This is a genomic window from Leucobacter chinensis (assembly GCF_019049105.1).
GTDB lineage: Bacteria > Actinomycetota > Actinomycetes > Actinomycetales > Microbacteriaceae > Leucobacter_A > Leucobacter_A chinensis.
In genome coordinates this window covers 57,672-115,342 of the sequence record NZ_JAHQZR010000008.1, presented here as the reverse complement: position 1 = coordinate 115,342, position 57,671 = coordinate 57,672, and the positions used below count along the sequence as shown (strand labels likewise).

Annotated in this window: 50 protein-coding genes and 1 other RNA gene (2 of these 51 cut by a window edge); 23 read left to right on the top strand and 28 right to left on the bottom strand. The window is 61.4% G+C overall.

Annotated features, from left to right (window positions below; genetic code table 11):
* A protein-coding gene (locus KTJ78_RS10095; RefSeq protein ID WP_217135327.1) for a TadA family conjugal transfer-associated ATPase crosses the window boundary here: on the bottom strand, positions 1–290 show its 5' end (the start). The gene continues 715 nt to the left of window position 1, outside the view; 290 of the gene's 1,005 nt are visible here — the first part of the coding sequence; its start codon is at positions 288–290; the stop codon falls past the left edge of the window.
* Between the two features lie 129 nt (positions 291–419).
* Here KTJ78_RS10095 and KTJ78_RS10090 point away from each other — a divergent pair, with 129 nt between their 5' ends.
* Positions 420–1,523, top strand: coding sequence for an N-formylglutamate amidohydrolase (locus KTJ78_RS10090; protein ID WP_217135326.1), 1,104 nt, complete (start codon positions 420–422; stop codon positions 1,521–1,523).
* Here the strand turns inward: KTJ78_RS10090 and KTJ78_RS10085 are convergent.
* From KTJ78_RS10085 to sp36, 3 genes are all read right to left on the bottom strand, one after another.
* Complete coding sequence (locus tag KTJ78_RS10085) at positions 1,520–2,860, bottom strand: anaerobic C4-dicarboxylate transporter (protein WP_217135325.1); 1,341 nt, start codon at positions 2,858–2,860, stop codon at positions 1,520–1,522. The genes KTJ78_RS10090 and KTJ78_RS10085 overlap by 4 nt on opposite strands.
* A gap of 156 nt (positions 2,861–3,016) precedes the next feature.
* Positions 3,017–3,481 (bottom strand): RidA family protein, encoded by a 465-nt coding sequence (locus tag KTJ78_RS10080; protein WP_217135324.1) that lies wholly within the window; start codon positions 3,479–3,481, stop codon positions 3,017–3,019.
* Entirely contained in the window at positions 3,481–3,657 is a 177-nt protein-coding gene (gene sp36 / locus KTJ78_RS10075; RefSeq protein ID WP_217135346.1) for a Sp36 family protein, read from the bottom strand. Before sp36 ends, KTJ78_RS10080 begins: the two co-directional genes overlap by 1 nt.
* 145 nt (positions 3,658–3,802) lie before the next feature.
* Between sp36 and KTJ78_RS10070 the strand changes: the two genes are divergently transcribed.
* Together KTJ78_RS10070 and KTJ78_RS10065 are read left to right on the top strand one after the other, a co-directional pair.
* A complete protein-coding gene (locus tag KTJ78_RS10070; protein WP_217135322.1) occupies positions 3,803–6,343 on the top strand; it encodes a transglycosylase domain-containing protein in 2,541 nt (846 codons plus the stop codon).
* Positions 6,344–6,353: 10 nt separating this feature from the next.
* Positions 6,354–7,286: a metallophosphoesterase gene (locus KTJ78_RS10065; protein ID WP_369808063.1), complete on the top strand. Its 933-nt coding sequence runs from the start codon at positions 6,354–6,356 to the stop codon at positions 7,284–7,286.
* Here KTJ78_RS10065 and KTJ78_RS10060 read toward each other — a convergent pair.
* From KTJ78_RS10060 to KTJ78_RS10025, 8 genes are all read right to left on the bottom strand, one after another.
* Positions 7,267–8,310, bottom strand: a complete 1,044-nt coding sequence (locus tag KTJ78_RS10060) for an aspartate-semialdehyde dehydrogenase (RefSeq protein ID WP_217135318.1) — start codon at positions 8,308–8,310, stop codon at positions 7,267–7,269. The genes KTJ78_RS10065 and KTJ78_RS10060 overlap by 20 nt on opposite strands.
* Positions 8,311–8,328: 18 nt before the next feature.
* On the bottom strand, positions 8,329–9,606 hold the full coding sequence (locus tag KTJ78_RS10055; RefSeq protein ID WP_217135344.1) for an aspartate kinase: 1,278 nt from the start codon (positions 9,604–9,606) through the stop codon (positions 8,329–8,331).
* Positions 9,607–9,734: 128 nt separating this feature from the next.
* Entirely contained in the window at positions 9,735–10,334 is a 600-nt protein-coding gene (gene recR, locus KTJ78_RS10050) for a recombination mediator RecR (RefSeq protein ID WP_217135311.1), read from the bottom strand.
* A 44-nt stretch (positions 10,335–10,378) separates the two neighbouring features.
* Positions 10,379–12,826 carry a DNA polymerase III subunit gamma and tau gene (locus tag KTJ78_RS10045; protein ID WP_217135306.1) on the bottom strand — a complete coding sequence of 816 codons (2,448 nt, stop codon included), beginning with the start codon at positions 12,824–12,826 and terminating at the stop codon, positions 10,379–10,381.
* Positions 12,827–12,905: 79 nt separating this feature from the next.
* The gene (locus tag KTJ78_RS10040) at positions 12,906–13,799 is read right to left on the bottom strand and encodes a hypothetical protein (RefSeq protein WP_217135304.1); all 894 of its coding nucleotides are present in this window, start codon (positions 13,797–13,799) and stop codon (positions 12,906–12,908) included.
* Between the two features lie 46 nt (positions 13,800–13,845).
* Positions 13,846–13,942, bottom strand: an RNA gene (ffs, locus tag KTJ78_RS10035) — signal recognition particle sRNA small type.
* Position 13,943: 1 nt separating this feature from the next.
* Entirely contained in the window at positions 13,944–15,836 is a 1,893-nt protein-coding gene (locus KTJ78_RS10030; RefSeq protein ID WP_369808065.1) for an ABC transporter ATP-binding protein, read from the bottom strand.
* Entirely contained in the window at positions 15,836–17,569 is a 1,734-nt protein-coding gene (locus KTJ78_RS10025) for an ABC transporter ATP-binding protein (RefSeq protein WP_217135299.1), read from the bottom strand. Before KTJ78_RS10025 ends, KTJ78_RS10030 begins: the two co-directional genes overlap by 1 nt.
* Positions 17,570–17,852: 283 nt before the next feature.
* Here KTJ78_RS10025 and KTJ78_RS10020 point away from each other — a divergent pair, with 283 nt between their 5' ends.
* Positions 17,853–18,995: a DUF4192 family protein gene (locus KTJ78_RS10020; protein ID WP_217135298.1), complete on the top strand. Its 1,143-nt coding sequence runs from the start codon at positions 17,853–17,855 to the stop codon at positions 18,993–18,995.
* Positions 18,996–19,048: 53 nt separating this feature from the next.
* Positions 19,049–19,642: a TetR/AcrR family transcriptional regulator gene (locus KTJ78_RS10015; protein ID WP_217135296.1), complete on the top strand. Its 594-nt coding sequence runs from the start codon at positions 19,049–19,051 to the stop codon at positions 19,640–19,642.
* Between the two features lie 9 nt (positions 19,643–19,651).
* On the opposite strand, the gene KTJ78_RS13980 is transcribed toward KTJ78_RS10015, so the two are convergent.
* Positions 19,652–20,113, bottom strand: coding sequence for a VanZ family protein (locus KTJ78_RS13980; RefSeq protein WP_217135294.1), 462 nt, complete (start codon positions 20,111–20,113; stop codon positions 19,652–19,654).
* A gap of 95 nt (positions 20,114–20,208) precedes the next feature.
* Between KTJ78_RS13980 and KTJ78_RS10005 the strand changes: the two genes are divergently transcribed.
* From KTJ78_RS10005 to KTJ78_RS09990, 4 genes are read left to right on the top strand one after another with little or no spacing between them, the layout of a single operon-like run.
* Positions 20,209–21,393 carry a serine hydrolase domain-containing protein gene (locus KTJ78_RS10005; protein ID WP_217135292.1) on the top strand — a complete coding sequence of 395 codons (1,185 nt, stop codon included), beginning with the start codon at positions 20,209–20,211 and terminating at the stop codon, positions 21,391–21,393.
* A gap of 10 nt (positions 21,394–21,403) precedes the next feature.
* Positions 21,404–23,149, top strand: coding sequence for a putative bifunctional diguanylate cyclase/phosphodiesterase (locus tag KTJ78_RS10000; protein WP_217135290.1), 1,746 nt, complete (start codon positions 21,404–21,406; stop codon positions 23,147–23,149).
* Positions 23,146–23,550, top strand: a complete 405-nt coding sequence (locus tag KTJ78_RS09995) for a fluoride efflux transporter FluC (protein WP_217135288.1) — start codon at positions 23,146–23,148, stop codon at positions 23,548–23,550. The genes KTJ78_RS10000 and KTJ78_RS09995 overlap by 4 nt, the downstream gene beginning before the upstream one ends.
* A complete protein-coding gene (locus KTJ78_RS09990) occupies positions 23,547–23,927 on the top strand; it encodes a fluoride efflux transporter FluC (RefSeq protein ID WP_217135278.1) in 381 nt (126 codons plus the stop codon). The genes KTJ78_RS09995 and KTJ78_RS09990 overlap by 4 nt, the downstream gene beginning before the upstream one ends.
* 89 nt (positions 23,928–24,016) lie before the next feature.
* On the opposite strand, the gene KTJ78_RS09985 is transcribed toward KTJ78_RS09990, so the two are convergent.
* The gene (locus tag KTJ78_RS09985; RefSeq protein WP_217135265.1) at positions 24,017–25,231 is read right to left on the bottom strand and encodes an NADP-dependent isocitrate dehydrogenase; all 1,215 of its coding nucleotides are present in this window, start codon (positions 25,229–25,231) and stop codon (positions 24,017–24,019) included.
* Positions 25,232–25,430: 199 nt separating this feature from the next.
* On the opposite strand from KTJ78_RS09985, the gene KTJ78_RS09980 reads away from it, so the two are divergent.
* Both KTJ78_RS09980 and rarD read left to right on the top strand, forming a co-directional pair.
* The gene (locus tag KTJ78_RS09980) at positions 25,431–25,883 is read left to right on the top strand and encodes a GNAT family N-acetyltransferase (protein WP_217135259.1); all 453 of its coding nucleotides are present in this window, start codon (positions 25,431–25,433) and stop codon (positions 25,881–25,883) included.
* Positions 25,884–25,966: 83 nt separating this feature from the next.
* Positions 25,967–26,863, top strand: a complete 897-nt coding sequence (gene rarD / locus KTJ78_RS09975) for an EamA family transporter RarD (protein ID WP_217135257.1) — start codon at positions 25,967–25,969, stop codon at positions 26,861–26,863.
* Here the strand turns inward: rarD and KTJ78_RS09970 are convergent.
* Positions 26,860–27,780 carry an arginase family protein gene (locus tag KTJ78_RS09970; RefSeq protein ID WP_217135255.1) on the bottom strand — a complete coding sequence of 307 codons (921 nt, stop codon included), beginning with the start codon at positions 27,778–27,780 and terminating at the stop codon, positions 26,860–26,862. The genes rarD and KTJ78_RS09970 overlap by 4 nt on opposite strands.
* A gap of 124 nt (positions 27,781–27,904) precedes the next feature.
* On the opposite strand from KTJ78_RS09970, the gene hutH reads away from it, so the two are divergent.
* Together hutH and KTJ78_RS09960 are read left to right on the top strand one after the other, a co-directional pair.
* A complete protein-coding gene (hutH, locus tag KTJ78_RS09965; protein ID WP_217135253.1) occupies positions 27,905–29,473 on the top strand; it encodes a histidine ammonia-lyase in 1,569 nt (522 codons plus the stop codon).
* Positions 29,474–29,524: 51 nt separating this feature from the next.
* Complete coding sequence (locus tag KTJ78_RS09960; protein ID WP_217135251.1) at positions 29,525–30,328, top strand: IclR family transcriptional regulator; 804 nt, start codon at positions 29,525–29,527, stop codon at positions 30,326–30,328.
* Here the strand turns inward: KTJ78_RS09960 and KTJ78_RS09955 are convergent.
* The 6 genes from KTJ78_RS09955 to KTJ78_RS09930 all read right to left on the bottom strand — a co-directional run bounded on the left by KTJ78_RS09955 (position 30,318) and on the right by KTJ78_RS09930 (position 37,694).
* Positions 30,318–31,151, bottom strand: a complete 834-nt coding sequence (locus KTJ78_RS09955) for a DUF4097 domain-containing protein (RefSeq protein ID WP_217135249.1) — start codon at positions 31,149–31,151, stop codon at positions 30,318–30,320. The genes KTJ78_RS09960 and KTJ78_RS09955 overlap by 11 nt on opposite strands.
* Complete coding sequence (locus tag KTJ78_RS09950; protein ID WP_217135247.1) at positions 31,148–31,840, bottom strand: response regulator transcription factor; 693 nt, start codon at positions 31,838–31,840, stop codon at positions 31,148–31,150. Before KTJ78_RS09950 ends, KTJ78_RS09955 begins: the two co-directional genes overlap by 4 nt.
* Positions 31,828–33,081 (bottom strand): sensor histidine kinase, encoded by a 1,254-nt coding sequence (locus KTJ78_RS09945; RefSeq protein WP_217135245.1) that lies wholly within the window; start codon positions 33,079–33,081, stop codon positions 31,828–31,830. Before KTJ78_RS09945 ends, KTJ78_RS09950 begins: the two co-directional genes overlap by 13 nt.
* Positions 33,082–33,205: 124 nt before the next feature.
* Positions 33,206–34,432, bottom strand: a complete 1,227-nt coding sequence (gene hutI / locus KTJ78_RS09940) for an imidazolonepropionase (protein WP_217135243.1) — start codon at positions 34,430–34,432, stop codon at positions 33,206–33,208.
* A gap of 4 nt (positions 34,433–34,436) precedes the next feature.
* The gene (hutU, locus tag KTJ78_RS09935; protein WP_217135241.1) at positions 34,437–36,158 is read right to left on the bottom strand and encodes a urocanate hydratase; all 1,722 of its coding nucleotides are present in this window, start codon (positions 36,156–36,158) and stop codon (positions 34,437–34,439) included.
* A 630-nt stretch (positions 36,159–36,788) separates the two neighbouring features.
* Positions 36,789–37,694 (bottom strand): LysR family transcriptional regulator, encoded by a 906-nt coding sequence (locus KTJ78_RS09930; protein ID WP_217135239.1) that lies wholly within the window; start codon positions 37,692–37,694, stop codon positions 36,789–36,791.
* Between the two features lie 123 nt (positions 37,695–37,817).
* On the opposite strand from KTJ78_RS09930, the gene KTJ78_RS09925 reads away from it, so the two are divergent.
* The 3 genes from KTJ78_RS09925 to ppk2 all read left to right on the top strand — a co-directional run bounded on the left by KTJ78_RS09925 (position 37,818) and on the right by ppk2 (position 44,003).
* Complete coding sequence (locus KTJ78_RS09925; RefSeq protein ID WP_217135237.1) at positions 37,818–41,366, top strand: proline dehydrogenase family protein; 3,549 nt, start codon at positions 37,818–37,820, stop codon at positions 41,364–41,366.
* A gap of 125 nt (positions 41,367–41,491) precedes the next feature.
* A complete protein-coding gene (putP, locus tag KTJ78_RS09920) occupies positions 41,492–43,003 on the top strand; it encodes a sodium/proline symporter PutP (RefSeq protein ID WP_217135235.1) in 1,512 nt (503 codons plus the stop codon).
* A 37-nt stretch (positions 43,004–43,040) separates the two neighbouring features.
* Complete coding sequence (gene ppk2 / locus KTJ78_RS09915) at positions 43,041–44,003, top strand: polyphosphate kinase 2 (protein WP_217135232.1); 963 nt, start codon at positions 43,041–43,043, stop codon at positions 44,001–44,003.
* 39 nt (positions 44,004–44,042) lie between these two features.
* Here the strand turns inward: ppk2 and KTJ78_RS09910 are convergent, their stop codons facing one another.
* From KTJ78_RS09910 to KTJ78_RS09895, 4 genes are all read right to left on the bottom strand, one after another.
* Positions 44,043–45,692, bottom strand: coding sequence for a polysaccharide deacetylase family protein (locus KTJ78_RS09910; protein WP_217135231.1), 1,650 nt, complete (start codon positions 45,690–45,692; stop codon positions 44,043–44,045).
* Positions 45,689–46,300 carry a hypothetical protein gene (locus KTJ78_RS09905; RefSeq protein WP_217135221.1) on the bottom strand — a complete coding sequence of 204 codons (612 nt, stop codon included), beginning with the start codon at positions 46,298–46,300 and terminating at the stop codon, positions 45,689–45,691. Before KTJ78_RS09905 ends, KTJ78_RS09910 begins: the two co-directional genes overlap by 4 nt.
* Positions 46,301–46,364: 64 nt before the next feature.
* Entirely contained in the window at positions 46,365–47,624 is a 1,260-nt protein-coding gene (locus KTJ78_RS13975) for a beta-ketoacyl-[acyl-carrier-protein] synthase family protein (protein WP_369808062.1), read from the bottom strand.
* 47 nt (positions 47,625–47,671) lie between these two features.
* Positions 47,672–49,216 (bottom strand): class I adenylate-forming enzyme family protein, encoded by a 1,545-nt coding sequence (locus KTJ78_RS09895; RefSeq protein WP_217135219.1) that lies wholly within the window; start codon positions 49,214–49,216, stop codon positions 47,672–47,674.
* Between the two features lie 364 nt (positions 49,217–49,580).
* Between KTJ78_RS09895 and KTJ78_RS09890 the strand changes: the two genes are divergently transcribed.
* Both KTJ78_RS09890 and KTJ78_RS09885 read left to right on the top strand, forming a co-directional pair.
* Positions 49,581–51,233 carry a sodium:solute symporter family protein gene (locus tag KTJ78_RS09890; RefSeq protein ID WP_217135340.1) on the top strand — a complete coding sequence of 551 codons (1,653 nt, stop codon included), beginning with the start codon at positions 49,581–49,583 and terminating at the stop codon, positions 51,231–51,233.
* A gap of 31 nt (positions 51,234–51,264) precedes the next feature.
* Positions 51,265–51,396: a putative transporter small subunit gene (locus KTJ78_RS09885; protein ID WP_217135217.1), complete on the top strand. Its 132-nt coding sequence runs from the start codon at positions 51,265–51,267 to the stop codon at positions 51,394–51,396.
* Positions 51,397–51,405: 9 nt separating this feature from the next.
* Here the strand turns inward: KTJ78_RS09885 and KTJ78_RS09880 are convergent, their stop codons facing one another.
* The 3 genes from KTJ78_RS09880 to KTJ78_RS09870 are packed head-to-tail and all read right to left on the bottom strand — an operon-like array spanning position 51,406 to position 53,621.
* Positions 51,406–52,158, bottom strand: coding sequence for an SDR family NAD(P)-dependent oxidoreductase (locus KTJ78_RS09880; RefSeq protein WP_217135215.1), 753 nt, complete (start codon positions 52,156–52,158; stop codon positions 51,406–51,408).
* A gap of 27 nt (positions 52,159–52,185) precedes the next feature.
* Positions 52,186–53,130, bottom strand: a complete 945-nt coding sequence (locus tag KTJ78_RS09875; RefSeq protein ID WP_217135213.1) for a putative RNA methyltransferase — start codon at positions 53,128–53,130, stop codon at positions 52,186–52,188.
* Positions 53,127–53,621, bottom strand: coding sequence for a winged helix-turn-helix transcriptional regulator (locus KTJ78_RS09870; RefSeq protein ID WP_217135211.1), 495 nt, complete (start codon positions 53,619–53,621; stop codon positions 53,127–53,129). The genes KTJ78_RS09875 and KTJ78_RS09870 overlap by 4 nt, the downstream gene beginning before the upstream one ends.
* A gap of 111 nt (positions 53,622–53,732) precedes the next feature.
* Here KTJ78_RS09870 and KTJ78_RS09865 point away from each other — a divergent pair, with 111 nt between their 5' ends.
* The 5 genes in view from KTJ78_RS09865 to KTJ78_RS09845 are tightly spaced (at most 47 nt apart) and all read left to right on the top strand, a layout consistent with a single transcriptional unit that may run on beyond the window.
* Positions 53,733–54,755: a zinc-binding alcohol dehydrogenase family protein gene (locus KTJ78_RS09865; protein WP_217135209.1), complete on the top strand. Its 1,023-nt coding sequence runs from the start codon at positions 53,733–53,735 to the stop codon at positions 54,753–54,755.
* A gap of 9 nt (positions 54,756–54,764) precedes the next feature.
* Positions 54,765–55,997 carry an exodeoxyribonuclease VII large subunit gene (gene xseA / locus KTJ78_RS09860; RefSeq protein ID WP_217135207.1) on the top strand — a complete coding sequence of 411 codons (1,233 nt, stop codon included), beginning with the start codon at positions 54,765–54,767 and terminating at the stop codon, positions 55,995–55,997.
* 46 nt (positions 55,998–56,043) lie between these two features.
* Positions 56,044–56,274, top strand: a complete 231-nt coding sequence (locus KTJ78_RS09855) for an exodeoxyribonuclease VII small subunit (protein WP_217135205.1) — start codon at positions 56,044–56,046, stop codon at positions 56,272–56,274.
* Between the two features lie 3 nt (positions 56,275–56,277).
* Positions 56,278–56,931 carry a DUF4245 domain-containing protein gene (locus tag KTJ78_RS09850; protein WP_217135203.1) on the top strand — a complete coding sequence of 218 codons (654 nt, stop codon included), beginning with the start codon at positions 56,278–56,280 and terminating at the stop codon, positions 56,929–56,931.
* A gap of 47 nt (positions 56,932–56,978) precedes the next feature.
* Positions 56,979–57,671: the 5' end (the start) of a class II fumarate hydratase gene (locus KTJ78_RS09845; protein ID WP_217135201.1), read on the top strand. It continues 711 nt past the right edge of the window; the window shows 693 of its 1,404 coding nt (coding positions 1–693); its start codon is at positions 56,979–56,981; the stop codon falls past the right edge of the window.

Here is a 57,671-nt window from a genome sequence, read left to right as displayed (position 1 = left end):
CTCCCCAAACGCACGTTCGCGTACGGATGCAATTCGTCAAGATTGCGACCGCCCTGCTCAACCATCGATCGGGCAAGATCAGCGATTTGTGAGGGCGCCGGCGCTAACTGGTCAAGGTGCTGCACCCCCTTCCCTACGTCGACCCACACCTCGCCTCGCCCGTCTCTGACCTGCACCAAAATGTCGCGCAGCCCAGGCTGCTCAAGTAGGGGCGCGAGCGGCCCGAAAGCACGCAGCTGGCTAAAGCTCAGCCCGTGTTGAGCGATGGGCGATGTCGCGTGAGCAGTCATGGTGCGATGATACGAAGCCAGGTGGTCGAACAACGGGTTTATCAACAGCTCTCGCCACTTCTGCAGCACTCAGTCGACTGTGAACGGAGAACCCTGGCCCCGGGAGCAGCCGCTCGATAGTCTGGTCGCATGAGCACCGCAGCACACCTCGACGTCATACCTCGTGGCACTGTTTTCACGCCGGAGAGCATCACTCACTATGCACATGCGCAGGAGCACAGTCTCGAACAGGCCATCAACGAAGCCGATGTGCTCGTCACGACGCCCCACTCTGGTGCAGCTATTCCCGAAGAAGTTGCTGAGTTCCTCTCGCCTTCACTCACCCGCCGCCTGCAGTACGACTACAGCGATGTTGCCACGGCGGCAATCGTGCGACGCTGGGCCGAGATCGACCCGCGCATCGTTGCGGTGATTAATCCTCACCCGAGGCTGATCCGCGACCCGAACCGGGCAAAGCCCGCCGACGTGAGAGCCGATCTCACCGAGGCGATTCGACGCGTGCGCGAGGCCGGGCCTTGGCAGCGCGTCGATCTCACCGGAGTTGACGCTGTGCGACCAGTGACCTTCTCGTTCTTTCCCATTCTTGCGATTCCCGACTCTGAAGCTGGGATGAAGCGTCTTGTCGACACGTTTGCTGAAACCGCTGAGCAGGGGCTCGGGGTGTACGAAAACACCCGCGACGAGCTCACGAAGCGCTTTACCGAGAAGGGGCTTCAGCGCGGCGGCCACTTCACAAGGCTTTCGTTTCACGACACGATGAACACCACGACGACGAGAGACGGGGCTGTGAACGTCGAACGGGAGCCGCAGGACCGGTTGCCCGATGTCGTCGCCCTGTCAAACCGTGGCGATCACCGCGGCGAGCAACGCCCGGGCGCTGAGCCGCCAACCATGCAGCCGGCCGCCCTTCGTGCCCTTGCCAAGGCACACCGCAGCGGTTTCGAGGTGACGCACGACGACGCTGTTCAGCTCAATCAGCCATACCTCGGAAGCCAAGAGATTCTCGCGGCCGGCAGCAAGTTTGAATCGTTGCGTGACGAGGCTGCGGCTGCGAACCTCACCCTTGCGGCCGTTCAAGCCGAGTTTCTGCGCGAGTTTCTGCTCGGTGCTCGCGCGACCATCGAGCTCCACGAGCCCGGAACCGAGTGGATCGAAGAGAACGACCGGCACATTGATACGATCGCTCACGCTTGCAAACGGTCGTGGGATACCTTTCGGGCTGCGAACGGCTAGCCCCACACCATTCCAAAGAGCGCTCCGGCGGCGATCGTTGTCACCGCGAGAATGATACTGGGCAAGAAGAACGAGTGGTCGACGAGCTTCGTACCAAGCTTTGTCGAACCCGAGTGGTCGAAGTTCGCCGCGGCAATTTGCGAGCCGTTCGTGGGCAACAGATAAATGCCGGCAAAAGCCCCCGCCCACATTCCGGTCAACAGGCCGAGTGGAATACCCGCTGCGAGGCCGATCGGAACGATTGTTCGCGTTGCCGTCGACTGGCTGGTCGTGAGCACGCAAACGAGGAAAACACCGAGCGCAAAGATCCACGGAGCGGCGGTAACGAGCCCACCGACCCCTCCCGCGATCGCCTCCGAGTGAGCCCCCAGAAAAGTATCGGTGAGCCAAGCAAGCCCAAAGAGAGCGATGGCCGAAACCATGCCTGCCTTGAACACCGACATCGTTGGAATCTCGGAGACCTTAGGCCGGCAGATAACAAGAATCAACGTACCGACCACAAACATCACGATCTCGATAACCGGAGTCATCGCGATGGGCCCACCGTCGGCGTCGAGTGGGCGCAGCCCTTTGAACAGGCCAAAACACACGATCGCGGCAACACCGAGCAAGAAGATGATGGCGGCGTTGCGGCCTTCCTTCGTCACGGTGACCTCTGCTTGAACTGCGGCTGCGTTAGCCGAGGGGGCAGCGATTTCGCCCGAGGCGATGCGGGCCTGAATCTCAGGGTCATCGGCGATCTCTTTGCCGAGTTTGTTGACGACGATGCTCGAGAGCACGATGCCGACGATTGCGGCGGGAATCGTGACCTTCAGAATATCGACGAGTTCAAAGTTCCACGGGGCCGTATCGGTCAAGGTAACCATCGCGGCCATAGCAGCCGACACGGGGCTACAGGCGAGCGCAACGCCCGTTGCAACAACCGACAATGAGAGCGGTCTCGAGGGTCTCACCCCATTGCGATACGAAAGATCTTGAATGACTGGCAGAAGCGGGTAAAGAATGTTCGAGGTGCCTGCACCGACCGAGAAGAGAAACGAAACGAGTGGCGCCACGAGCGTGATCTGCTTCGGGTTTCGAGCAATGAGTTTTGCGGCAATCGAAACCATCCAGTCGATGCCTCCCGCCGACTGCATCATCGATGACGCCAGTACGACCGCGAGCACAATCAAGAGGGCGTCAACGGGCGGAGCACCCGGCACGAGCCGAAAGATGAACACCAGGATTGCGACGCCTGCGCCGCCCCAAAGACCGAGACCTACACCGCTCGATCTGGTACCCATCACGATGCACCCGAGCACGACCAGCAGTTGCGTTACGAAGAGCGCGACATCCACCTGACCCCACCTTCCCTCTGATCATCAGCGTACCCTCACGTGTCGCTTTGCGCACCCCTCATCTACACGACCGAGCTCTTACTTCCCACATCTCAGACGGTGGAAACGCAAAAGGCCGGGTCGAAAACCGACCCGGCCTTAATCGTTTGAAAATCGTTACTCAGTAACCTCAAACACAAACTCAACCTCAACGGGGGCGTCAAGCGGCAAGGCCGCAACACCAACGGCCGAGCGAACGTGAATGCCCGCGTCGCCGAATACCTGACCGAGGAATACCGATGCTCCGTTTGCAACCGCTGGCTGACCGGTAAATGAAGGATCTGACGCGACGAAAGCGGTCACCTTGACGACCTGCTTGATCTTGTCGAGTGAGCCGAGTACGCCGCGAGCAGCGGCGAGGCCGTTCAGAGCGCACACGCGAGCGAGCTCAGCGGCTTCTTCTGGGGTAACGCCCGCGCCGACCTTGCCGGCGTAAGGCAGTGCGCCCTCAACGAGAGGCAGCTGGCCGCTCGTGTACACAAAGTTCCCGTTTCGCTGAGCCGCGGCGTAGGCCGCGACAGGTGCCGCCACCTCAGGGACCGTGAAACCGAGTTCTTCGATGCGCTGTTCAATTACTGACATTAGTGTGCCTTCCTTTTAAGATATGCAACGTTACCGCCCGCTGGGCCCTCAATAATCTGCACCAATTCCCATCCCTGGGCGCCCCAGTTGTTAAGAATCTGTGCTTCAGAATGAAGCATCAGGGGAGTAACAAAATACTCCCACGTCACGTGAGTTTCTGATGGCTCTGCGGTCATCGAGATCCCCTCATTTCTTGGGTTACATGGATATTGAAGCCGGTTTACAGGAACCTCAATTATTCTAGATTCTATGTCTGAAACCCCTGAGTCGTCTTCACGTGTGAGAAAACACACGCCGACTGCCATCAAACAGCGTAACCCGATGACCGCTCTCGGGGGTCTCATCGGCGCACTCGCCATGAGCGTTATCGCTGGCGTACTCATCGCCGTTGCAGTAACCCCCGCTGTCGCTCTTGCAGGAACTGCAGCAGGCGCAGCCGTTGATCTTTTCGAAGAGCTTCCCAGCCACATCGACCCGGGCCAACAAGCCCAGCCCTCGACGCTGTACGCGAAAAAAGGTGGCGAACGGGTTGCTATTGCCAGCTTCTACGTGCAAAACCGCATCGAGAAGAAGTGGGAAGATGTCAGCCAGCACGTGAAAGACGCTGCTGTCGCCGTTGAAGACCCCGGGTTCTACAGCCACGGTGGTGTGAACGTCATCTCTGCGGCCCGTGCTGCGCTGCAGAACGCCGTCGCCGGTGATGGACCGGGCGCCTCAACAATCACGATGCAGTACGTACGAAACGTCCTCATCATGGAAGCCGCGGCAATTCCTGACGAGGACGAAAGCGAAGCGGCTTTCGAAGAGGCAAACGCACGCACCACTGAGCGTAAACTCAAGGAAATGCGTCTGGCGATCAGCATTGAGAAGAAGTTCACGAAAGATGAAATTCTTCTCGGCTACCTGAACATCGCGCTGTTCGGCGGCCAGGTATACGGCATCGAATCGGCAGCAAACTACTTCTTCAATAAGTCGGCCAAAGAGGTTACCCTGCCTGAGGCAGCAAGCCTTATCGCCATTGTCAACGCACCCAACGCTTACCGCATTGATCGCGAAGAGAATCTGAAAGCCAATAAAGAGCGCCGCGACTACATCCTCAAGCGCATGCTCGTGCATAAGAAGATCACCGAGGCACAGTTCGAAGAGGCAGTAGAGACCCCGGTCGAGCCAAACATCACGCCACGCGCTTCAGGTTGCTCGGCGGCCACTCAGTATGGCGTTGGTCATTTCTGCAACTACGTCAAACTCTCAATCGAGAACGACCCAAGCTTCGGTAACGACAGCACCGAACGGTACTTCAACCTCGCTCGCGGTGGCTACGAAATCGACACCACGCTCGACCTTGATCTCCAAGAGGCCGCGAACAATGCGTTTATTGAGAATATTCCTCCCCAATACCCCGGTTTCGACGGTGGTGGCGCGGCAGTAACAACCGAGACATCGACCGGGCGCATCCTGCAGATGACCCAGAACCGGGCCTTCAGTGAAGACCCAGATGCCCTTGCAGAAAACCCGGGTCTCACCCCGCTGAACTACAACACCGATTATGAATACGGCGGGTCGAGAGGCTTTCAGATCGGTTCGACCATTAAGCCCATTAACCTGGCTAACTGGCTCAAACAAGGACACTCTCTGAAAGAAACCGTGCGTGGCGACCCATACACGGTTCAAGAGAGCAGCATCAAGATGAAGTGCGCGCCGGGTGGCGTGTACGGCTACAGCACCTTCCCCGTCAACAACCACAACGGTTTCCGCTACGGCAACCGAAGTGTTCTTTACGCTACTGCTTACTCGATTAACTCCGCCTTCATTAACATGACGCAGAAGACCGACCTATGCGACATCGTCGACCTTGCTGAGTCAATGGGCATCAAGCGTGCTTCAGACCAGCAAGACGCCCTGCTGCCGAACTACGGTACCCGTGAGCTCTCACGAATTCCTTCGTTCACATACGCGGGTACCGATGAGATCGCGCCCCTCACTATGTCGACGGCGTACGCGGGCTTCGCCGCTAAAGGCGTTGTGTGCTCGCCCACCGCTATCGACCGCATCACCGATCGTGACGGTAAAGAAGTTCCGTTCACCAAGAACGAATGCAATCAGGCTCTCGACCCCGATGTCGCTGCAGGCGTAGCCTACGCCCTCGAGTACACCGTCACCAATGGTATTGCCGGTCACGCCCGGTCTTCGACAGGGGTGCCCCACTTCGCAAAGACAGGTACCACGAACAACTACTGGGACCACTGGACTGTCGGCGGCTCAACCAAGATTTCAACCGCGATCTGGACGGGTAACGTCGTTGGCAAGGTTGATACCGAAACGAGTGGCCTACCATATGACGGCGACCGGGTATTCGGCATCATTCTCAACGCCGGTGACGCCCTGTACGGTGGCGACCCCTTCGATAAGCCGAACCCCAACGCGCTGACCGTCAAAATGAAGAACGTTCCGAACACCGCCGGAAAGACCGTTGAAGAGGCCACTCAGATGCTTGAGACACTTGGTTTCTCAGTCACTCAGGGCGGCGAGCGTGATTCAAGTGTGACCGCAGGCCTCGTCGCAGAGAGTGATCCAGCTGGCGGCGGTCAAGCTCCCGAGGGCTCGACCATCACGCTCTATACGAGCAATGGCCAGATGTCGAAGGTACCCGACGGCATCGTTGGACAAACCGCGAAGGAAGCCGAAGCAACGCTTCGTTCAGCAGGCTTCAGCTCGGTTTCAACGACGTGTGGTTCAGGCGACAAGAAAAAGGACAATAGCGTCGTAGAATCGGTCAACCCCGCAAGCGGTGCCGATGCAAAGAACGACAGTAACATCACGCTCTCGCTCACGTGCGAGAAGTCAGACGACGAAGACGACTAGGCCCACGCCTGTGCCCCGTCGCTCTTCTCCAGCCCGCACCGCTGCGCTCACCCTGGCTCTAGCCGGGGGAAGCGCAGCGGTCTGGGCCACGTGTATTGAACGTCACTGGTACGCACTTCGCACCGAGACGCTGCCCATGCTTGGCAAGGGAGCGAAACCGATTCGCGTTTTGCACCTTTCTGACCTGCACCTCGCCCCATGGCAACACAAACGTATGGAATGGGTCCGAGCACTCTCAGGCGAGCAACCAGACCTTATTGTGCTCACGGGCGACCTCATGGGACACAAAGACGCACTCGGGCCTCTCAGGTATGCTCTCGAGCCGTTCAAGGGCGTTCCCGGTGTTTTCGTGCATGGCTCAAATGATTACTACGGACCGATTCTGAAGAATCCCCTGCGCTACCTCAAAGAGCCAAGTCGGCTCGGCACCCGTGTGCCCGACCTTGATAATGAGGCGCTCACCTCAATGCTCCGAGATGATTTCGGCTGGCTCGATCTCAATAATCGCGCGGGAGACCTGCTTGTGGGCGACTCGCGACTCAGGTTTTTCGGGCTCGGCGATCCGCACATCTCACTCGACGACCACGAGCTGATGCGAGACGCACTCGGTGAGCTCGACGAAGAGCACACAGATCATGAAGCGACCCGCATTGGCGTGGTTCATGCGCCCTACACCGATGCGCTCGATGGACTTCTCGCGATGGGTGCGAGCATGCTGTTTGCCGGCCACACGCACGGCGGTCAGGTTCGGGTGCCAGGAGTTGGAGCGCTCACCTCAAACTGCGACCTCTCCCCCAGCAAAGCTCGGGGGCTCAGCGTCTGGTTCTCGGAAGAGAACGCCGCGTTCTTGCATGTCAGTGCTGGCCTCGGGCACTCGATCTACGCGCCGGTTCGCTTTGCGTGCCGGCCCGAGGCCACACTCGTTACAATGACTGGGCGATAAGCTCGGCGATCTGAACAGTGTTCAGGGCCGCGCCTTTGCGCAAGTTATCGTTTGAGATGAAGAGCTGCAGTCCACGTCCCTTGGGCGCAGACTGATCCTGGCGAATACGGCCAACGAGGCTCGGGTCTTTGCCCGCGGCATCAAGCGGCGTAGGAATCTCTTCAAGGGCAACGCCGGGCGCTTTCGAGAGCACCTCAGTTGCCTGCTCTGGTGTGATTTCACGAGAGAACTCAGCGTGGATCGAAAGCGAGTGCCCGGTAAAGACGGGCACTCGAACGCACGTGCCCGCGACCAAGAGATCGGGGAGTTCGAGAATCTTGCGGCTCTCGTTGCGCAGCTTCTTCTCTTCGTCGGTCTCGCCCTCGCCGTCGTCGACGATTGCACCGGCGAGTGGCAGCACGTTGAACGCGATGGTCTTCGCGTAGACCTGGGGTTCTGGGAATGAGACGGCCCCGCCATCAGTGACGAGCCCCTGGACCGCACCGCTTTCGACCGCGGCGGCGGCCTGGGTCGCGAGTTCGGTGGCGCCAGCAAGCCCCGAGCCCGAGACCGCCTGGAACGTGGTGACGACGAGCCTCTCAAGGCCTGCTGCCGCATCGAGCGCCTTCATGACGGGCATCGCTGCCATCGTGGTGCAGTTCGGGTTCGCGATGATGCCCTTCTTCGCCTGTTGAATGGCGTGAGGGTTCACCTCACTCACGACGAGGGGAACCTCGGGGTCGAGGCGCCACGCGCTCGAGTTGTCGACGACTATGGCGCCCGCCTCGGCGAAACGCTCTGCGTAGGTCCTAGACGCTGCGCCACCGGCAGAGAAGAGTGCGATATCGAGCCCTGTCGGGTCGGCGGTTTCTACGTCTTCGACGGTGATGTTCTGGCCGCGAAACTCAATCACGCTTCCCGCTGAGCGGGCCGATGAGAAGAGCCTCAGTTGCTCAATGGGAAAATCACGCTGCTCAAGAAGGGCAAGCATAACGCCACCGACCTGGCCGGTGGCTCCGACGATGCCAAGATGTACTGCACTCATGGAATTCCTTCTTTCGCTCTACCGGCCGGTGCCGGCGTAAACGGTTGCGTCGTGGTCTGCGTCGAGGCCAAAGGCGGTGTGAAGCACACGCACGGCGTCGTCGAGAAGATCGGCACGCGTCACCACTGAGATGCGGATCTCTGAAGTCGAGATCATCTCGATGTTGATGCCCGCATCATAAAGGGCCCGAAACAGCTGAGCCGATACGCCAGCGCTCGTACGCATGCCGGCACCAACAACAGCGATCTTGGCGATCTGATCGTCGTAGTTGACGGTCTCATAGCCAACCTCAGCCTGATTCTTGTTAAGTACGTCGATGACTTTGCGTCCGTCGGCAACGGGAATCGTAAACGAGATATCGGTACGGTTCGTGTCGGCTGGAGAAACGTTCTGCACGATCATGTCAATGTTGGCGTTGGTGCCGGCAACAATCTCAAAAATCTGTGCGGCTTTACCCGGCACGTCGGGCACGCCACCGACGGTCACCTTTGCCTCGTTGAGTTCGGCTGCGATACCGGTGATGATCGGGTCTTCCACTGTTTCTCCCTTCGGGTGACCCTTCTCAGGGTTGTACACGATTGTGCCGACGTCTGACGTAAATGATGAGCGAACATGGAGTTCGACGCCGTGGCGCCGAGCATATTCAACGGCACGAATGTGCAAAATCTTTGAGCCTGACGCCGCGAGTTCGAGCATCTCTTCGCTCGTGATGTAGTCAATTTTTTTGGCTTTGTGCACCATACGCGGGTCGGTCGTGAAAATACCATCGACGTCTGAGTAGATCTCGCACTGGTCAGCATCAAGCGCTGCGGCGAGCGCAACAGCGGTCGTATCTGAGCCTCCCCTGCCGAGCGTCGTGATATCTCGTGAATCTCGGCTAAAGCCTTGGAACCCTGCGACGATAGCAACCGCACCCTTGTCGAGTGCTTCACGCACGCGTCCTGGCGTCACGTCAACGATCTTTGCAGCACCGTGCTCGGCCGTTGTGATCATTCCAGCCTGGCTGCCGGTGAAAGAGTAGGCGTCAACCCCCATACCCTTAATCGTCATCGCGAGGAGAGCCATCGAGATGCGTTCACCTGCCGTGAGCAGCATGTCGAGTTCTCGGGGGGCAGGAACTGGCGTGCAGTCGCCTGCGAGATCGAGCAGTTCGTCGGTTGTGTCACCCATAGCGCTCACAACGACGACGACATCGTTGCCACTGCGTCTGGTGTCGACAATGCGTTTTGCGACACGCTTGATACTCTCGGCATCTGCTACAGATGAGCCACCAAATTTTTGCACGATGAGTGCCACGTTTTGACCTCCGGGGTGTGGCTCCGACAATGAACCAAGCTTTATTCTATCGCGAACAGCAAAGCCACGAGGTATGTCTCTTGCTGTGTGACCCCTCGCACGTGAAGTTCACGGCATGTTTCTGAACCCTAGGGGTTCATAATGTGGCGGCCCTCGAGTGCTCTGCCGAGGGTGATCTCGTCGGCGAATTCAAGGTCCCCTCCAACAGGAAGGCCTGACGCCAGACGTGAAACTGGAATCTCGAGCGTCGAGAGCATGCGGGAGAGGTAGGCAGCGGTTGCCTCGCCTTCCAGGTTCGGGTCGGTCGCGATGATGACCTCTTGCACCTCGGTTGAGCCGAGCCTGCGCATGAGAGAGGTGATGTTGAGGTCGTCGGGGCCAACGCCATCGATCGGGCTAATCGCGCCCCCCAGCACGTGGTAAAGGCCACGAAACTGGCGGGTTCGTTCGATCGCGATGACGTCTTTGGGCTCTTCGACGACACAGATGATCGTCTGATCGCGTCGCGCGTCACGGCAGATCGCGCACTGCTCTTCTTCGGTAATGTTTCCGCATATTTCGCAGAACCGCACCTTGTCACGGACCTCGACGAGCAGCTCAGAGAGTCGGGACACGTCAAAGTTCTGCGTTTGAAGAATGTGAAACGTGATGCGTTGGGCCGACTTCGGGCCAATGCCCGGCAGTCTGCCGAACTCATCGATAAGTTCTTGCACGATACCGTCGTACATGATGACCTCCTGGCCGTTCGTTCAAGTGGTGCCGATGGGCCGGTTTATAGGAGCTCTTCTCCGACGAATTTCGCGCCGAGCACCTCTCGCACGACCGATTCACCATACCTGGTAAACGCGGGAGCATTACGGTTCGCGGCCGGCGCCGCTGCCTCGGGCTTTTCTCCTGGTGCCGGTGCCGCAGAAGCGCTCGGCGAAGCTGAAGCGTCTGGAGCCGCTGGAGCTGCCTGCTGCGCCTCGGGTTGTGGCTGTGGCCGAGCAGGTGGCTGCTGGTCGCTTAGGTCAACGCTTGCCCCTGCCCCGGGACCTGGATCTTCATATGGAGGCTCATCGAGCGGAGGGGCCTCGTACGGTGGCTCATCGTACGGCGTTTCGTCGTACGGGGGCTCGTCACGCGGGGGCTCAACGCGCGAAGCCCCGCCTGCTACGGGTTCACTGTTTGTCGACTCGTGATGTGACGCCGAGGCTTGGGGCGCTTCGACTTGGGGTTCTTTGGCTTGCTGAGCGACGGCTTCGGGGGCTTCCCTTTCAGGATTCACCGCCTGTGCTACCGAGGGCTGAGCCGGCTCCTGAGGAGTCACGGTTGCCACCGGTGCCGAGCCACCAAAGAGTTGCCTGCCCTCATTGATGCGGTCGTCGCCGACCCAGGGCTGATAGCCAATGGTCACGTCGAAGACCGTTTGAAAGTGCGTTCGAATAGGGCCAGCACACAGTCGCTTAAAAGCGTCGAGCTGTGCCGCGTCAGAGAAACCGAGGTGCAGTGTCGTGTGATCAATGCCGAGCACCGCGGCCTTGCTAGCCGCGTTGGCGGCAGTCTCGTTCTGCTCGGCGAGAGCAGCGAGCGTCGCTGGCCATTCTTCGTGAGCAGTTGCAGAATTCAGCTGCTTCGGCTGAGATGCCGCAGCGGCTGATGGGCTGCCCGCATCGCCCGGAAGGCTAGCGGGCACGGGAGCTCGCTCGGGCTCGGGCCGCGACTCGGGGGCTGGTGCAGCTGAGGGCCCGGGAGTGGGCACTGCTGGAGCTCCTCCGGCGAGAAAAGCTCTTGCGTTGCGAATCGCATCGGCGGGAGAAAGCGTCGCTGCCGGTGACTGACTAACCGATGGCTGGGCGGCACCTGACGGCTGTGACCCCGAGGCAGCGGGAGGCTGAGGCGCCTGTTCAACGGTCTGCTGCTCTGACGCTGATGCCTGAGCTTGTGGTTCAGACACCTGCTGTTCAGCCTGCGGTCGCTGAGCCGCTGGCTCTTGCACCACTTCGGGTTCGACCGGCCGAGGCGCGGGAGCGGGAGCTGCGGGGCTCTGCCGTTGCACCGGTGCTTGCTGACGCAGCTGAGCAGCCGGAGCCGGAGTATGAGCACTCGCAGATGCAGCGGGAACCTCAGGGGCTGTCGCGACCGTCACAAAGATGCGGGCCATCATGAGTTCGAGGTGCATGCGTGGAGCGGTGGCACCCGTCATATTGTCGAGCGCCTCACTCACAACGTCAGCGACCCTTGAAATGGCACCGCGACCGAAGCTGCTGGCCTGCTCAACCATGCGCTGCAGCTGCTCGTCAGCGACGCCCCTCAACACCGCCGCTGCACCGTCAATGTCGGTCACCTGCACGATGATGAGGTCACGCAGTCGCTCAAGGAGATCTTCGACAAATCGGCGGGGGTCTTGCCCGGTCTGCACGACTCGGTCGACCGAGCGAATACCAGCTGCCGCATCGGCGGCGCCGATCGCGGTCACCACCTCGTCGAGGAGGTCATCGGGGGTGTACCCAAGCAAGCCGACCGCGCGGTCGTAGTCAACGTGGTTGCCCTCTGAACCCGCGATAAGCTGGTCGAGAATCGAGAGCGTATCGCGAGCTGATCCGCCACCGGCGCGAATGACGAGTGGCAGCACACCCTCGTCGACAGTAATGCCCTCCTCGGCGCAGAGACGCTGCACATATTCAAGAAGCGCAACAGGAGCGATGAGCCGGAACGGGTAATGATGGGTGCGCGAGCGAATCGTCCCGATAACTTTCTCGGGCTCGGTCGTCGCGAAGACAAACTTCACGTGCTCAGGTGGTTCTTCAACGATTTTCAGGAGCGCATTAAAACCCTCCTTGGTCACCATGTGGGCCTCGTCGATGATGAAAACTTTGTAACGGTCACGCACGGGGGCAAACACGGCTCGCTCTCGTAGATCACGCGCATCGTCAACGCCACCGTGGCTTGCAGCGTCGATCTCAATCACGTCGAGCGAACCGCCGCCGTCTCGGCTGAGCTCGACACAGCTCGGGCACACACCACACGGAGTATCGGTAGGCCCCTCAGCACAGTTCAGGCATCGGGCGAGCACGCGTGCAGAAGTCGTCTTACCGCAACCGCGTGGACCGCTAAAAAGATAGGCATGACCAACCTTGCCACCCCTCAGGGCGGTCATGAGGGGTTCGGTCACCTGAGACTGGCCGATCATCTCGGCAAAGGTTTCAGGTCGGTAACGTCTATACAGTGCTGTGGCCACGAACCCTATGGTACCGGCAGCCTCTGACACTCGCTGAAGTTGTTCGGCTCTCGCCCACGAAACGGTGCGGCTCCCCGGTTCACCACATCATCGTGTCGCGCTCAATACGATACGCCTCGATACCCTCAGCCTGTTCCAACGCCTCAGCGCAGGCAAACGAACAGGCCACGAGTGTCGAATCAAAGTCGATTTCACTCACCAAGAACCACGCCCGGTCTGTGGGCCAGAGCAGGTTCGGTGTTTGTGGCGAGGCATCGAAAAACCGGTGATCAACCCAGGGCGCACGCTCCTGCCACGAGGCGTCACCAAAGTCGCGAGTTGCGGCTTCGAAGCAGATGTAGTCGCGCCCCGGCAGGCGTAGCCTCGGCCCGCGCGCGATCTCCTCACCGAGCAACCCGTAATCATCGCTCTCGGGCGCCATGAGCGCTTCATAAGCGGCGTTGCTGAGCAGCGCAAACGCCGCTTCGTCTACCTCTTCAACGGCTTCGCCGGGTTCTTGGTATGCGACGAGCATCTCGGCCGATCCGCCGCTGACGAGACCGCCGTACCCCTCCCACACTGCAGCGATGCCAGCTTCGGGGGTCGCCGTAAAACGGGCGAGCACCTGCATCACCGAGCGAAAAAGAGGCTCGTCGAGTGACCCTATGCTCGGTTCACCGTAAGTCGGGTCGGCACTCTCCATGTCTCGCTCGACGACACCGCTCTCGTGAAGCAGCCGGGATGACTGTGTATCTGGCCGCATTGCGAGCCCGAAAGCTTGGGCGAAACTCGCCCATGAAACGCTTTCCTGTGCTGCGTTCTCGGTGGCGTATCGGGTGAAAGGGTGCATGATGCGCACGAGCGCCGCGTATCCCTCGGGCACCGTGCTTTCGAGCCCAGGAAAGCGCTCGTCAACGGCTTGTTCGAGCCATCGAGTATCTGTGAGATCTGCGAGCCACTCCAGGCGATCGGGCGGGTTCTGAGACCGTGTCATGGGCTCACATTACCCCGGTGAGCATGAGGCCACCAGCGCCACACACAGAAAAGACCCCTCACGCACCCACCAGAGCCCGGGTACCCTTGCTGCATTTCTGCCCTGGGGGAGTTAACCGAGGTAGTGCCACGTGAGGGGCATGATCTAGTCTAACTGATCTTTTTCTTCTTCGTGACCACCCGCAAACTGCGACTGGTAGAGCGTGTGGTATTCGCCACCCTTTGCAAGCAGCGACTCGTGGGTACCCTGCTCGACAATCTCGCCGTTTTTCATCATGAGAATGAGGTCAGCATCACGAATCGTCGACAGGCGGTGCGCAATCACAAACGAGGTGCGATCGGCGCGAAGTGCCTGCATCGCCTGCTGCACGAGCATCTCGGTTCGGGTATCGACTGACGACGTCGCCTCATCGAGAATGAGCAGTGATGGCTGAGCAATAAACGCGCGTGCAATCGTCAAGAGCTGCCGCTCGCCCGCCGAGAGCGACGAAGCGTTCTCGGAAAGCAGCGTGTCGTATCCCTCGGGAAGCTGGCGGACGAATCGATCAACCATCGTGGCCTGCGCAGCTTCAACGACTTCGTCATCGGTAGCATCAAGCCTGCCGTAGCGAATGTTCTCTCGAATCGTGCCATCGAAAAGCCAGGCATCCTGCAGCACCATGCCGACGTGGCTGCGCAGCTCTGCCCGTGAGACAGCGGTGATATCGACCCCGTCGATTGTGATGCGCCCGCCGTTGAGCTCGTAGAAACGCATCACCAGATTCACGAGCGTCGTTTTGCCCGCTCCCGTCGGCCCAACAATCGCGACCGTTTGCCCTGGTGACACCGAGAGCGAGAGGTCTTCGATGAGCGGAACCTCTGGCTCATACCGAAACGAGACATTTTCGAACACGACATTGCCGTGGGCGCGGGCTGGCAGTTCTTCGGTCGCTGCGTCGTTCTCTTCTTCTTCGGCGTCAAGCAGTTCGAACGTTCGCTCTGCGGAGGCCACGCCAGACTGCATCATGTTGGCGATGCCTGCCATGCTGCTGACCGGCTGCTGGAACTCACGAGAGTACTGAATGAACGCGGTCACATCACCAAGCGTCATCTGGGCATTCGTGACGCGGATCGCCCCCACGACAGCAATCAGCACGTACACGAAGTAGTTCACGAACATCATCGCCGGCATCATGGCGCCAGAGATGAACTGTGCCTTATATGAAGCGTCGAAAACGCGCTCATTACGCTCGTTGAACTCTTCTGACATCTCGGTGTTGCGGTTGTAGATGCGAATGAGCTCGTGACCAGTGAACGATTCTTCGATGTGACCGTTCATGTCGCCCGTGTGCTTCCACTGCGCAACGAACAGCTTTTGCGCCCGCACGCCGAGCACCCCGGCGATGATGGCCGACAGCGGCAGCGAGATGAGAGTGATGAGTGCAAGCTGCCACGAGACAACAAACATCATGGCGGTGATACCGATGAGGAGCAACAGATTTTCAATGAGCTGCGAGAAGCCCTGTTGAAGCGCCTGCTGGATGTTGTCAACATCGTTCGTAACGCGAGACAGCACATCGCCACGCTGACGTGTGTCGAAGTACTTGAGTGGGAGCTTGTTGAGCTTGTTCTCAATGTCTTGGCGCAGCTTGTACACGACGCGCATAACGAGGCCGTTGAGCAGGTAGCCCTGCATCCACATCAGCATTGCCGCGCCGAGATACAGCGCAAGCACGACGAGAATCAGCTGGCCAAGCTTTGCGAAGTCCATGCCAGCCGAGCCCCGAAAGCCATCCCAGATAACGTCGATCGCGGCACCGAGCACCTTGGGCGCAATGACCGTGAAAATAACCGACCCGATCACGAGCAGAACGATCACACCGAGCCTGGCCTTTTCGGGCCAGAGCAGCGCCATCATGCGCTTTGCTGAGGGCCAAAAGTGTTTTGCTTTTTTCGTGGGGCCGCCAAACTCCATTACATCGCCGCTCGGTGAATAATCGTCAGGCAGCTCAATAACTTCTTCGGGTTGCGCCTTCGCTGACGCATCTTTCTTTCGCATCATGATTCAACCGCTTCCAGCTGTGACTGCACGATTTCTTGGTACACAGCGTTCGTTTTCAAGAGTTCGGTGTGGGTTCCCTGCCCCACAATTTCACCGTCTTCGAGCACGATGATTTTGTCGGCTTCGGTAATCGTCGAGACCCGTTGAGCCACGATAATCGTGGTTGCACCCTTCGTTGCTTCTGGCAGAGCTGCCCTCAGCCTGGCATCGGTCGCAACGTCGAGCGCTGAGAATGAGTCATCAAAGAGGTACACCGTTGGCTGCGCCACGAGAGTCCTCGCGATCGAGAGGCGCTGCCGCTGGCCACCCGAAACATTCGTGCCACCCTGCGAGATACTTTCGTCTAGGCCGTCGGTCATCTCCCTCACAAAATCGGCCGCCTGCGCAGTTTCGAGCGCCGCCCAGAGCTCTTCGTCGGTTGCTTCTGCTCTACCGAACCTGAGGTTCGAACCGACAGTACCGGCGAAGAGGTACGGTTTTTGCGGCACGAGCGAGAAGGTCTCGGCAAGCTGTGCTTGAGTGAGGGCCTCAACGGGCACCCCATCGACACGAATCGTTCCCTGACTCGCGTCAAAGAGACGCAGCATGAGGCCGAGCAGCGTTGTTTTACCCGAGCCGGTCGAGCCAATGATCGCGGTGGTCTGGCGAGCCTCGGCGACGAAGTTCGCCCGTTTAATAACGTCGAGTTCGGCACCCGGAAACCCAAACGAGACGTCGTCGAACTCAATACGGCCTTGAGCTGGTGTTGCAACGCTCGGGGTCGTTTCGAAGCTCTGCGACGATTCGGTTTGTAAAAGCTCGTCGATGCGCTCAGAACACACCACGGCACGCGGAATCATCATCACCATAAAGACGCCCATCATGACGGCGGTGAGAATCATGATGAGGTACTGCATGAAGGCGGTCAGTGAGCCAACCTCAATGAGGCCGTCATTGACTCTAAACGCACCGAACCACAGCACCGCACCGGTGGCAGCGTGCAGCACGATCGTGATGACGGGAAACATGAGCACAAAGATGTTGCCAACCCGAACCGAAACCTGGGTGATGTCGGCGTTGGCCTTGCGATACCGCTCTGTTTCAAAGGGCTCTCGCACGAAAGCGCGCACGACACGGATCCCCATGATCTGCTCTCTGAGCACACCGTTGATGCGGTCAATCTTGTCTTGCATCGTACGAAACAGTGGCACGAGAAAAGAGACGAGCACGCTCACAATGGCCGCGAGGGCAATAACCGCGAGCCAGACGAGCCACGACAACCCGGCATCTTCTTGCAGCGCCATAATGACACCGCCAACCGCCATGATCGGGGCTGAAACCATAAAGTTCAAGGTCATGAGCGCGAGCATTTGCACCTGCTGCACATCATTGGTGCCCCTCGTGATGAGGGTGCCTGCACCAAAACTCGTCGCTTCGAGCGTTGAGAGATCAGTGACCTTACGGAACACGTCGCGGCGCAGGTCACGCCCAATGGCCATAGCGGTACGAGCACCAAAGTAGACGGCCGAGACCGCTGCTGCGACTTGCAACAGCGAACCGAGCAGCATGATGCCACCTGTGCTCCAGATAAAGCCGGTGTCGCCGACGGCAATGCCCTCATCAATAATGCGGGCATTGAGGTTCGGCAGCCACAGCGCGGCCAGTACTGACACGAGCTGAAGAACCACCGAAGCAAGAATAAATTTCCAATAGGGTTTGGCGTAGCGCAAAAGGATGGTCAGAAGAGCCAAAGGAATCCTTTGTATTAGCGGGTGAACAAAAGCAGAGTAACCAGAAAAACCTCAGTGTACGATCATCTCAAATTTCCTGATGACATACCACACTTTTCTGCTCTCAGCGCATCTTTTTCCGGGAACCCCTACCCCGACAGAACACTTTTCGACAAGCACTTCTAGCGGATCGAGGAGGTCGACGGGTAACGCTTAACCGTTCACACCCGTTCCTCGTGCCCCAAATCTAGACTGTCTTGTTGGTAACCACGTTTGGGTCTCTGCCACCCAACAAGCTGGATGCATGAACCCACCCTCACGCCCTGATCCATCACCCAGCCCAACCGTTGTTCGCTGCAACAGCCCAGCCGATTTTCTCGCTTCCCTCCCCGTCTTACTCGGCTATGTTCCTGAAAACAGCATCGTTCTCACACTATTTGAGGGTTCACAAGCCAAGAGTGCTGCTCGTTTCGATTTACCCCGAACCGATGTTCCTTTGGAATCCACGCAGCTTGATCGAGCCATGCTTGAGCTTCTTGAACAGCATACATGGGTCAGCGGTGCCGCTCTTGTCGTATATTGCTCCGATTCTTTCGCAAATCAACCGGGAGCGCCCCATGCGCTCCTCGCAATGTGGCTCGAAAGAGCGCTCGAAATGCACGGAACACCCGTGCGCGAGCTCGCCTGCATCGCAAGCGATGGCTGGGCCGTCTACCGTTCTCCAGCGGCAAACAATGGAGGCAGATCGCTCACTGAAATCGCACACTCAAGATTTGTGAGACGCAAGGGACTCAAGGGAGTTCCCGCCCCAGAACGGCTCAGGGAACTCGGCAGCCTACCTCGTCCGCAGCAGAAGCTTGCATCAGCCCTGAAGCAGGCATTGGGCCGGCACCAGGAAATGACACCAAGCACTCTTACGGTCGCGCACACGCAGGCAATGCTGCAACATTGCCACGATGCACTCTCAGCAGGCCTTAGCCCAGGCACCGCACAAGAAACGGCCTCATTTGTTCACGCATGCGCCGAACTCGAAACGTGGCTCACACCCGTTCTCCTCATTGCTGCAGGCGGTGTGGGTGAGTCGTTCACCGTCGACGATACTCTCGCACAAACCTTCCTTGAATTCATTCACAATGATGCGAAAACAACACGCCCAATGGTCACGAAACGCCTGAAACTCTTTTCGAGCGAACGACTCGAGCCGTCCCAGCTTCGCGCGACAGTACATACACTCACCGTGGTGGCAGCCCACACCCCTGATGCACTGCGCCCAGGAGTGCTCGCCCTAGCTGCCTGGGCCTGGTGGATGGGTGGCATGACAACCCCAGCAGTCACACTATTGCGCGAAGCTGCTGCGATCGACGCCAACCACGCGTCAGTCATCATTGTTCGAGAGCTGTGCGAATCTGGTCCTCCACTCTGGGCGTTTACTGACGAAACACGCTAAGCGACAAATGTACAAACAGGTTCCATTCATGAACTGCCGGAATAATAAGGTGGGTGAACATTGACCCACGTTTTCTTCGCTCTCAGGGGCGGTTGCATGAAGCGATTCTCTCGCTCGCTGCCTCTCAGCGCCCAGACACCATCTCGGTTACCCAGCTCGCTCGCGTTGCCGGGGTGCACCGCTCTACCGTGTACGAGCATGCCGAGTCTCCCGAGCAGCTCCTTAGGCAAGCGGTCACCGCCGAGCTCTCGCGCCTCCATGGTGACACCGAAACGATTGGGCAAGAGCCCTTCTCGCAGCATGATGCAATTATTGAGCTTCTCGACTACTTCGAGACACGAGAAGAGCTGTACCGCAGAATGAATGACAGTTCAGGGGTTGTCGTAACCGAGGCACTGTCTTCACATCTCGCTTCGGTACTAGTGTCACTGTGCAACGCTCAGATCATCTCGCTACCGGTCAACATGACCGAACTCGACGACGAAACGTTCACCCAAATCACTATTCGCGCACTTACCGATGCGCTCGTCAGGGTATTCTCACAGTGGCTTGCACTTCCAGCGCCCCGTGACATTGACCTTGCTCTCCAACTCACCGATTACGTTCTTCCCGCTTGGTGGAACAACCCCGAAGAGCAAGCTAGCTGAACGTTAGACTCATTCTCCTCGAATCGTTGCGTCACGGCGATGCACCAACGCCCTCAAGACAACCGCGACGAGAAACCCGATTAAGCCCCCCAGCGAGTTCGCAAGCACGTCTTCGACCGTGGCGAATCGAGCAGGCAACAAGAAGTACTGGGCTGTCTCAATCGCAATCGATGTGAGCGGCAAAAGCACAATAGCGACCCATTGCCTACCGGCAGGAAGGGCAAGAGTCACGCAGAACCCGAGTGGCACGAACATCACCACGTTCATAGTCCACTCAAGTTCTGTATAGCCGAACCACCCCGGCACACCGAAACTGTGCATCATATCGATTAGCGCTGCAATGTTGCTTTTTAAACCATGGTCTATTGGTTTCGGAGTGAGTGTCACGAGCGCAACAGCAGCACCATACATCACAAGCCCAAGCACGGCTAGCGAGATTCTGACACGGCTTTTTCTTGCTTTTTCTGGCACAGAGTAAGTCTATAAGGCCGCCTCAAGAGAAGCTGAGCGGCCATTTTTGGCCAATACACAGTGCAGAGGAATGCGCGAGAGGGTAGTCTTTCGATATGGGCAAGAACGATCAAGGCACACTCGGCAAGTTCCTCTTCGGCACCGCGACAGCGGTCGGCGCTAGCGTCGGCGCTTTGGCTCTATACGCCAAAAAGAATAACTTCCAAAGCCCGGTGTTCCTTGCAAAATACCTGGCAACGCCAAACTCGCTCGTTGGCCCGCTCTTTGCCCTCAGAAGACTTCGTCGGGCAGACAATCCGACCGAGACCCCGAAAAACCTTACGCCGCTTGACCGAGTCGTTGAGTGGCGCGGGACACACCAGGGCCTCAACCAAGTACTTCGGGAAACCGAGACGAATACATTCATGGTCGCCAAAGACGGTGTCGTGGTTCACGAATGGTGCCGAGACGGCTACACGGTAGCAACCCCACAGTCATCATGGTCGGTAGCAAAATCAGTCGTGAGCCTCATTACTGGTCAGCTCATTGGAGAAAAAAAGCTCACAGAAGACACCCGTCTTGTAGAAGTCATGCCCGAATATCAAACGGGTGGCCCCTTCGATTCAATCACGGTGGGGCACCTTCTCGACATGCGCTCAGGCATCGACCTTCCCGAGGAATATGTTGAATGGAAAGCATACTCGGGAGTGGGCGGCATGATGACCACGACCGATGTTGCGAACTACCTCATGCGTTCACGCAGCACCTTCGCGGTGCCTGGAACAGTTAGCGACTACCGTTCAGTCGACACACAGTTCCTTTCAATGGTCGTTGCCCGAGTAGAAGGTGAGCCCCTCGCAGATATCGTGCGCCGACGGCTCTGGGATCCGCTTGGAATGCTCGATGACGCAACCTGGAGTCTCGACGGTGACGACGGCCTCGAAAAGGGCTTCATGGGACTCAACGCGTCAACCAGAGATTTTCTCAAAATCGGCCTCCTCGTTGCAAACAAGGGCAAAGTCGGGCGCAAACAGGTCGTGCCTAAGGCGTGGATCGAACGCATTACCACGCCGGCCGGTCTCATCGAGACCGAAAACCATACGTGGGGCTATGCAGCACAGTGGTGGCACCCCACCGGGCACGAAGAGCACGAAGACATGACCGCTATTGGTGTCTACGGTCAATACATCTATGTGAACCACAAGCACAATGTCGTCATCGCGAAAAATAGCGACCACGGCGCAGAACAAGACGAACAGGCGCTCATTGCTGTGTTCAGAGAAATAGCTGCAAGCCTGTAGCACTCTCCTGATGACCGTTCACCAAGCCCACCTACCTCAGTGGGACACACTGCCCCACACAGTGGTGGCGTCGATGCTCAGAGCAATCGTGAACAGTTCTCAAGACGGCATTATCGTACTTGACCGTAACCGCGAAGCTATGCTCATGAATGAGCGGTTTGTCGAGATGTGGTCCCTGCCGCAAGAACTCACGGTTGAAGGCTCCGGTGCTGCTCGGCGTGAATACTTGTCGAGACTCGTTGAAGACCCCTCGGTCATACCGTTCTTGCATACGATTCCGCCAGACAACGACTCCCATACTCGTTCACAGTGCGTTTCGCTCACAAACGGCCTCACCATGGTAGGCATGAGCACGGCGGTTCTCGATGAGCGTGGCGAGTTTCACGGCCAACTCATCATTTATCGAGACAGAACCGACCTCAAGACGGCTGAAGACCAGCGTAACTTCTTCGAGTCGCATGACCCCGTCACTGGTCTCATGAACCGATCAGCTATGTTCGCAACCATCGAACACCGGCTTCGCAGTTCGGGTGAAAAAACTCCCTTCGCCCTCATCGTTATCGACTTTGATCGTTTCTCGAGGCTCAACGAACAGTTCGGTCACGCATTTGGTGACAGGGTACTGCACCACAGCGCAGAGACCATCTTGCGTATAGTTGGCAGCAAACGCCCAGCCTGTCGACATGGCGAAGATGAGTTCATGGTGCTCACCGAGTATTCGTCAGAACACTGGGTTCACGACCTTGCACAGGAGATTGTCGACGCGCTCTCAGAGGAAGTCCTTATCGATGGCGTTCCTATCACCGTGAGCGCCTCGGCGGGCCTCAGCTTTTACCCCCATGACGGCGACGGCGCAAACGACCTTGTCTCGGCAGCGATGCTCGCACTGCAGCAATCCAAAGAAACGTCGGGCGGGCGCGTCTCACGGTATTCACAAGCCTACGGAAGACTCGAGGAGGAGCGGAGGCAGTTTGAGCTACAACTCTCGCAGGCGGCAGAGGGTGAAGGGCTCGAACTCCTCTTCCAACCGGTCTACGACCTACGTCTGCATTCGCTCTCGGGCTGCGAGGCGCTCCTTCGTTGGCGTTCGCAAAAGCTCGGCCTCGTCTCTCCCTCGGTCTTCTTGCCATATGCCGAAGAGTCAGGACTCATCGTGCCCATCGGCGAGTGGGTACTGCGCAACGCTTGCGCCCAGGTGGCCAAGTGGAGCGACGATTCTTATGGGGCAGTACCAATCTCGGTCAATGTCTCTGCGAAACAAATCGTGGAGCCAGACTTCGCCGACACCGTAGCAAAGCTGCTCGAAGAGACCGGCTGCTCCCCGTTCTTGCTCAGTCTCGAACTGACCGAGACCTCGCTCATCGAAAACCTGGCTCAGGTTTCACACACCATTGACGCCATTCGAAGACTCGGCGTTAAAGTGTACATCGATGATTTTGGTACGGGGTATTCAGGACTCAGCTATCTCAAACACTTCAATGTCGATACCCTCAAAATCGACCAGTCGTTCACCCAGAGCATCGGCCAATCGAGGCAAGAAGACGCGCTCATGCAGGCGGCCATCTCAATGGCACACGCACTCGGTCTCAACGCACTAGCCGAAGGCGTCGAAACGCAAGAACAACTGCGCTTTCTCATGAACTCTGGCTGCGATCAAGCTCAGGGATTCTTCCTCAACCGCCCGATGAATGCTCAGCAGTTCACCGAACTCCTCACTGAGACCGACATTCGTTTTGATTGGGCAGCCGAGTCTTGAGCCGCACCATCACGGGCACCAAGGTGGCACTCGTCGGTCTCGGCGGAGCACTCGGCTCTCTCGCACGCGCCCTCATTACGATAAGCTTCGACGCGCACGAACCCGTTGCATTACTTGCCGTAAATCTCAGTGGTGCCCTGTTGCTCGGTATGCTCACGGCACTGCTCAAACCCCGGTTCTCGCCCGGCTCTGCCCACCTACAAGCGTTCTTCGGCGTGGGACTTCTGGGAGGGTTCACCTCGTACAGCGCGCTCTGTGTGCAAGCCATCGAAATTGGTGCTCACACGTCGCCATGGGCCTCCGTAGGCTACCTTGCTGCAACGCTCTGTGGCGGGCTTATCGCTTCGGGTGCAGGTCTCGCAGCCGGCACCATCATGACCGGTAAAGCAGACAAGTCATGAGCATCTGGGGCATCGCAGCCATCGCAGCCGCAGGAGGGGTCGGGGCCATCGCTCGATTTCTAGTCGACTCCTCGGTACCGGGCAAAAGCTCTACCCCGCTCGCACTACTCATTGTCAATCTCTCAGGTTCGTTCGCGATCGGCATTGTGCTCGGCCTTGCTCCCCTCCTGCCCGAAGGCCTCAGCCTTGTGCTCTCAGTCGGGTTTCTTGGCGGCTACACCACGTTCAGTACCGCGAGCCTCCGAACCTTCGAACTCATCAGCAAACGGCAGTGGTGGCCCGCGTTCATCACAGGTGTGGGACAGCTCGTCGCGGCAGTCTTTCTCACCCTCGGCGGGATGGCCATTGCCAGTCTCATTTCGTCCGCGGTCGGCTAACTGCGTTCCCTTCTCCTTTTACCGTAAAAGGCTCAGGGCCGGCTCTTCGTAAGAAGAAACCGGCCCTGAGCCTTTATGAGAGTTCGCGGTTACGCGAGACGTGCCTGAAGGTTCTCGTCGATCGTTGCGAGGAACTCTTCGGTGGTCTGCCACTGCTGATCTGCGCCAACCAACAGAGCGAGATCCTTGGTCATCTTGCCCGACTCAACGGTCTTGATGACGACGTCTTCGAGCGTGTTCGCAAAGTCGATGAGCTCCTGGTTCTCATCGAGCTTGCCGCGGTGAATGAGCCCACGGGTCCAAGCGAAGATCGAGGCGATCGGGTTCGTCGAGGTGGGCTTGCCCTGCTGGTGCTGGCGGTAGTGACGAGTCACCGTGCCGTGAGCTGCCTCTGCCTCAACGGTCTGGCCGTCTGGCGTCATCAGAACCGAGGTCATGAGGCCGAGCGAGCCAAAGCCCTGTGCGACGGTGTCTGACTGCACGTCTCCGTCATAGTTCTTGCAAGCCCAAACGTAGCCGCCCTCCCACTTCATAGCCGATGCGACCATGTCGTCAATGAGGCGGTGTTCGTAGGTCAGACCGAGCGCGTCGAACTGCTCCTTGAATTCGAGGTCGTAGACCTCCTGGAAGATGTCCTTGAACTGGCCATCGTACGCCTTGAGGATCGTGTTCTTCGTTGAGAGGTACACGGGGTACTGGCGTGAAAGACCGTATTTGAACGATGCGCGCGCAAAGTCACGAATCGAGTCGTTGAAGTTGTACTGGCCCTGAATGATGCCGCCACCCTCAGGGATGGTCACGACGTCAAACTTCTGCGCCTCCGAGCCATCGGCGGGCTCGTAGGTGATCGTTACCTTGCCAGCGCCGGCCTTGAAGTCGGTTGCCTTGTACTGGTCGCCGTGAGCGTGGCGGCCGATGATGATGGGCTTGTTCCAGCCGGGAACAAGGCGGGGAATGTTCGAGATGATGATGGGCTCACGGAACACAACGCCACCGAGAATGTTACGGATGGTGCCGTTCGGGCTCTTCCACATCTGCTTGAGGCCAAACTCTTCAACGCGAGCCTCGTCTGGGGTGATCGTTGCGCACTTCACGCCGACACCATGCTTCTTGATAGCGTTCGCCGCGTCAATGGTGACCTGGTCATTGGTCTCATCGCGGTGCTCGATACCGAGGTCGTAGTAATCGAGGTTGATATCGAGGTAAGGGTGAATAAGGCGGTCTTTAATGAACTGCCAAATGATGCGGGTCATCTCGTCGCCGTCAAGCTCGACTACGGTTCCCTTTACTGTGATCTTCGACACGTTTTCTCCGTCTCTGCTGTGGCTTTTCGCGCTCAATCCGTGGCAGCACAGCCCACGGGCACACTCTCGTACAGCATCTTACCCGAAACCCAAAGGTATCTCGACATCAAGATAACTCAGCTGCACCAGAACCTCTGGAATTGTCACGATTTAGTGTCATCTCGGTTGCACAATTCGAGATGCACGCTAGCCTGTAATCATGAGTGACTACAAGATCGAGGAACTGTCTGCAGCGACCATCGTTGCTGTCAACAAGCTCGGCCTGAAACCGGGTCAAGAACAGTTTGTGAGCCCCGTGTCATACGCAGCGGTTGCCGCTGTGACGACGCCCGAATCGGCATGGCAACGAGTTGTGCTCGATGGCGACCGAGTGGTCGGCTTCATTCACGGCCATTTTGATGACGAGGCGAGCGAAGACCACTTCAAGGCTGCACTGTGGCGCATTAACGTTGACGCCACGGTACAGGGCGAGGGCGTTGGTACCTTTGCGGTGAATGCCCTTCTCGATGAGGCCCGCAAGCGCGGCCTCGACCGGGTCACCGTCATTTACGAACCGGGCGATGCAGGCCCCGAACAATTCTTCTTGAACGTAGGCTTCGCCCCCATCGGCGAAACCCAATACGGCGAGACGATCGGCGCGTTCACGCTCTAAACCTTTACCACCCGCTTTTCTGGCGGCGCCGCGAAGCACTCCGCTTGCGGCGCCGCCATCATTATGTTCACAGGGGGCACTTCATGGCTCGTGCTCGTTCATCGTCATCAGGCGTGTTCGTCAGTCTCGCTGCCTCATTTGCTTTCGGCGCCATCTACTTTCTCACTCCCTACCTCACCCCGCTCGGCGGCCTGCAGGTGTGGGGTATTCGTCTGCTCGTCACCGCTCCGATCATCTGGCTCATTCTGCGGCTCTCGCGGCAAATCTCATTGTTCACTGACATCGCCAAACGGTTCGTCGAGCGCCCCATCCTCGTTCTCGGCGTGCTCGCGTGCGGCACGCTCGTCTCACTACAGCTTTGGTTATTTTCTTGGGCTCCACTCAACGGTCGAGGGCTGCAGGTTGCGCTTGGTTATTTTCTCCTGCCCCTCGTTCTCGTGATTGTAGGACGGTTTCTCTACCGAGATTCGCTCTCGTGGTGGCACTGGCTCGCGACGGCAGTGGCCGCGGCCGGTGTCGGTTTCGAGATTGTGCGCGTTGGCGGCTTCTCCTGGGAAACCCTGACCGTATGCCTTGGTTACCCGCTCTACTTCGTGCTTCGCCGCGGCCTCGGTACAGCAAATACCGGAGGGCTACTCTGGGAACTGCTACTCGTCATGCCCGTAGGCGTGTGGATCGTCGCCGATGAGCTCGCTCGCGGCGACGCCTTCCGTGAAAACCCCTTGCTGTGGATCACCGCCCCGCTCGTCAGTGCCCTCGCTGCGATTGCTCTGTGGCTCTATATTCTTGCTTCGAAGCTCCTGTCGATCAGCCTCTTTGGGCTGCTGAGCTATGTTGAGCCAGCACTCCTCGTCGTCGCAGCGATGCTCATTGGCGAGCGCATCGCACCAGGTGAGTTCATCACCTACGGTGCGATCTGGAGCGCCGTGCTCATCCTGCTCGTCGGCGGGGTCGTCGAGATGCTACGCAACCGCCGCTAGCGCTCAGTCATACCGGCGGCAGCCTCGAGCACGAGCAGAGCTGCGAGCCGTACCGTGCGACCATCGGCCGAGTCAGCCTCGGCGTCAACCTCAGCGATATCGATGGAGCGCACCTGGCGATGCCTCGCAGAGATGCGCGCGGCCTGGCGCAGCTCGTAGGCCGAAAGCCCGCCGGGAATCGAGGCGGGGCAAGCAGGTACGACCGAGCGGTCACACACATCAACGTCGAGGTCGACGTGAATCGGGCCACCGGCCGCCCCCGCGATCTTGAGCGCCTCGGCCATCACGTCGGCCATGCTGCGCTCGTGAAGTTCATCTCGGTGAATGACCGTGATGCCCTTGCGTTCGGCGTAGTCACGGTACGGGGCAGAGTTTGCAAAGTCGGCAATACCGATCTGCACAATTCGCGAGGGGTCGAAACCGTGCTCTTCGATGAGGCGGCGAATCGGCGACCCGTTGCTTCGCCCTTCCCGAAGGTCGTGGTGGGCGTCGAGGGTAATGATGCCGGCGGTGCTGACGTTCTCGCCCGCAACACCGAGTGCAACTGGAACGGTGAGAGCGTTATCGCCGCCGATGGCGAGCACGAGGCCCGAGAATTCGGCAATCTGCGAGAGGTAGCGGGCCGCAAGGGCTTCATCAAGGTCGGGCTCATCGACATCACCGGCGTCGGCAATCGTGAGCTCGTCGGTGAGCACCGTCTGGCGCTCTGAACCGTCACTCGCGACAAAGTGCGTCGAGTACCGTTTCAGGGCTTCGCGCACCGCCTCTGGCGTGACCCCGGCGTTAGTGGCCGAGAGCGAGGTGCGCCAGGTGGGCACCCCGACGATGGTCATATCGGCACCGTTCTCGGTGTCGAGGGGGGCAAAGGCGCCCGCCCTGGGCCAAAGGGGATCGTGACTCAAACGCGGCTGTGACATGGTTCGAAGACTAGCATCACGCTGTGTCGTTTTGCGAGGGCATTTGTAGGCTTGTCTGGCATTACAGACATAATTCGGTGCTCGGCCCTCGAAAGAAGAGACCATTTCATGTTGTGATCGGTTCATGACACAGCACATTCTTTTGGGCGATGCCCCCCTCCAGATTTCTGACGTTGTCGCGGTAGCCCGCCACGGAGCAGCAGTGGCGCTCTCTGATCGCGCGGTCGAACGTGTGAACCGCAGCCGCAAGGTCGTCGAATCACTCGCGGGCGACACCAACCCCCACTACGGTATTTCAACCGGCTTCGGTGCACTCGCGAACGTGCAAATTCCGGCCGAGAAGCGCCGCCAGCTGCAACGTAGCCTCGTGCGCTCTCACGCTGCAGGATCGGGCGCTGAGGTAGAGCGAGAGGTCGTTCGCGCTCTCATGCTCCTGCGCCTCAACACACTCGCCTCGGGTCATACCGGGGCGAGGCTCGAGACCGCCCAGGCCTACGTCGACGTACTCAACGCCGGGATCACCCCTGTCGTTCACGAGTACGGCTCGCTCGGCTGTTCAGGCGATCTCTCACCGCTCGCGCACTGTGCCCTCACGATCATGGGCGAGGGCAACGCACGCGACGAGCATGGCGAGCTGCACCCCTCGGGTGAGCTGCTCGCAAAGCACGGCATCACCCCGATCGTGCTCGAAGAAAAAGAGGGCCTCGCCCTCATCAACGGGACCGACGGCATGCTCGGCATGCTCTGCCTCGCGCTCACCGATATCGCGGCACTCACTCGCGTTGCCGATATCGCCGCGGCGGCAAGCGTCGAGGGGCTGCGCGGGACCGATGCGGTGTTCGCACCCGAGCTTCATGTGATCCGCCCTCATGAGGGGCAGGGCAACTCGGCCGCGAATATGCACCGCATTCTCGAGCAGTCGTCACTCATCTCGCGCGCTCAGGAGGGCTCGTTCAGCCGCGTGCAAGACGCCTACTCGCTGCGCTGCTCACCACAGGTGCACGGCGCAGTTCGCGACACGGCAGCTCACGCGAGCCGTGTCGCCGAGACCGAGCTGCGCTCGGCGGTCGACAACCCCGTCGTGCTCGACGACGGCCGCGTCGAGTCGAACGGCAACTTTCACGGCGCACCGGTCGGGTATGTGCTCGACTTTCTCGCGATTGCCGTGGCCGACCTCGCGAGCATCTCTGAGCGCCGCACCGACCGCTTCCTCGATGTCGCGCGCAACCACGGCTTGCCACCCTTCCTTGCGGCCGACCCGGGCCTCGATTCCGGCCTCATGATTGCCCAGTACACCGCAGCCGGCATCGTCTCTGAGCTCAAGCGCCTCGCCGTTCCCGCGTCGGTCGATTCGATTCCCTCTTCGGCCATGCAAGAAGACCACGTCTCGATGGGCTGGTCGGCAGCCAGGAAACTGCGCAAGGCCGTTGACGGTCTGAGCCGAGTGCTCTCGATCGAGCTGCTCGCTTCGACCCGAGCCCTTGATTTCAGGGCACGGCCCAATGAAGCCGACGGAGCAGTTGCGGGTACCCCGGGCCCTGCGACCGCGGCTCTGCACAGCCTCTTTCGAAGCGTCATTGCCGCTCCCGACACCGACGGTTTCCTCTCGCCAGACATCGACAGCGCGCACACGCTCGTCGTCACCGGCAAGGTTCTTGAGACCGTTGAGAGCGTCACGGGCGACCTTCGCTAAGCGTCTGCAATACCAGACATTAACGTCGTAAGCACCGAGTAAGATCGCCGTATGACCAAGCCGCAGCCAAAGGTACCCGCCTCTGACCAGACTCTGCGCATTCTGCTCTTACTCGCCAGGTCTCGGGGTCCCTTGCCAGCAAGCGTCATCGCAGCGCAGCTCGGGATACCCAGGTCGACGACGTACCACCTTCTTGCGACGCTCCTTGAGCACGACTTCGTCATGCATTTGCCTGAGGAGCGTCGCTACGGTCTTGGTATCGCCGCGGTCGAGCTCAGCTCGGCCTACGGTCGTCAGGAGCCACTCGCGAGGCTCGGGAGACCACTCGTCGCGACCCTCGTTGAGCGGCTGGGTATGAGCGGGCACCTCGCGGTTCCGCTCGGCCGCGACGTGCTGTACATCATCGAAGAGCGCTACCCCGGCACGCCCTCCCTCGTGACCGACGTCAATGTTCGCCTGCCGATGCCTGCGACAGCGAGCGGCAGAGCGATCCTCTCGCAACTACCCAAAGCTCAGGCTCGCGCACTCTTTCCGAACGCCGAATCATTCGTTTCAGCTCACACCCGCGAATATCCCATCACGAAGTACTCAGAGTTGCGCAGCGTGCTCGACGAGACGGTGACGAGGGGCTACGCCGTTGAACGCGGATCGATCACCGAAGGTATCTCGTCGGTCGCCGCATCGGTCGTCGACCACAGGGGGTGGCCCATCGCAGCGGTCGCGGTGACGTTTGCCGATCGCGACCACGGCACCGACGAGTACCCCCGTCTCGCTGCAGAGGTCATCGAAACGGCGGCGACCCTCTCGGCCCGAATACACGGTCGCACCCCCGCCGCACAGCCCGTTACTGACTGAGCGGCTTCAGCGTGACGCTACCAATGGAGACGTCAATCTCGATGCGGTTGTTCGAGGCCGAATCCTCGTGCAGCAGGTTGCTCACGTTACCGGCCGCCACGTCGCTCATCGTCGCGTAGCGAGCATCGGGGAGCGCGAGGTCAAGGCTTCCCGCGCTCACCTCGATCTCTACCTCTCGGGGCGCCTGGCCGGTGAACTGGCCCTGGGCCGTGCCCGCGGCAATATCGAGTGATGCCTCGATGACGCCTTCGACATCAAAGTCGATGTTTCCTGCACCGAGCGTCGCATCGAATCGACGCGCTCCGCCCTGCACCCATGCGTTGCCGGCGCTCACGTCAATCTCGAGCTCGACGAACGAACCGTTCACGGTGAGGTCGCCCGCACCGAGCATCACTTCGGCGTCGAGCGTTCCATCAAGCTCGCTCGGCAAGGTCAAGGTGAGCTCTGTCGAAGGCTTGGCACAGCCAAAGAGGCACACAAAGGGGTCTAAGAAAGAGCGCTCGTGCGCAACCTCGAGGGTGTCGCCGTAGCGCTCGAGACGCCAGTTTGCTTCTTCGCGACCGTGCACGTCGAGCGTGGCTTCGGCCACGGGACCGAACTCAATGGTCATCTCGGCCGCTGCCGCATCAAGGTATAACTCGCGGATGCCGTCGGATGCCATAAACGCCGTCTGCTCACCCGTCGTGCTGCTCCCTTCATAGGTAACAAAGAGCGAGGTGATAGCCGTTGTCGCAATGAGAAGCAACACGATAAGGCCGCCGAAGGCCGCCATCACGATCGAGATGGTCTGTGAGACTCCCGAGGGTCTGGTCTCCTGCGTCATGACTGGTGTCCTATCTGTGAGCTAGCACCGCGGTGCGGCAAGCCAACAATTTCAATGTGGGCGATGGCTGCAAGCACGCGACGGTTTCCCGACTCGTCGGCCGACAGCCCCAGCTTCTGGAAAATCGCGGTGATGTGCTTTTCAATGCTCGCCTCAGAAAGAAAGAGCTGCGCAGCGATCGCTTGGTTCGACTTGCCCTCGGCAAGTGCCGCGAGAACCGCTCGCTCACGCTCGCTGAGATGCTGCAGACGCGCGTCACGGTGATTACGGTTCAGCAACTGGGCAACAACCTCGGGGTCGAGCACGTCTCTCCCTAACGCAATGCGCTCAATCGCGTCGACAAAGTCGCTCATGTCGGCGACACGATCTTTGAGCAGGTAACCGAACCCACCACCGGGGGCACTAATGAGATCGCTCGCATAGCGCTCCTCAACGTACTGCGAAAGAACCAGAATGGGCAGGTCGGGAGTGTTCCTGCGCAGTTCGAGCGCCGCGCGAATACCCTCATCGGTGAACGTCGGCGGCATTCGAACGTCAAGAATGCACAGCTCTGGATCGAGGCGTGAAACGTGCTCCATGAGCTCGGCTGCGTCGGGAAGCGCGGCAACGACCTCGTGCCCGACGTGTTCAAGTAACCGTACGAGTCCCTCGCGCAGCAAGACCGAATCTTCACAGATTATGATGCGCATGGAACGCTCACCTCGATTGTTGTCGGGCCTCCGCCGGGGCTTTCAATGCGGGTGGATCCCCCCGCAGCGGTAATACGGTTCATGATGCCATCGAGGCCCCCGCCCGGCTGCACCGTGGCTCCGCCTACCCCGTTGTCTTCAACCCGGGCCCAGAGGTACGGAACCCCGGTCTCGGTGGCACGTACCCGCAGGGTCACGCGCGTCTCACCTGCCAGCGAGTGCTTCGCTGCGTTCGTGAGCGCCTCGGCAACTGCAAAGTACACCGCGGTTTGCGCTTCTCGCGATATGACCGAGCCTTCGATGCGCGAGTCGAGAAAGACCGGAATGTGTGACCTCGCGGCGAGTGCCGAGAGCGCCGCGTCAAGCCCACGGTCATCGAGCACAGAGGCGTGAATGCCACGAGCCAGCTGACGCAGTTCGGTGACCGCGGCCTTCGTCGAAGTGTGTGCCTCGTCGATGAGTTGCTTGGCCGCGTCTGGGTTCGATTCGATCGTGTCTTTGGCGAGCCCAAGGGTCATGCCGATCGACACGAGGCGCGGCTGCACCCCGTCGTGAAGGTCGCGCTCAATGCGGGTACGTTCTACGTCGGCCGCACGCATTGCTCCCTCGCGCTGCTGCTCGGTGCTGCGCACCTGATCGCGCAACAGCGCTTCGTTCGCACCACCGTCAATGATCGCGATGCTCACCGTGCGATGCAGCAGCCCAACAAGGACGATGCCCACGATCGAGAAGCAAATCGAGCCGACCATGATGCCCCAGTGATTCGGCACGTTCACCGGGATGCCAAAGACCCTGGCCTCGGCCGCCGGGAAGTTCAAGAGCTGACGCACGATTTCTTGAAGCAGCAACAGCCCGACGAGGCCAAGGATGCTGCCGATGGTCAGGTTTGCGAGCGCACGCCACATTCTGCCGTTGATCGACTGACGCCACAGCATTTTGAGATACTCACCGAAGCCCGGCTCCCGTTGCTCGGCAAAGGTGAGATCGGTGACGTTCATTCGGTAGAGGCCCGCTACCCTGCGCGTCTCAAACCAAGCGGCACCGAAGAGGCCGTAGACCACGCCAACTAGGATGAAGAGACCAATGCCTAAGATCGGCACGAGCCCGATGCCCGTCGCGAGCATGGTGAAGAGCACCGTCACAGCGGTCGTGCCGACGACACCGAGGCTTGCGAGGTGGAGCAACCCGGTAAACAATTTGAGCGGGCGGCGCTGCGCCTCATCTCGGGAACCTGTCATCATGCCACTCACGCTACGCGAGCCTTACGCAGGAGAACACCCCGCCACCCCGCATGAAGGTTCTGGCTTTCCAGAAAAAGCCTGGGCCCCGCAAAGCGCGAGGCCCAGGCCCGGTGTTGTGCTCTGGCTAGGCCAGGCCCGGAATAGCACCGCTCACGAGCGCTCCCCTGCGCCACACTGCGGCGGTCAGGGGCATGCCCGGGCGGTAAGCAAGGTGAGTAATCGATGGAGCGTCGAGCAGTTGCATGTCGGCCCGGGCACCGACCCCGAGCGAGCCGACGCGCGGCTGGCGTGTACCGCGCGCGTCGATCCACCCGTCTTCGTGCATGCCGAGCGCGATAGCGCCGCCAAGGGTTGCCGCTTCAACAGCCTCGCGGATCGTCAGCCGCATCTGCAGTACGGCAGTCGCGACGCAAAAGCCGATCGACTGCGTGAACGAGGTGCCGGGGTTGCAGTTCGACGCAATCGCGAGCCGCGCCCCCGCGTCAACGAGAGCCCGCGCTGGGGCGAGCGGCATGCGCGTCGAGAGGTCGCAGGCGGGCAGCACCGTCGCGACCGTGCCGCGGGCGCCACCCTGCCAGGAAGCGGCGAGCGCCGCAATGTCGTCGTCGGTGAGAAAGCCGAGGTGATCGACGCTGAGGGCCCCGTACTCGACCGCGAGACGCGCGCCGGGACCATGCCCGAGCTGATTGCCGTGCACGCGAGTCTGAAGGCCAGCGTTGCCTGCACTCTCAAGAATGCGACGCGTCTCGGCTTCGTTGAAGGCACCCGTCTCGCAGAACACGTCGACGGCGCTCACGTACGGAGCCACGGCGTGCAGCATCTCGCCCGTCACGAGGTCGACATACTCGGCCGGGTCTGAGCCCTCTGGCACAACGTGCGCCCCGAGAAAGGTCACCGCGTCGACGTGACGCGCGGCGATCTTGGCGGCTCGCACCTCGTCGGCGATCGTAAGCCCGTAGCCGGTTTTGGTCTCAAGAACCGTGGTGCCCTGTTTGAGCGCCTCGTGCGAAAGGTGCGCGAGATTCGCCTCGAGCTCAGCCTCGCTCGCCGCCCGCGTAGCATTCACCGTATGGTTAATGCCGCCGGCGGCATAGGCCTCGCCGGCCATGCGCGCCTCGAACTCTGCCGTGCGGTCGCCCGCAAACACCATGTGCGTGTGCGAGTCAACCCAGCCGGGCAGCAAGGCCCGCCCACCCACGTCAACTCGCTCGTCGGCGGCGGGCGCTTGGGAGGCAGAGCCAACCCAGGCGACACGCTCTTCGTCAATCACCAGCGCGGCATCATTCAGCCGGCCCCCGTGCTCGGGGTCGTTCGTCGTGAGCTCGGCAATGCCGGTAATGAGGGTCGCCATGGCGTTAGGCTACCCCACCGTTCGCGGCACGTGCCGACTCGCCGCCATCGCGCACCGTTGGCGTCACAGGAATGCGCACGCCGCGCTCGGCTGCAACATCGACTGCGCGCTGGTAACCCGCGTCAACGTGGCGAATGACGCCCATTCCGGGATCGTTGGTGAGCAGGCGCTCAAGCTTCTCGGCAGCGAGCGGAGTACCGTCGGCAACCGACACCTGACCCGAGTGGATCGAACGGCCGATACCCACGCCACCGCCGTGGTGCAGCGACACCCAGGTCGCGCCCGACGAACTCGCGGTCAGGGCGTTCAGCAGCGGCCAGTCGGCAATCGCGTCAGAACCGTCAACCATCGATTCGGTCTCGCGGTATGGCGAGGCCACCGAACCCGAGTCGAGGTGGTCGCGACCAATGACGATCGGGGCCGAAATCTTGCCCTCGGCAACGAGCTCATTGAAGCGCACGGCAGCGCGGGCGCGCTCGCCGTAACCAAGCCAGCAGATGCGCGCGGGGAGGCCTTCGAACTCGACGCGGTCTTGGGCGGCCCTGATCCACCGCTTCAAGTGTTCGTTCTCGGGGAACAGCTCGAGAATCGCCTCGTCGGTCACGCGAATATCTTCGGGGTCACCCGAGAGTGCAGCCCAGCGGAACGGCCCAAGCCCCTCACAGAACAGCGGGCGAATGTACGCCGGAACGAATCCCGGAAACTCGAAAGCGCGGTCGTAGCCACCCTTTCGGGCCTCGTCACGAATCGAGTTGCCGTAGTCGAACACCTCGGCGCCAGCGTCTTGAAACTCAACCATCGCCTTCACGTGCGCGGCCATCGCAGCCTGCGCGTCGAGCGTGAACTGCTCAGGCTCGTCGGCGGCGCGCTGCTGCCACTCGTCGAGCGAGTAGCCGATGGGCAGATATGACAGCGGATCGTGCGCGCTCGTCTGATCGGTCACGATATCGACCGTGATCTCGCCCGCCTTGTGGCGACGCAGGATCTCGGGGAACACCTCTGCGGCGTTGCCCACGAGCCCGACCGACCAGCCACGCTTCTCGTCTTTCGCCTGCTGCACCTTGGCGAGTGCCTCGTCAAGATCGGTAACGACCTCGTCAAGGTAGCGCTTGCCGACGCGGCGGCGCATACGTGCTTCGTCGACGTCGACGATGAGGCAGGCTCCGTCGTTGAGGGTGACCGCGAGTGGCTGCGCGCCACCCATGCCGCCACAACCGCCCGTGAGGGTGAGGGTTCCCGCGAGCGTGCCGTCGTAGAGCTTGCGGCCGATCGCAGCGAACGTCTCAAACGTGCCCTGCAGAATGCCCTGCGTGCCAATGTAGATCCACGAGCCGGCCGTCATCTGGCCGTACATCATGAGGCCCTCGGCCTCGAGCTTGCGAAACTCGGGCCACGTTGCCCAGTCGCCCACGAGGTTTGAGTTGGCGATGAGCACGCGCGGCGCCCACACGTTCGTGCGGAACACGCCGACCGGCTTGCCCGACTGCACGAGCAGCGTCTCGTCGTCTTCGAGGTCGCGCAGGGTGTCGACGATCGCGTCGTACGCCTCCCAGCTGCGTGCCGCACGACCGGTGCCGCCGTACACGACGAGGTCGTCGGGGCGCTCGGCAACCTCGGGGTCGAGGTTGTTCATGAGCATGCGAAGCGGCGCCTCGGTTTGCCAGCTTTTCGCAGAGATTTCGGTGCCGCGGGGGGCTCGTACGGGGCGTGCGCCTGGAAGTGCCATGGTCGTGTCCTTTCGCAAACAACAACGTTTGCCTCTATCTCAGCGTGTTGAGGCGGTGCGTTCAACGGGGGTTTGGGCGGTCGTGTCTGGGATTGCAGACTTGTGGGTTCGGGCGTGGGTGCGGGTGCGGGTGCGGGTGCGGTCGATGTCGGGGCCAGGGTGCCGGCTTCGGCTTCGGCTTCGGAGCGAGTTTCTAGCGGATCTCGGGCCGCGATCCGCACTTCACGCGAGTCTGCAGCCCGAAATCGCGTTTACTTGACGAAAAGCAGGGTGTTTTGGCGCAAACACCCTGCTTTTCGTCAAACCACGGCAAATTTCACAAACACGAGGGTCTACACACGTTCAAAGACACGTTTCGCCGCCCTCACGAGGGCCCGGCCGCAGAAAAGCCATTCCTCAACGGGTGCCGCCCGCACCATGAGCAGGAACGGGCTACGCCCGTGCCCCTTTCCCCGAAGAGGCCCTCTGCCAGCCACACTCAGCATCAGCCAGGCTCGACCAAACGCCAGCCGCGCGCGCAACAGCCTCTGCGCACAACAGCCTCTGCGCACAACAGCCTCTGCGCACAACAGCCGCAGCACGCAACAACCCTCGAACGCAGCGACCCCGCACGCAACAGTCCCGCGCCCCCTACAGCCGCAGCCCCGCAGCAACCTCGCCGAGCGCCTCCATCACCGCGGCGAAGGCCGGGTGATCCTCGCTCGCCTCGCGGCGTGCAACGAAGATCTCGCGGCGGGGTGAGCTGGGCAGATCCACGAGTCTCACGCGGCCGGTGTAGTGGCGCACCGAGAGCCCGTTCACGAGCGCAACCGCGTTGCCCGCCTCGACGAGGCGCAGGTGGGCCTGAATGTCGGCGGTTTCGTAGCGCAGGTCGGGTTCGAAGCCGGCCGAGCGGCAGGCCTGCAGCGCCCAGTGGCGGGAGGCAGAGCCCTCGGGCTCCATGACCCAGGGCACGCCGGCGGCGTCGGCGACCGAGCGCACGCCTGCGAAGCGCTCGGGGTGCACCTCTGGCACGGCGAGCATGATGGCGTCGCTGCCGAGCACGCTGCGGCCGAGACCCTCGTGGTGCGGGGCGGCATGGCCCGGGTATTGCTCGGCGACCACGACGTCGAAGCCGCGAGCCCAGGTCTCGTAGAGGGCAGTTTCGGGCTCGTGCTGCACGACCTCGACGCGCAGGCCGGGGTGTGTTTCGGCGAGCGCGGTGAGGGCCTTCGGCATGAGCGAGATCATGGCCGACTGGAAGACGGCGACGCGAATGGTTCCGGTAAGCTCGTCGCGGCCGCGCTGCAGCGACGCCTCGACACGCTCGAGTTGTTGAAAGAGTGCCTCGCTCTCGGCGACGAGGCGCTCGCCCGCGGGGGTGAGTTCGAGGCCGCGACCCACCCGACGCAGCAGGGTGCGGCCCGTTTCGCGCTCGAGCTGGGCGAGCTGCTGCGAGACGCCCGAGGCGCTGTACGAGAGCACATCGGCAACTTCGCTGATGGTGCCGCGAATCGAAAATTCGCGCAGCAGCCTCAGTCGCTGCATATCAAGCACGATGCCTCCCGAACTTTATTAAGCATTACTTCATCTTATCGTGCATGTTTCGTAACTTTTCATTACGGGTCACTCCGTGCACACTGGACACAGTTACCCGTCTGCTTCGTAAAAGGAGTTGCCATGAGCACTGATGCTCTTTCGACGGCCTCGGCCGCAACCGTTCACCCGAGTGATCTCGGCCAAGAGGCGATCGCCCTCGCACGCACCTGGCTTGAGGAGGCCTCGCACTACCCCGTTGACCCCGCCGCTGAGCGCCTCGCGGGCGTGCTGCGCGACCCCAACGGGCTCGACTTCACCGTGGGCTTCGTCGATGGCGTCGTGCGCCCCGAAGACACGAAGGCAGCTGCCAAGAAGCTCAGCGAACTCACCGCGCTTACCCCGGCGTTCCTGCCCACCCACCTGCGCGGAGCCATCGGCCTCGGCGGCACCTTCGCAAAGCCCCTTCCCGGCATCGTCGTTCCGATCGCCCGCAAAGTCCTACGCGAGATGGTGAGCCACCTCATCATTGACGCGAGCGATGCCAAGCTCGGTCGGGCGATCTCGCAAATCAAACGCGATGGCGTACGGCTCAATATCAACTTGTTGGGCGAAGCGATCCTCGGCGAGAAAGAAGCGGCCAAGCGACTCGCCGGCACCCATGCTCTGCTCGAGCGGGCAGACGTCGACTATGTCTCGATCAAGACCTCGTCGGTCATGGCGCCGCACAACCACTGGGCCTACGACGAGGCGGTCGAGAACGTGATCGAGCATCTCGTTCCGCTGTTCCGCAAGGCCGCACAGGCCACGCCGCAAAAGTTCATCAACCTCGACATGGAAGAGTACAAAGACCTAGGGCTCACGCTCGACGTGTTCACCCAGTTGCTCGACCGCGAGGAGTTCTTGAACCTCGAGGCTGGCATCGTGTTGCAGGCCTACCTGCCCGACGCGCTCGGGGCGATGGTGCGCCTGCAGGAGTGGTCGGCGAAGCGCGTGGCTCGTGGCGGCGCCCCCATCAAGGTGCGCGTGGTCAAGGGTGCGAACCTGCCGATGGAGCAGGTCGCAGCCCTCATGCACGGCTGGCCGCTCGCAACGTGGGGGTCGAAGCAGGAGAGCGACACGAGCTACAAGGCCGTACTGAACTACGCGCTCACCCCCGAGCACGTCAAGAACGTGCGCATCGGCGTCGCCGGCCACAACCTCTTCGACATTGCGCTCGCCTGGCTGCTCGCGAAGCACCGTGGGGCCGCTGGCGGGCTCGAGGTCGAGATGCTCCTGGGCATGGCGACCGGGCAGGCCGAGGCCGTGCGCAAGGATGTTGGATCGCTGCTGCTCTACACCCCGGTCGTTCACCCCGCAGAGTTTGACGTCGCAATCGCCTACCTCATTCGTCGTCTCGAAGAGGGCGCGAGCCAAGAAAACTTCATGTCGGCCGTGTTCGAGCTGCACGAGAATGAACAGCTCTTTGAACGCGAGAAGAACCGTTTTCTCGCCTCGCTCGAAGCGCTCAGTGACTCTGTGCCAGAGCCGAACCGCAGGCAAGACCGACGTCACTACGACGAGCAGGAGGCCGAGGCGCTGATCACGGCGTTTACCGCCGACCCCTACTCGTTCGCGAACACTCCCGACACCGACCCCGATCTACCCGGCAACCAGGCGTGGGGCCGCGATATCGCGGGCCGCATGATCGGCTCTGAGCTCGGCAAGAAGACCGTCGCTGAGGGGCTCGTGCGCACGAGCGACGAGCTTGAAACGATGATCAGCACCGGCATCGATGCAGCCGAGGCGTGGCAAGCGCTCAGCTCCTCAGAGCGGGCTGCGATTCTGCACCGTGCGGGCCAGCTCATGGAGCGCCGCCGCGGTGAGCTGCTCGAGGTGGCGGGCGCCGAGTGCGGTAAGACGATCGATCAGGGCGACGTCGAGGTCTCTGAGGCCATCGACTTCGCAAACTACTACGCCATGCTCGGCCAGCGCCTCGAAGACGTCGACGGCGCGGCGGCAAAGCCCGTGAAGCTCACGGCAATCGTGCCACCGTGGAACTTCCCGATCGCGATTCCCGCTGGCGGCACGCTCGCGGCCCTCGCCTCAGGATCGGCCGTCATCATCAAGCCGGCAGCCCAGGCGGCGCGTTCTGGCGCGGTCATGGTCGAGTGCCTCTGGCAGGCCGGGGTGCCTCGCAAGGTGCTGCAGTTTGCCCAGTTCGACGACCGCGAGGTTTCGGGCAAGCTCATCACCGACGAACGCGTTGAGCGCCTCGTGCTCACCGGCGGCTACGAGACCGCGGTGACGTTCAGAAACATGCGTGAAGACCTACCTCTGCTCGCCGAGACGAGCGGCAAGAACGCGATCATCGTCACTCCGAACGCCGACCTTGACCTCGCCGCGGCCGACGTCGTCGCCTCGGCATTCGGCCACGCCGGGCAGAAGTGCTCGGCCGCGTCGCTCGTCATTCTCGTCGGATCGGTCGCGACCTCAAAGCGTTTTCGGGGTCAGCTCATCGACGCGGTTGAATCGCTCACGGTCGGCACCCCCGAGCACCTTGGCACGCAGATGGGCCCCGTCATCGGCGCACCAGAGGGCAAGCTGTTGCGCGGTCTCACGACGCTCGGTCAGGGTGAACGCTGGCTCGTGAAGCCCCGCGAGATTGCCGCCGAGAGCCCGCTCTCGGTCGACGACTCGGGTGCCTCGAAGCTCTGGAGCCCGGGCGTGCGTGACGGCGTGAAACGCGGTTCTGAGTACCACCTCACCGAATACTTCGGCCCTATTCTCGGCATCATGACGGCGTCGAGCCTCGATGAAGCGATCGACATGGTCAACGAGATTGATTACGGGCTCACGAGCGGGCTGCACTCGCTCGACCGTGACGAGATCGACCGCTGGCTCTCGCGCATCGAGGCGGGCAACCTCTACGTCAACCGTGGCATCACGGGCGCGATCGTTCAGCGACAGCCCTTCGGCGGCTGGAAGAAGTCGGCGATCGGCGCGGGCACGAAAGCTGGCGGCCCAAACTACCTGCACGGCCTCGTCAACTGGGTCGATGCGCCTGTGACCAAGGCCACAGCGAAACCCCTCGCATCAATCGAGCACGTGCTCGACGCTGCCGCACGAGCAGGCCTCACCAAGGCCGACCTCGAGTGGCTGCGGGCCGCAGCGGCATCTGACGCGCAAGCGGTCGCCGACGAGTTCGGCGTCGCACGCGACGCTTCGGGTCTCGGCGTCGAGCGCAACATTCTGCGCTACCACCCGGTCGCAACGACCGCTCGCGTTGCCGAGTCGGCGTCGCTACGGGATGCCGTGCGCACCGCGATCGCGGGTCTCGCCGCGGGTGCACGCCCCACGCTCAGCTTCGCCACCACTCCGCCAGAGCAGATTGCAAGCGGGCTGCGCAACGCCAGGGTCACGGTACTCGTCGAAGACGAGGCTGCCTGGGGCCGTCGCCTCGCGAGCGTTGCGGCGGTCGAAGGGCCACGCGCGAGCGCCCGAGTGAGGGTTGTCGCGGCCGATGCCGAGCGACAGACCGAGGCACGTGCCGTGTACGCGGCGGTGCAGGGCAAACCCGACATCGCCGTCTACGCGGGCCCGGTCGTCTCGGCCGGTCGGGTAGAAATGCTGCCCTACGTACAAGAGCAGGCGGTCTCGATCACCGCGCACCGTTTCGGAACCCCGAACACACTCTCAGACGGGCTCATCTAGCCCTTCGGGGTGTGGGTCTCGCGATCCGCGTCGCCCACACCCCGCCCCACATCTCGACTTCTTGCCCACTCCCACTGAACGAATACCCCTCGACACCACATCCAATTCATGAAAAGGTGACAACGATGTCAGATAATTTCTTTCTCTACTTAGCCCTCGGTATCTACTTCGCCGTGATGCTGCTGATCGGTTGGCTTGCGTTTCGCAAGACCACGAGCCACGAGGGCTACATGCTCGCGGGGCGAGGCCTCCCGCCGTGGGTAGCGGCGCTCAGTGCCGGCGCGTCTGACATGTCGGGCTGGCTCATCATGGGCCTTCCCGGCGCGATCTACGCGACCGGTCTCATCGAGGGGTGGATCGCGGTGGGTCTGCTCGTCGGTTCATACCTCAACTGGCGGCTCGTGGCGCCAAGGCTTCGCGCCTACACCGAGGTGTCGCGCAACTCGATCACGGTGCCAAACTTCTTCGAAAACCGGCTTCGTGACAATACCCACCTCTTGCGTACCATCGCGAGCATCATCATTCTCGTCTTCTTCACCATCTACGCGTCTTCTGGCATGGTCGCCGGTGGCAAGTTCTTTGAAAGCGCGTTCGGTGGCGAATACATCGTCGGCATGCTCATGGTGACCGTCGTCACCCTCGCCTACACGCTCTTCGGCGGCTTCCTTGGTGCGTCGATGACCGACGTCGTGCAGGGGCTCATGATGGTCGTGGCCCTCGTGCTCGTGCCCGCGGTCGCGATCTTCACCATCGGCGGTTGGAACGAGACGGCGACGCTCGTCGAAACGGTCGGTGCCGGCAACCTCTCGATTTTTGGTGACGAGTCACTCACGACAACAGCGGTTGTGCTCGTCGTGCTCTCGGGCCTCGCCTGGGGTCTCGGCTACTTTGGGCAGCCCCACATCATCGTGCGTTTCATGGCGCTGCGCTCGCCAAAGGAGGCGGCGTCGGCGAGGCGCATCGGCACGAGCTGGCAGTTCGTGTCACTGCTCGGTGCGGTTTCTGCGGGTCTCATCGGCATCGCCTACTTCGACAAGTTTGGTGGCGCCCCGAGCGACCCAGAAACCGTCGTGCTGCTCATGTCTCAGGTGCTACTGCACCCGCTCGTGGCAGGCTTCGTGCTCGCCGCTGTGCTCGCCGCCATTATGAGCACCCTGTCGAGTCAGCTCATCGTGTGCTCGTCGGCTCTCGTTGAAGACCTGTACCGTGTCACCCGCAAGCAGCCACCGAGCGAGCGCACGCTCGTCGTGCTCGGCCGCGTTGGGGTGCTCGCTGTCGCAATTGTGGCGGCTGTTCTCGCGATCAGCCCGAATGACAGCATCCTCGGGCTCGTGAGCTTCGCCTGGGCGGGCTTCGGCGCGGCATTCGGCCCGATCATTCTGTTGAGCCTCTACTGGCGCGGTCTCAGCAACTGGGGTGCGCTGGCCGGCATGGTGGTCGGTGCAGCAACCGTGTTCATCTGGAAGGCATTCGATACCGGCCTCTACGAGCTCCTGCCAGCGTTTGTGCTCGCGACCCTCGTAGCCGTGATCGTCAGCAAGCTCACCTACCGCCCGAACACCGATATCGACACTGAGTTCACCACCACGATGTCATTGCTCGTCGTGAACCCGAAGAAAGAGGGCTCTCAGCGCTAACATGGTGAGTGTAGAAGAGCATTCGTGAGGAGTACCCATGTCTGACGCAGCACAGCCCAAACCCGACGAGATTCCAGCGGCCGAGGCCGCGCACTCAAGGGTTGACGTTGCCCCAGAGATTGACGAGATCGTCGAGCTCCTGCTGGCTGATACCGATGAGGCAGAGGGCGATGATCCCGATGCTCCGTGGCGTCAGGGGTACCCCTACGACAAGAAACTCTCACGCAAAAAGTACGAGAAGCAAAAGCGCAAGCTACAAATCGAGCTGCTCAAGCTGCAAACTTGGGTCAAAGAGTCTGGCGAGAAGATTGTCATTCTCTTCGAGGGCCGTGACGCGGCCGGCAAGGGTGGCACGATCAAGCGCTTCACCGAACACATGAACCCCCGCGGCGCTCGCGTGGTGGCCCTCGAGACCCCCACCGATCGCGAGCGTTCGCAGTGGTACTTTCAACGCTATGTGCAGCATCTGCCCTCGGGCGGCGAGATCGTGTTGTTCGACCGTTCCTGGTACAACCGGGCAGGCGTCGAGCGAGTCATGGGCTACTGCACCCCGCAGCAGTACCACGAGTTCATGCGCGCCACACCTGGCTTCGAGCTCATGCTCATTAACTCGGGCATTCACCTCTTCAAGTTCTGGTTCTCGGTCGGTAAGGCTGAGCAAAGGCAGCGCTTCATCGATCGTTCGACCGACAAGGTCAAACAGTGGAAGCTCTCACCCACCGACCTCGCGAGCATCGATAAGTGGGATGCGTATAGCGAAGCCAAAGACGCGATGTTCTTTTACACCGACACCAAGACGGCGCCATGGACGGTCGTGAAGTCGAACGACAAGCGACGCGCGCGTCTTGAGGCCATGCGTTGGGTGCTCTCAAAGTTTGATTACCCGAACAAAGACCACGAGGTCGTGGGCACGCCCGATCCGCTCGTGATTGGAAGCCCTGAAACGATCGCAGAAGACGGCGAACATCACGACGGATCATTCCCCGTGATCCGCCGCTAACGGCCCGAGACAATCGCACGCGAGTCGCGCCTCGGGTCGTTAGCGCGAACTGCTGTAGGCGCCCGAGGCGGGCATGCCGCCGAGCAGCTGCCCCACGTTGACGACCATGAATCCACGATTTTCGAGCCCGTCGAGCACCTGCTCGATCGTGTCGGCGCTGCTGTCGTGAATGTCGTGCTGCAAGACGATTGAGCCCGGCCTCGCGACGGGAACAATGCTCGACACGAGATCGTCACCCGAGACACCCTTCCAATCTTCGGTATCGACATCCCATAGAATTGCCGGCATCTTCGCGATCTTCAGCACGGCATCGTCGTAGGCGCCGTAGGGCGGCCGAAAGGCGGTTGGGGCGACACCGGTCGCGGCGACGATGGCCTTGCTTGTACGGTTCAGCTCTTTGGCGACGGCCTTCTTTCGGTCTTCTTCGCTCGGCATATCGTCGGGGTCGGTCTCGTCGCCGTTGGCATCGATCGTACCCGCGGCGAGCTTCGAGAGGTCGAGGTGAGACCAGCTGTGGTTGAGCGCCAGGTGCCCGTCGGTCACCACACGCTTTGCTGCGGCCGCGTAGCTTTCGACACGGCTACCGACCATGAAGAACGACGCCGAAGCCCCGTGGTCGCGCAGCGCATCGAGAATGGTCGGGGTGAGTGCCGAGGGCCCATCGTCATAAGTGAGCGCGACGCAGACGAAGAGTGAGCAGTCGATGTCGCGTTTGCCCGGCAAAACAGCGTCGGGAGCAACCAGCGGATCTTCGCTGTTGATCGCCGCCATGATCGACTGCCCCGTCTCACTGAGCGCGGTGGTCGCGACCTCGGGTGTGAGCTTCAAGGTGCGCGCCTCGGCCAGGGGCTCGCTGCCGAGGGCCTCGAGTTCTGGGGTCTGGAACCCCTGCGGAATCGTGAGGTGCAGGGCGCCGTCGGTGAGTGGCACCGCAGAGTCAAGGATGGCCTCGATGAGGGCCTCGTCGGGGTCGCTTTGCGGGGGCATAAGGCTAAGGCCCCGGGCTTCATGGCGCAGGGTTTCAGTGATCGCTTGCCACACGATGCGTGGCCCTTCGTCGTTCCACAGGTGCTTGGCGGGAACGGTCGTTGCGCGAGAGGTATCGGTGATGACCGTGACGACGCGGTCAACCGGCTTTTCGCCAAGCGTGTTGATCAAACGAATGCGTTGCACGAGCAGGGTCGATGCTGCGGCCATCACGTCGCAACTCATGGAGACCCCCTCATGCTTTGCGGGCGCGAGTGCGGGGTCGCGCAGCACCTCGTCTAAGGGCGAGAACGTCGAGCCCTCCACACACCCGCGGTCGCTGAGCCCGGCGGTGGTGTCCTGCGCCTCCGGCGAGTACTGCTTGTCGGTGGCCTTCTCTGCGTCACCAATGAGTGAGCGCACGAGGTCGAGCGTGACCGAGTTGTGGTCGCCCGAGGCAGGGGTCATGAGAAAGCGCGCGTTGAGGCCGAGCGAACCGTTCACGATGCGGCTCGGCACGAAGCCGTTCGCTGTTGCGGGGTCGAGCGGGTGCAGCGGTTCATCGATGGTGGCCCCGGTTTCTTGCGGCTCGGGAGCCTGCCACTCGACAGCGTCAACATCGGCCCACTCGGTCGGGGTAAACGCGGGAACCCAGGGCTCAAGCCAGCCGGGAAGCCCCGCGAGCACAACGCTCATCGCAACCGCAAGACTCTGCCGCATCATCGTTCGACCGCCTTCGCCGTGGCGATAAGCTCTGCAACCGCGGGCAGTACCTCGTCGAGGTCACGATCTTTCGTTGACACCGTCAGCGTGGCGAAGGCCTTCGCCCGCTCATCGCTTCCCTTCGCGAGGGCGACGACCAGCTTTTCAGGTTGCCGTTTCTTTTCGTGCCCGAACACCGATACCGCGACAACGTCGTCGCTGACGGCCTCGATGCGGGTTTCGGTGTGGTCGTGCCACCCCTCGATCGCCTCTGCGAGCGCGGTCTTTGCCGAGGGAGAGGCACCGTGCATCCAGGTTGAAACGAGCACCTCGACCGAGAAATCTGGGCTTTTCAAGAGTGCCTGCTCAGGCTGGTACAGCGAACGCTGCACAACCCAGCCGTCGGCGAGCGTGAGGCTCAGTTGCGCATCGTCGCGAGGCACGAGATAGTCGGTATCGCCCTCGACTCGGGTCGCGAGCCCATCACCGATGAGCGGCTGAATAACGGGGCGCCACAGGGCAAGTACGGCAACGGCGAGGAGCACGAGAAAGGCCGCGACAATGAGCAATACCTTGCCCGCGGCTCCTGAGTCGTCTCGCATGATGCGGGTGAACGTTCTCGGGGCCATACCCGTATGCTACGCCTACGCCCGGTGCGCAAACACGTGGAAAAAGCTCGCTGTCACCAAACCGTTATCGCGGCACACCGATGAGCAACGTCGCGTTGTGCCCGCCAAAGCCAAGGGAGTTCGTGAGCACGAGATCGCCCACGAAGGGCCTCGCCTCACCCGTGACCACGTCGAGCGCGACTCCCTCTGGCACGTCGAGCGTTTCGAGGTTGAGCGTGGGTGGCATGAGGCCGCGGCGCAGCGTTTCGACGGCGACGAGCACCTCGAACGTTCCCGAGACACCAATCATGTGCCCGCTAACCGACTTGGTCGCGGTGACCGGAGGCACGGTGTCACCGCCGAACACCGCGGCAAGCGCGAGTGCCTCACTGTGGTCGCCGAGCGGCGTGCTCGTGGCGTGCGCATTCACGTGGCCCACGTCGCCGGCTTCACGGCCTGCATCGGCGAGCGCTAAATGCATCGCCCGCGAGGCTCCCTCGCCCCCAGGATCAGGCGCTGTCGCATGATGAGCGTCAGAGCTCGCGCCGTAGCCCTCAATCACGGCGAGAATTTTGGCACCTCGCGCGAGTGCCGAGCGTTCGGTTTCGCACACGAGCGCAGCCCCGCCCGAGCTCATGACGAAGCCCGAGCGAGCAGCGTCGAATGGACGGCTCGCCCGTGCGGGCACCGCGTTGAAGTCGCGGGTGAGCGCCCGAATGTTCGCGTTCGCGGCCATGTTCACGGGGTTCGCGCAGTGGTCGCCAGATGTCACGATCATCGCGTCGGCGTAGCCGTGCCGTAGCGTGCGCAGCGCCTCTCCGATCGCCATCGCGCCAGAGGCGCAGGTCGCCGAGACGCCGTGGGCCGCGCCGAGCGCCCCGTAGCGCACGCTCAGCACGTTTGCCGCAGAGTCGGTTCCTCCATATACGACGACGCCCGGTCTCACTCGCGCAGGACCCCGCTCGTCGAGGGTTCTCGTAGCCTCCTGCATGAGGGTTGAGGCGCCCGAGCTTGAGCCGACCGAAACACCAAGTCGGGTCGGGTCGGCAATGAGCGGATCGCCACTGCGATGCCCCGGGAAAGCCTGGTCGATGGCCTCGCTGGCCGCTGCGATTGCGTAGAGCGCGTGTGGGTCGAGGCGTTTCGCGTCGGCTGGTGACACGACGCCAGAGGGGTCAAATCCCCGTACCTCGCCGCCAATCGTCACGACCATGTCGCTCGTGTCAAACCCCTCGATGGGACCGATGCCGCTGCGCCCAGCGAACACGGCGTCAAGGCTCGTTGGGGCGTCTAGCCCCAGCGGCGTCACGGCGCCCATTCCTGTGATGACCACTCTCTCGTTCACACCCCGAGTGTACGGGTTCGAGGTGCGAAGTGGTCGTGGGCCCCGTGTTAGAGCCTCGTGTATGACCCCGCCTCGAGCTCGGCGCGCACCTCGACGCGGCGAATCTTTCCGCCGACGGTGCGCGGAAAATCGTCGGCAAGGTAGTAGCGGTGTGGCACGAACTGTGGCGGTAAGAGCTCGCCGAGCCGGGCATTCACCCTCGCTTTCTCAGGTGAGGGTTGCCCCGGCGTCGCCTCGATGACGGCAACGAGAATCTCGCCGAGGAGGCGGTGAGGTTGCGTTACAACGCAGCACCGTTCGCAGCCGGGAACGCCCTCGAGTGTTCGTTCGATCTGCACGAGCGAGACCTTATGCCCACCCGTCACGGCGATATCGCCGGCGCGTCCTTCGAGCAACAGCTTGCCGCCCACGAGTCGCGCGCGATCGTTGACCGTCGCCCAGCCGTCGGCACCCGTGATGAGCGCGCCACCCGTGGTCGAGATGTAGCGGTCACCCTGTGAACCGACCCGCACGAAGAGCTGCCCGAGCTCTCCCTCCGGAAGCTCTGCCCCGTTCTCGTCTCGCACGCTCAGCGAAAGACCGTCGAAGGGCTCGAGCAGGGCACCGTCACCCTCGGTACTCCACGCGATGAACCCAATCTCGGCGGCACCGTAGTAACTCAGAACGGTCGCATCAGGCGCAACCTCTTCAAAGCTCGTGCGCAACGCAAGGCTGAGATTTGCACCGCCAATCACCGCGTCGGTGAGCCTCGTGAACTGCACATCGTCGCGCTTCGCGGCTTGCGCGAGCGCGGGCAGCACGGCGGGCACCGCGACGAGCCTCGTGACGGGCTTTTCGACGAGCAGCCTCGCGGCGTCGATCGGGTCAAAACGACTCTGCAGCATGATCGATCCGCCGGTTCCCAGCACTTCGACGAGGGCGTAGAGCGTGAGGCTGTAGGCGAGCGGACCGGGCGCGAACGTCAGTTCTGCTGGCTTTGCTCGCAGCCAGCGCTCGCTGACCCGAACGTTGTAGCGCCAGCTCTTTCGCGTGCGTAAGAAACCTTTCGGCAGGTCGGTTGTTCCCGAGGTGAAAATGAGCAGGAAGGGTTCTTCGTCGTCGCGCACGGTTGGCGGCTGCTCCCGCTTCTCAGTCTCACTCACCCGATCGAGTCGAGCCCGGTACTCGTCGAGGCCAATGATCACGCCGGGCCAAGAACCTTCGACAAGGGCATGGCCGAGTGACTCGTCATCGGTCACCACAATTTGGGCCCCCGAGCGCACAATCGAGCGCACCCGGTGCTCGATAGGCCAGAGCGGATCAAGCACCGAGGTAACCGTTCGGTAGCCAGCAAGCACCGCGACGAGCTCTGCGCTATCGAGTACGTGAGTCAATGAGATCGAGATGACCGGAATATCGCCGATTTCGTCGGCGAAGGTGATGCCAGAGAGCGCTTCGACGCTGATTTGCCCAAGCAGGCTATCAACGACCGCTTTGTGGGCTCCTGACGAGCTGGAAAGGTCACCGTACGTGATGCTGCGCACCCCATCGGTCAGGGCAACGCGTTCGGGTTCGTTCGATGCAACCTCGAGCACCGTGCGGGTGTATGGCATGAGTCTCCATTCTCTGCTCGAAAATACTGTATCAAGGCCGCTATAGTCACGTTTACATAACGTTGCGTTTGCCATACTGCTCACTTGCCAAACGCGTGTTGCGCAGCCCAACTCTGGCTAATTTTGGCGCTTTTTGGCGACGAAAAAACCGGAGCGTTGTTACAGTAGACGAGTTGCCACCGGAGAAAAGCCGCTCATCGAAGGCTGATGTGCGCCGAGGTTTTCTCCTGAGGCCCCACCCGCGATACGCGGGAAAACGGGTAACGCTCGAATTCCACGGGGGTTCGATTTGGGGTACCAATTTGCGCATTCATACACAGAACTAGTTGACAGGGAAAAAACTTTGGGGAATCAAGAAACGATCATGCAGGGTTGGGTGGTTATCGCCCTTCTCGTGCTCTTTTACGGCGGCAGCCTCATCATGTCACTTCGCATCAGCAAGAAGAGCGAGAACGCCGACGAATACATGACGGCCGGAGGAAAAATCGGGTTCGGCATCTCGGCCGCGTCAATGACCGCCACATGGATTTGGGCCTCGTCAATGTACGCCTCGGCTACCTCGGGCTACACCTACGGCATCTCAGGCCCACTGCACTATGGGCTCTGGGGAGCCCTCATGATTCTGTTCATTTACCCCTTCGGCAAGCGCATTCGTAAGGTCGCTCCGAAGGCGCACACGATCGCCGAGGTCATGTATGCGAGGCACGGGCGTTCGAGCCAGCTCATGCTCGCCGTTTCAAACGTGCTCGGCAGCGTCATCAGCCTCACCACGAACCTCATCGCGGGTGGCGCGCTCATCGCGATGCTCTCGCCGTTTAGCTTCGGGCAGGGCGTGATCGCGATCGCCGGCGGCGTGCTGCTCTACACCGTCTGGTCGGGCTTTCGCGCCTCGGTACTCACCGACGTCGCTCAGGTGGTCGCGATGCTCGGCGCAGCGGCAATTCTCATTCCCGTGATCTTCTTCAGCGCCGGCGGCCCGGCCATGTTTACCGAGGGCGCGGCAAACCTCACGCCAGAGCAGTCGAACTTCTTCTCGTCTGAGGCGTTCTTGAATCAGGGCGCCCCGTACATCGCAGCAGTGCTCGCATACGCGATCGGAAACCAGACCATTGCGCAGCGTCTCTTCGCGGTGCGCGAAGATCTCATCAAGCCAACCTTCATTACCGCGACGGTGGGCTACGGCGCGACCGTGATCGGTATCGGCATGCTCGGCGTCATGGCCCTGTACCTCGGCATCGAGCCCCTGGGCGGCGACCTCAACAACCTCGTTCCGCAGATGGCCGCCACCTACCTCACGCCGACCCTCATCGCGCTCTTCTTCGTCATGATCATCGGTTCGCTCTCTTCGACGGCCGACTCTGATCTCACGGCACTCTCAGCGATCATGATGGCCGATGTCTACGGTCAGAACGTCGCTGGTCGCGGCAAAGCGAACCCGAAGCGCATGGTCTTCATCGGGCGCATCACCATGGTCATCGCGATGGCCGCGGCGCTCTACTTCGCGACCGGCAAGATGAACATTCTCGACATGCTCGTCTTTGTTGGCGCGCTCTGGGGCACCCTCGTGTTTCCGGTCATCGCGAGCTTCTACTGGAACCGGGTCTCGAACGTTGCCTTCACGGTTGGCACGTTGAGCGCCATGGCGGCCTTCTTGCCCGTGCGCTTCGAACTCATCCCGGCGAACCCGGTGACGAACTTCCTCATCGACGTGCTCTCGATCGTGGGCGTCGGCGTCGTGATCGGCCTCATGGCCTTCGGGTTCTTCGGCCTGAAGCCCGCGCTCTGGGCGGGCGGTATCGCGAGCGTGATCGTGACGCCGTTTGCCTTAGGCGCGGTGCACGACTACGCCGTACTCAGCGGATCGCTCGTGGCCTACGCCGTCAGCACGGTCGTCACGACGCTCATCTCGTTGCGCAACAAGAAGCCCTTCGACTTCGCCCTGCTCGCCGAGCGTACCGGCGAGTTCGATGCGATCACGCCCGAAGAAGCGGTCGAGGCCGCGAAGAGCGCCCGCTAACCAACACTTCCATTCGACGTAGGAGAGTCATATGAGCCCCCTTTTTCTCACGATTTACGTTCTTATTTGCCCGGTCATCGTACTGGTCGTGCTCGCGGTCATTCTGAAGGCGTTCTTCACAGAGCTTCGTCAAGCGAAGCGCGAAGGTCGCCGCATTATTTAGCGCGGTGGCCTACTTCGGCGCCATGCGAATGGCGCCGTCCATGCGAATGGTCTCGCCGTTCAGGTAGTCGTGCTCGATGATCATCTTCGCGAGCTGCGCGTACTCGGCGGGCTGGGCGAGCCGGTGCGGGAAGGGAACGCTCTCTGCGAGAGCGTCGGTTACCCGCTCCGGCAGCCCCGCAAGCATCGGGGTGTCGACGATGCCAGGGGCAATCGTGTTCACGCGAATACCGAGCCGTGCGAGGTCGCGCGCCGCAGTAATGGTGAGGCCGACAACGCCGGCCTTCGACGCAGCGTAGGCGGCCTGGCCAATCTGCCCCTCATAGGCCGCGACCGAAGCGGTGTTCACCACGACGCCGCGCTGACCGTGCTCGAGCGGCTCCGTCTTCGACATCGCAAGGGCGCCGAGGCGCAAGACGTTGAAGGTGCCGACGAGGTTAATATCGATGGTCTTGCGAAAGAGGTCGAGGCTGTGCGCGCCGCGCGGTGAGACCGTGAGCTCTGCTGGAGCAATGCCGGCGCAGTTAACCACGACGCGCAGCGGTGCGCCCTCGTAGCCCTCAATCGCGGCGCTCACTTCGTCTTCACTCGTCACGTCGGCCGCGACGAGTGTCACTCCCTCGACCTTGGTGGCCTTCTCGATTGACGAGGCAAGATCGAGGCCGAGCACCTCGGCTCCCCCATCAACGAGAGCCTTGGCGGTTGCGGCGCCGAGCCCTGAGGCTGCGCCAGTAATCAGTGCGGTAATTCCTTGAAGCTTCATGGTTTCACCCTAACTCGGGTGACGGCTTCACGCACCCATCTTTTTCGGTGCGGCTGAGACGGGGTCACTTGGCACGAATGTCGTCACGTCAACGCTCATCGTCACCTCGATCGTGTTCCTCCCGGCCCGTTCGAGTAGCGAGGCGACCCGCGCCGCGATCTCTTCGCCGTTCACATGGTGCACGCTCGGGCCCATCGCAATGATGTTCCTGAGTTGCGCTTCGCCAAACTCGACCCGCTCCTCGCAGCGTTCCCGCCCCTGCACGGTGAAGCCCTGCATTGCCCGTTCGACCCGCTCTGCCTTGTCGTCGGCCACCTGCAGCATGCCGAGCTCGCCGACGAGCTCTGCAAGGTGGCGGTTGCTCGGCGAGACGACGAAACAGGCGCCGTCGCTCGCGAGCACACGCCTCATCTCGGCCCCGTTGCGCGGGCCGAAAACGTTCACGAGCGCGTGAACCGATCCGTCGCGCAGCGGGATACCCTTCGTCAGGTCGGCCGCAACGCCGGCGATACGCTCGTGAGCGGCGACCGCGCGCTTCAGGGCTGCGGTCGAGAGATCAAGCACGAGGCCGCGAGCCTGAACGCGGGGCTCGTCCACGTCACCAGCCGCGAGCGAGTCGAGAAGCCGGGCCGCGTAAAACCCCGATCCGCCAGCGAGATCGGCGAAGCGTAACTCGCCCTCGCCCCAGTCTCGGGCGGAGACCGCGGCGTTCAACGCACGCGAGATCGCATCAAAAGCACCTGATGCGTGCATGGCTTCGCGCGCCATCACCATAGCAGCGGTATCGGCCCGCGCGTCTTTCTGGCTGGCTCCGAGGTTGACGTACCCCTGGCGCGCAATGTCGAACGCGTGGCCACGTTCGCAGCGCACGGCGCCAGCCTCACGCCGCACGTGCTGGCTCTGCCCCGCCGCGCAGGCGGGACAGGCGAGGTATGCGAGCCAGGCATCGAGCGCCGCCGCGCGCTCACTCATACGAGCACTCCCGGGCCCACGAGATCACGGCCCGTGTTATCGCTGGGGTTGATCCACCGCATCTGCTCGGCAACGAGCTTCTCGCCACAGGCGCTGCAGACCTCAGCCCGCGTCGTCTCTTGGCCGCAGCTGCGGTGCACCATGACGATGGGCGTTCCGCCAGTCGGCGCACCGGTGTGCTTCTCGCCCCAGAGAGCAAGCTGCTGCACGATAGGAAGAAGGTCGCTCGCAGCCTCGGTCGCCGCGTACCCCTGGCGCACGCGGCCGGCGTCATCGTAATCGACTTTGGTGAGCAGGCCCGTTTCGACCATCATCTTGAGGCGCCTACTGAGCACCGCCTCAGAGATGCCGAGCGTGCCGCGCAACTGCTCAAACCGGCCGTTGCCATGCAGCACCTCTCCGACGATTAAGAGCACCCACGGGTCGCCAACCACGTCGACTGCCCGTCGAATCGGGCAGGCCTCGCCTGACCAGTCTGAGCGTAACGCCATACGAAATCGTGCCTCCTCCTGCTTCAGGTATAGTACTTTCAACGCCTGGCAACTTCGGTGATGACATGCGAGTTGCGGGGCAAGCCGCTGACGTCGTTATGAGGAGCAACCGTGCACACCACTCGCGCAATCGGGTATTCACAGAACCACCCCATCGACCACCCCGAGAGCATCGTTGAGCGTGAAATACCGGTGCCAGAGCTCGGCGCCCACGATCTTCTCGTCGAGGTGCGCGCGGTCTCGGTCAACCCGGTCGATGTGAAGGTGCGGCAGGGAGCGCCAGCAAACGGGTTCAAGGTGCTGGGCTATGACGCCTCGGGCATCGTGCGTGCGGTTGGCGACGGCGTGACCCTGTTCTCGGTGGGCGATGAGGTGTTCTACGCGGGCCAGATCGACAAGCAAGGCACGAACCAAGAGCTACACACGATCGACGAGCGGATCGTCGGCCGAAAGCCCACGACGCTCTCGTTCACCGATGCGGCGTCGTTGCCGCTCACCACGATCACCGCCTGGGAGTGCCTCTTCGACCGGCTACGCCTCACCGAGGCATCGCAGGGCACCCTGCTCATCGTGGGCGCAACCGGCGGCGTCGGTTCGGTCATGATGCAACTGTGCGAGGCGCTCTTGCCGGGCGTCACGGTCATCGCAACCGCTTCGAGCCCCGAGCGAGCAGCCTGGGCGCTCGAACGCGGCGCAGAGCACACCGTGAACCACCACGCCGATCTCGCCGAAGAAGTACTCGCGATTGCGCCAGACGGCGTCGAGTGGATCTTTACCGCTCACTCGAAGGGCCAGGTCGAGACCTACGAGCGCATCATTCGCCCTTTCGGCGATATTGTCGCGATCGACGACGGCCCGACCGATGTCACGCCGCTCAAGATCAAGAGTGTCGCCTGGCACTGGGAGCGCATGTTTACCCGCTCAATGTTTCAGACCCCCGACATGATCGAACAACACCACCTCTTAAACGCGACCGCCGCACTCGTCGATGCGGGCAAAGTGACTGCGACCACGACCCGCGTGCTGAGCCCGCTCACCGCGGCGACGGTACGCGAAGCGCACGAGCTCATCGAGACCGAGCGCACGGTGGGCAAGCTGGTGATCGCCGTGAGCGAGCAGGAGGGCGAGCACTAAGATCGAGGTATGTGCCCGCAACCCGTAACCCCAGCCTCGCGAGAGACCCCCTGGCCCGTTGCTCTCATGAGCACAAAAGTGCGGGAGTACATCGACAGGCTCGGTACGATCTGGGTTGAGGGTGAACTCACCCAATGGCAAAACCGTCAGGGCAACACCTACGGCAAGCTCAAAGACCTCGACGACGACGCGACGATCTCGCTCACCGCATGGCGCAGCGTGACCGCAAAGCTGACCGAAGAGTTCTCGCAGGGCGACCGCGTAATCGCGCTCGTGAAGGCGAACTACTGGGTCAAGGGCGGCACCCTGTCGTTCAACGTGCTCGACATCAAGCACGTTGGCCTGGGCGACCTGCTCGAGCGGCTCGAGCGGCTCAAAGCACAGCTTCGCTCAGAGGGGCTCTTCGCCCCCGAGCGCAAGAAGGCGCTCCCGTTTCTGCCCGCAAAGATCGGCCTCATCACCGGTCGTGACTCAGACGCCGAAAAAGATGTCGTGCGCAACGCAACCCTTCGCTGGCCCGATGTGCAGTTTGAGATTGCGTACACCGCTGTGCAAGGAGAGCGAGCTGCCGCTGAGGTGCGTGCGGCGCTCATCGCGCTCGACGACGATCCGAGCGTCGATGTCATCATCATCGCCCGCGGTGGCGGCGATTTTCAACACTTACTTCCCTTCAGCGACGAGGCGCTCGTGCGCGAGGCAGCACTCGCGAACACGCCGATCGTGAGCGCGATCGGTCACGAGGCCGACCGCCCCCTGCTCGACGAGGTCGCCGACCTTCGCGCTTCAACGCCGACCGATGCCGCCAAGCGGGTCGTGCCAGACGTCGGAGAAGAGCGCGAGCGCATTGCCCAGGCGAGACTCAGGCTCTCATCGCGGCTTACCCAGCTCATTACGCACGAGATCGATCGCGTGCAGTCGTTCAGGGAACGGCCCGTCATGCAAAACCCCGAACGACTCATCGATGAGCGGGCCGAAGAACTCACCCGGTGGATCGCGCGTGGCGCAGAGCTCAGCGAGAGACAGGTCGAATCGGCCGAACGCCATCTCGGCGAACTCCGTTCACAACTTGTAGCGCTCTCACCCCAGGCGACGCTCAACAGGGGCTATGCAATCGTGCAAAATGACGATCGCACCGTGCTTGCCGACCCCGTTGAGGCGCCTGAAGGCACCGGTCTCACAATTACGCTGGCGCGTGGCACACTCGCGGCGGTCGCGGGGCCCGCAACTTCACCAACAGCCTGACAACACTCCCCCTGAACCATGAGCATTGCGGGGTAGACTGGGAGCCATGTCGAATAGCAGTGCCCCCATCGCCGAGCTCTCGTACGAAGAAGCGCGTGACGAGCTCGTGCAGGTGGTGAGCAAACTTGAACAGGGCGCGGCCACGCTCGAAGAGTCGCTCTCTTTGTGGGAGCGCGGTGAGGCGCTCGCCGCACGCTGCGAAGAGTGGCTGCTCGGTGCCCGCAAACGCCTAGAAGCGGCACGCCAGAGCGCCCCGTCAGAAACCGAGGCAGAATAACCGATGGCAAGCAAGAAGCCCAAGATCGTTGCCGAGCTCGGTCGCCCAGAAACTCCCGATGAGACGGCAGCGAGAAAGGCAGAGAACTCTCGCCTGCACCGCCAGAGGCAAACCGTTAACAACCTCGTGTATTCGCTGCTCGCGAGCCTTGGCGTTGTCCTCATTCTCGTACTCATCGTGCCCCGCGGGGTGGGCGACTTCGAAGACCGTTCGGTCGATGTCGTCTCACTCGCGCACGATGCAAGCCCCACCGCCGGCATTGAACTCGTCGCACCCGCCATGCCGAGCGATTGGCTTGCCAAACAGGCCACCATTCGCTCGTCGAAGGCCGACAAGATCACGCAGTGGTACGTCGGCTACACGACGCCAAAGCCAACCGAGCAGTTCGCCGCCGTCGTGCAGGCGTTCACGCCAGAGGCCGGCCCCGCGAACGAGACCTGGATCGCCCAGTTTCTCGAGTCAAAGAGCGCGACCGGCACCGAAGAGTTCGCGGGCCACACCTGGACCGTATACGACCACCGTGACGACGACCCTGACCACACGAACGTGCTCTTTGCAATGAGCACCAACCTCGAAAACTCAACTCTCGTGGTGTACGGCACCGACGAGCCCATCGTGATTCGCGAGCTCGCTCAGGCAGCTCTCGACTCGCTCTAACCGACCGACCGCTATTCACATGAGTGATCACCCAGTAAAGGAATACCGTGACTGATACCGAATACCGTATTGAACATGACACCATGGGCGAGGTGCGCGTGCCCAAGAACGCGCTGTACGCAGCGCAGACGCAGCGTGCGGTAGAGAACTTCCCGATCTCGGGCCGTGGCCTCGAACCGGCCCAGATCGTCGCACTCGCTCGCGTGAAGCGTGCGGCAGCGATCGCCAACCTTGAGCTCGGCATCATCTCGAAAGAGATCTCTGACGCGATCGTCGCGGCGGCAGAAGAGATCATCGCTGGCAACCACCACGACATGTTCCCGGTCGATACCTACCAGACCGGCTCGGGCACCTCGTCAAACATGAACATGAACGAGGTTCTCTCAACCCTCGCGACGAAGCACCTCGGCGCACCCGTTCACCCGAACGACCACGTCAACGCTTCACAGTCGTCGAACGACGTGTTCCCCACCTCGGTACACATCGCAGTGACCGGCGCGCTCATCGAGCAGCTCAAGCCTTCACTCGAGCACCTCGCCGAGGCCCTCGAGGCCAAGGCAGAGCTGTGGAAGGAGGCCGTGAAGCCCGGCCGCACCCACCTCATGGATGCAACCCCCGTAACCCTCGGCCAGGCTTTCAGCGGCTTCGCCACCCAGATGCGTTACGGCATCGAGCGCATTGACGCGGCTCTTCCCCGCGTCGCCGAGGTTCCGCAGGGCGGCACCGCGGTTGGCACCGGC

Bases quoted from the DNA above. Each gene is read 5' to 3' on its own strand.
- hutU (WP_217135241.1), bottom strand. From the start codon at position 36,158: ATGGCACTTCCAGGCGCACGCCCCGTACGAGCCCCCCGCGGCACCGAA.
- KTJ78_RS09855 (WP_217135205.1), top strand. From the start codon at position 56,044: ATGTCGAATAGCAGTGCCCCCATCGCCGAGCTCTCGTACGAAGAAGCG.
- KTJ78_RS09910 (WP_217135231.1), bottom strand. From the start codon at position 45,692: ATGATGCGGCAGAGTCTTGCGGTTGCGATGAGCGTTGTGCTCGCGGGG.
- KTJ78_RS09850 (WP_217135203.1), top strand. From the start codon at position 56,278: ATGGCAAGCAAGAAGCCCAAGATCGTTGCCGAGCTCGGTCGCCCAGAA.
- KTJ78_RS09950 (WP_217135247.1), bottom strand. From the start codon at position 31,840: ATGCGCATCATAATCTGTGAAGATTCGGTCTTGCTGCGCGAGGGACTC.
- KTJ78_RS09905 (WP_217135221.1), bottom strand. From the start codon at position 46,300: ATGGCCCCGAGAACGTTCACCCGCATCATGCGAGACGACTCAGGAGCC.
- KTJ78_RS09925 (WP_217135237.1), top strand. From the start codon at position 37,818: ATGAGCACTGATGCTCTTTCGACGGCCTCGGCCGCAACCGTTCACCCG.
- KTJ78_RS10070 (WP_217135322.1), top strand. From the start codon at position 3,803: ATGACCGCTCTCGGGGGTCTCATCGGCGCACTCGCCATGAGCGTTATC.
- KTJ78_RS10090 (WP_217135326.1), top strand. From the start codon at position 420: ATGAGCACCGCAGCACACCTCGACGTCATACCTCGTGGCACTGTTTTC.
- KTJ78_RS09960 (WP_217135251.1), top strand. From the start codon at position 29,525: ATGACCAAGCCGCAGCCAAAGGTACCCGCCTCTGACCAGACTCTGCGC.
- KTJ78_RS09890 (WP_217135340.1), top strand. From the start codon at position 49,581: ATGCAGGGTTGGGTGGTTATCGCCCTTCTCGTGCTCTTTTACGGCGGC.
- KTJ78_RS09970 (WP_217135255.1), bottom strand. From the start codon at position 27,780: ATGTCACAGCCGCGTTTGAGTCACGATCCCCTTTGGCCCAGGGCGGGC.
- hutI (WP_217135243.1), bottom strand. From the start codon at position 34,432: ATGGCGACCCTCATTACCGGCATTGCCGAGCTCACGACGAACGACCCC.
- KTJ78_RS09955 (WP_217135249.1), bottom strand. From the start codon at position 31,151: ATGACGCAGGAGACCAGACCCTCGGGAGTCTCACAGACCATCTCGATC.
- recR (WP_217135311.1), bottom strand. From the start codon at position 10,334: ATGTACGACGGTATCGTGCAAGAACTTATCGATGAGTTCGGCAGACTG.
- KTJ78_RS10080 (WP_217135324.1), bottom strand. From the start codon at position 3,481: ATGTCAGTAATTGAACAGCGCATCGAAGAACTCGGTTTCACGGTCCCT.
- KTJ78_RS09885 (WP_217135217.1), top strand. From the start codon at position 51,265: ATGAGCCCCCTTTTTCTCACGATTTACGTTCTTATTTGCCCGGTCATC.
- sp36 (WP_217135346.1), bottom strand. From the start codon at position 3,657: ATGACCGCAGAGCCATCAGAAACTCACGTGACGTGGGAGTATTTTGTT.
- rarD (WP_217135257.1), top strand. From the start codon at position 25,967: ATGGCTCGTGCTCGTTCATCGTCATCAGGCGTGTTCGTCAGTCTCGCT.
- KTJ78_RS09945 (WP_217135245.1), bottom strand. From the start codon at position 33,081: ATGATGACAGGTTCCCGAGATGAGGCGCAGCGCCGCCCGCTCAAATTG.
- KTJ78_RS09895 (WP_217135219.1), bottom strand. From the start codon at position 49,216: ATGCCATACACCCGCACGGTGCTCGAGGTTGCATCGAACGAACCCGAA.
- KTJ78_RS10060 (WP_217135318.1), bottom strand. From the start codon at position 8,310: ATGAGTGCAGTACATCTTGGCATCGTCGGAGCCACCGGCCAGGTCGGT.
- xseA (WP_217135207.1), top strand. From the start codon at position 54,765: ATGTGCCCGCAACCCGTAACCCCAGCCTCGCGAGAGACCCCCTGGCCC.
- KTJ78_RS10005 (WP_217135292.1), top strand. From the start codon at position 20,209: ATGGGCAAGAACGATCAAGGCACACTCGGCAAGTTCCTCTTCGGCACC.
- KTJ78_RS09990 (WP_217135278.1), top strand. From the start codon at position 23,547: ATGAGCATCTGGGGCATCGCAGCCATCGCAGCCGCAGGAGGGGTCGGG.
- putP (WP_217135235.1), top strand. From the start codon at position 41,492: ATGTCAGATAATTTCTTTCTCTACTTAGCCCTCGGTATCTACTTCGCC.
- KTJ78_RS09880 (WP_217135215.1), bottom strand. From the start codon at position 52,158: ATGAAGCTTCAAGGAATTACCGCACTGATTACTGGCGCAGCCTCAGGG.
- KTJ78_RS10030 (WP_369808065.1), bottom strand. From the start codon at position 15,836: ATGCGAAAGAAAGATGCGTCAGCGAAGGCGCAACCCGAAGAAGTTATT.
- ppk2 (WP_217135232.1), top strand. From the start codon at position 43,041: ATGTCTGACGCAGCACAGCCCAAACCCGACGAGATTCCAGCGGCCGAG.
- KTJ78_RS10000 (WP_217135290.1), top strand. From the start codon at position 21,404: ATGACCGTTCACCAAGCCCACCTACCTCAGTGGGACACACTGCCCCAC.
- KTJ78_RS10040 (WP_217135304.1), bottom strand. From the start codon at position 13,799: ATGACACGGTCTCAGAACCCGCCCGATCGCCTGGAGTGGCTCGCAGAT.
- KTJ78_RS09870 (WP_217135211.1), bottom strand. From the start codon at position 53,621: ATGGCGTTACGCTCAGACTGGTCAGGCGAGGCCTGCCCGATTCGACGG.
- KTJ78_RS09875 (WP_217135213.1), bottom strand. From the start codon at position 53,130: ATGAGTGAGCGCGCGGCGGCGCTCGATGCCTGGCTCGCATACCTCGCC.
- KTJ78_RS10020 (WP_217135298.1), top strand. From the start codon at position 17,853: ATGAACCCACCCTCACGCCCTGATCCATCACCCAGCCCAACCGTTGTT.
- hutH (WP_217135253.1), top strand. From the start codon at position 27,905: ATGACACAGCACATTCTTTTGGGCGATGCCCCCCTCCAGATTTCTGAC.
- KTJ78_RS09980 (WP_217135259.1), top strand. From the start codon at position 25,431: ATGAGTGACTACAAGATCGAGGAACTGTCTGCAGCGACCATCGTTGCT.